General features: G+C 64.5%; 55 protein-coding genes and 2 riboswitches (1 of these 57 only partly in view). Of the genes, 32 read left to right on the top strand and 23 right to left on the bottom strand.

Annotation, left to right across the window (positions count from 1 at the left end; genetic code table 11):
* The 4 genes from NLI84_RS10865 to NLI84_RS10850 form a co-directional block, all read right to left on the bottom strand.
* Positions 1-113: the 5' end (the start) of a YciI family protein gene (locus NLI84_RS10865; protein WP_255990115.1), read on the bottom strand. The gene continues 229 nt to the left of window position 1, outside the view; the window shows 113 of its 342 coding nt (coding positions 1-113); the start codon lies at positions 111-113; its stop codon lies off the left edge, out of view.
* A gap of 57 nt (positions 114-170) precedes the next feature.
* Complete coding sequence (locus tag NLI84_RS10860) at positions 171-809, bottom strand: hypothetical protein (RefSeq protein WP_255990114.1); 639 nt, start codon at positions 807-809, stop codon at positions 171-173.
* An 11-nt stretch (positions 810-820) separates the two neighbouring features.
* On the bottom strand, positions 821-1,687 hold the full coding sequence (locus NLI84_RS10855; protein ID WP_255990113.1) for a hypothetical protein: 867 nt from the start codon (positions 1,685-1,687) through the stop codon (positions 821-823).
* A 120-nt stretch (positions 1,688-1,807) separates the two neighbouring features.
* The gene (locus tag NLI84_RS10850; protein WP_255990112.1) at positions 1,808-2,824 is read right to left on the bottom strand and encodes an SMP-30/gluconolactonase/LRE family protein; all 1,017 of its coding nucleotides are present in this window, start codon (positions 2,822-2,824) and stop codon (positions 1,808-1,810) included.
* 97 nt (positions 2,825-2,921) lie between these two features.
* On the opposite strand from NLI84_RS10850, the gene NLI84_RS10845 reads away from it, so the two are divergent.
* Positions 2,922-3,836, top strand: a complete 915-nt coding sequence (locus tag NLI84_RS10845) for a LysR family transcriptional regulator (protein WP_255990111.1) — start codon at positions 2,922-2,924, stop codon at positions 3,834-3,836.
* A 366-nt stretch (positions 3,837-4,202) separates the two neighbouring features.
* Here the strand turns inward: NLI84_RS10845 and aceA are convergent, their stop codons facing one another.
* Positions 4,203-5,483, bottom strand: a complete 1,281-nt coding sequence (gene aceA / locus NLI84_RS10840) for an isocitrate lyase (RefSeq protein ID WP_255990110.1) — start codon at positions 5,481-5,483, stop codon at positions 4,203-4,205.
* Between the two features lie 152 nt (positions 5,484-5,635).
* The gene (locus NLI84_RS10835) at positions 5,636-6,370 is read right to left on the bottom strand and encodes a hypothetical protein (RefSeq protein WP_255990109.1); all 735 of its coding nucleotides are present in this window, start codon (positions 6,368-6,370) and stop codon (positions 5,636-5,638) included.
* Between the two features lie 115 nt (positions 6,371-6,485).
* On the opposite strand from NLI84_RS10835, the gene NLI84_RS10830 reads away from it, so the two are divergent.
* Together NLI84_RS10830 and NLI84_RS10825 are read left to right on the top strand one after the other, a co-directional pair.
* Entirely contained in the window at positions 6,486-7,235 is a 750-nt protein-coding gene (locus tag NLI84_RS10830) for a helix-turn-helix domain-containing protein (protein WP_255990108.1), read from the top strand.
* Positions 7,236-7,325: 90 nt separating this feature from the next.
* Positions 7,326-8,126, top strand: coding sequence for a MipA/OmpV family protein (locus NLI84_RS10825; protein ID WP_255990107.1), 801 nt, complete (start codon positions 7,326-7,328; stop codon positions 8,124-8,126).
* 19 nt (positions 8,127-8,145) lie between these two features.
* Here NLI84_RS10825 and NLI84_RS10820 read toward each other — a convergent pair whose 3' ends face one another.
* Positions 8,146-11,055: a DUF4132 domain-containing protein gene (locus tag NLI84_RS10820; RefSeq protein ID WP_255990106.1), complete on the bottom strand. Its 2,910-nt coding sequence runs from the start codon at positions 11,053-11,055 to the stop codon at positions 8,146-8,148.
* Between the two features lie 4 nt (positions 11,056-11,059).
* The gene (locus NLI84_RS10815; RefSeq protein WP_255990105.1) at positions 11,060-11,482 is read right to left on the bottom strand and encodes a hypothetical protein; all 423 of its coding nucleotides are present in this window, start codon (positions 11,480-11,482) and stop codon (positions 11,060-11,062) included.
* A 160-nt stretch (positions 11,483-11,642) separates the two neighbouring features.
* Between NLI84_RS10815 and grpE the strand changes: the two genes are divergently transcribed.
* The 4 genes from grpE to dnaJ all read left to right on the top strand — a co-directional run bounded on the left by grpE (position 11,643) and on the right by dnaJ (position 16,604).
* Positions 11,643-12,191 carry a nucleotide exchange factor GrpE gene (grpE, locus tag NLI84_RS10810; protein ID WP_255990104.1) on the top strand — a complete coding sequence of 183 codons (549 nt, stop codon included), beginning with the start codon at positions 11,643-11,645 and terminating at the stop codon, positions 12,189-12,191.
* Positions 12,192-12,362: 171 nt separating this feature from the next.
* A complete protein-coding gene (gene dnaK, locus NLI84_RS10805) occupies positions 12,363-14,294 on the top strand; it encodes a molecular chaperone DnaK (protein ID WP_255990103.1) in 1,932 nt (643 codons plus the stop codon).
* Positions 14,295-14,368: 74 nt separating this feature from the next.
* A complete protein-coding gene (locus NLI84_RS10800) occupies positions 14,369-15,448 on the top strand; it encodes a fatty acid desaturase family protein (RefSeq protein ID WP_255990102.1) in 1,080 nt (359 codons plus the stop codon).
* Positions 15,449-15,470: 22 nt separating this feature from the next.
* Positions 15,471-16,604, top strand: a complete 1,134-nt coding sequence (dnaJ, locus tag NLI84_RS10795) for a molecular chaperone DnaJ (RefSeq protein WP_255990101.1) — start codon at positions 15,471-15,473, stop codon at positions 16,602-16,604.
* Positions 16,605-16,662: 58 nt separating this feature from the next.
* Here the strand turns inward: dnaJ and NLI84_RS10790 are convergent, their stop codons facing one another.
* Together NLI84_RS10790 and NLI84_RS10785 are read right to left on the bottom strand one after the other, a co-directional pair.
* Positions 16,663-16,920 carry a hypothetical protein gene (locus tag NLI84_RS10790; RefSeq protein ID WP_255990100.1) on the bottom strand — a complete coding sequence of 86 codons (258 nt, stop codon included), beginning with the start codon at positions 16,918-16,920 and terminating at the stop codon, positions 16,663-16,665.
* A gap of 379 nt (positions 16,921-17,299) precedes the next feature.
* On the bottom strand, positions 17,300-18,037 hold the full coding sequence (locus NLI84_RS10785; RefSeq protein WP_255990099.1) for a GNAT family N-acetyltransferase: 738 nt from the start codon (positions 18,035-18,037) through the stop codon (positions 17,300-17,302).
* Positions 18,038-18,125: 88 nt separating this feature from the next.
* On the opposite strand from NLI84_RS10785, the gene pdxR reads away from it, so the two are divergent.
* Positions 18,126-19,541 (top strand): MocR-like pyridoxine biosynthesis transcription factor PdxR, encoded by a 1,416-nt coding sequence (gene pdxR / locus NLI84_RS10780; RefSeq protein ID WP_255990098.1) that lies wholly within the window; start codon positions 18,126-18,128, stop codon positions 19,539-19,541.
* 33 nt (positions 19,542-19,574) lie between these two features.
* Here pdxR and NLI84_RS10775 read toward each other — a convergent pair whose 3' ends face one another.
* The gene (locus tag NLI84_RS10775; protein ID WP_255990097.1) at positions 19,575-20,348 is read right to left on the bottom strand and encodes a DODA-type extradiol aromatic ring-opening family dioxygenase; all 774 of its coding nucleotides are present in this window, start codon (positions 20,346-20,348) and stop codon (positions 19,575-19,577) included.
* 175 nt (positions 20,349-20,523) lie between these two features.
* Here NLI84_RS10775 and NLI84_RS10770 point away from each other — a divergent pair, with 175 nt between their 5' ends.
* Positions 20,524-21,111 carry a DUF6151 family protein gene (locus NLI84_RS10770; protein WP_255990096.1) on the top strand — a complete coding sequence of 196 codons (588 nt, stop codon included), beginning with the start codon at positions 20,524-20,526 and terminating at the stop codon, positions 21,109-21,111.
* A gap of 16 nt (positions 21,112-21,127) precedes the next feature.
* Here the strand turns inward: NLI84_RS10770 and NLI84_RS10765 are convergent, their stop codons facing one another.
* Positions 21,128-22,015: a glycoside hydrolase family 16 protein gene (locus NLI84_RS10765; protein WP_255990095.1), complete on the bottom strand. Its 888-nt coding sequence runs from the start codon at positions 22,013-22,015 to the stop codon at positions 21,128-21,130.
* A 146-nt stretch (positions 22,016-22,161) separates the two neighbouring features.
* On the opposite strand from NLI84_RS10765, the gene NLI84_RS10760 reads away from it, so the two are divergent.
* A complete protein-coding gene (locus tag NLI84_RS10760) occupies positions 22,162-22,596 on the top strand; it encodes a PilZ domain-containing protein (protein ID WP_255990094.1) in 435 nt (144 codons plus the stop codon).
* Between the two features lie 3 nt (positions 22,597-22,599).
* On the opposite strand, the gene NLI84_RS10755 is transcribed toward NLI84_RS10760, so the two are convergent.
* Positions 22,600-23,769, bottom strand: a complete 1,170-nt coding sequence (locus NLI84_RS10755) for an MFS transporter (protein WP_255990093.1) — start codon at positions 23,767-23,769, stop codon at positions 22,600-22,602.
* A 210-nt stretch (positions 23,770-23,979) separates the two neighbouring features.
* Here NLI84_RS10755 and NLI84_RS10750 point away from each other — a divergent pair, with 210 nt between their 5' ends.
* The 6 genes from NLI84_RS10750 (at position 23,980) to NLI84_RS10725 (ending at position 30,304) form a co-directional block, all read left to right on the top strand.
* Positions 23,980-25,323, top strand: a complete 1,344-nt coding sequence (locus NLI84_RS10750; protein WP_255990092.1) for an aminotransferase class I/II-fold pyridoxal phosphate-dependent enzyme — start codon at positions 23,980-23,982, stop codon at positions 25,321-25,323.
* Positions 25,323-26,744 carry a sensor histidine kinase gene (locus tag NLI84_RS10745; protein ID WP_255990091.1) on the top strand — a complete coding sequence of 474 codons (1,422 nt, stop codon included), beginning with the start codon at positions 25,323-25,325 and terminating at the stop codon, positions 26,742-26,744. The genes NLI84_RS10750 and NLI84_RS10745 overlap by 1 nt, the downstream gene beginning before the upstream one ends.
* Positions 26,741-27,286, top strand: coding sequence for a hypothetical protein (locus tag NLI84_RS10740; protein ID WP_255990090.1), 546 nt, complete (start codon positions 26,741-26,743; stop codon positions 27,284-27,286). The genes NLI84_RS10745 and NLI84_RS10740 overlap by 4 nt, the downstream gene beginning before the upstream one ends.
* Positions 27,287-27,290: 4 nt before the next feature.
* Entirely contained in the window at positions 27,291-28,667 is a 1,377-nt protein-coding gene (locus NLI84_RS10735) for a sigma 54-interacting transcriptional regulator (protein WP_255990089.1), read from the top strand.
* A gap of 218 nt (positions 28,668-28,885) precedes the next feature.
* Positions 28,886-29,227, top strand: coding sequence for a BON domain-containing protein (locus NLI84_RS10730; RefSeq protein WP_255990088.1), 342 nt, complete (start codon positions 28,886-28,888; stop codon positions 29,225-29,227).
* Positions 29,228-29,311: 84 nt separating this feature from the next.
* The gene (locus tag NLI84_RS10725; RefSeq protein ID WP_255990087.1) at positions 29,312-30,304 is read left to right on the top strand and encodes a hypothetical protein; all 993 of its coding nucleotides are present in this window, start codon (positions 29,312-29,314) and stop codon (positions 30,302-30,304) included.
* Between the two features lie 26 nt (positions 30,305-30,330).
* Here the strand turns inward: NLI84_RS10725 and thiD are convergent, their stop codons facing one another.
* Genes thiD through thiM form a run of 3 tightly spaced genes read right to left on the bottom strand, consistent with a single transcriptional unit; the run spans position 30,331 to position 32,563 of the window.
* Positions 30,331-31,128, bottom strand: coding sequence for a bifunctional hydroxymethylpyrimidine kinase/phosphomethylpyrimidine kinase (gene thiD / locus NLI84_RS10720; protein WP_255990086.1), 798 nt, complete (start codon positions 31,126-31,128; stop codon positions 30,331-30,333).
* Entirely contained in the window at positions 31,125-31,763 is a 639-nt protein-coding gene (gene thiE / locus NLI84_RS10715; RefSeq protein ID WP_255990085.1) for a thiamine phosphate synthase, read from the bottom strand. The genes thiD and thiE overlap by 4 nt, the downstream gene beginning before the upstream one ends.
* Positions 31,760-32,563 carry a hydroxyethylthiazole kinase gene (gene thiM / locus NLI84_RS10710; protein WP_255990084.1) on the bottom strand — a complete coding sequence of 268 codons (804 nt, stop codon included), beginning with the start codon at positions 32,561-32,563 and terminating at the stop codon, positions 31,760-31,762. Before thiM ends, thiE begins: the two co-directional genes overlap by 4 nt.
* Before the next feature lie 19 nt (positions 32,564-32,582).
* A riboswitch (TPP riboswitch) is annotated at positions 32,583-32,681 on the bottom strand.
* A gap of 179 nt (positions 32,682-32,860) precedes the next feature.
* Here thiM and NLI84_RS19005 point away from each other — a divergent pair.
* Positions 32,861-34,333 (top strand): methyl-accepting chemotaxis protein, encoded by a 1,473-nt coding sequence (locus NLI84_RS19005; protein ID WP_284699899.1) that lies wholly within the window; start codon positions 32,861-32,863, stop codon positions 34,331-34,333.
* Positions 34,334-34,383: 50 nt separating this feature from the next.
* Here NLI84_RS19005 and NLI84_RS10700 read toward each other — a convergent pair whose 3' ends face one another.
* Positions 34,384-34,686: a hypothetical protein gene (locus NLI84_RS10700; protein ID WP_255990083.1), complete on the bottom strand. Its 303-nt coding sequence runs from the start codon at positions 34,684-34,686 to the stop codon at positions 34,384-34,386.
* Positions 34,687-34,888: 202 nt separating this feature from the next.
* Positions 34,889-34,987: riboswitch (TPP riboswitch) on the bottom strand.
* A 287-nt stretch (positions 34,988-35,274) separates the two neighbouring features.
* Here NLI84_RS10700 and NLI84_RS10695 point away from each other — a divergent pair.
* The 4 genes from NLI84_RS10695 (at position 35,275) to NLI84_RS10680 (ending at position 39,030) form a co-directional block, all read left to right on the top strand.
* Positions 35,275-35,922, top strand: coding sequence for a tetratricopeptide repeat protein (locus NLI84_RS10695; protein WP_255990082.1), 648 nt, complete (start codon positions 35,275-35,277; stop codon positions 35,920-35,922).
* Positions 35,923-35,937: 15 nt separating this feature from the next.
* Positions 35,938-37,092, top strand: a complete 1,155-nt coding sequence (locus tag NLI84_RS10690) for a hypothetical protein (RefSeq protein WP_255990081.1) — start codon at positions 35,938-35,940, stop codon at positions 37,090-37,092.
* A gap of 78 nt (positions 37,093-37,170) precedes the next feature.
* Positions 37,171-38,385, top strand: coding sequence for an amidohydrolase family protein (locus NLI84_RS10685; protein ID WP_255990080.1), 1,215 nt, complete (start codon positions 37,171-37,173; stop codon positions 38,383-38,385).
* Positions 38,386-38,388: 3 nt separating this feature from the next.
* Entirely contained in the window at positions 38,389-39,030 is a 642-nt protein-coding gene (locus tag NLI84_RS10680; RefSeq protein ID WP_255990079.1) for a dTMP kinase, read from the top strand.
* Between the two features lie 191 nt (positions 39,031-39,221).
* Here NLI84_RS10680 and htpG read toward each other — a convergent pair whose 3' ends face one another.
* Together htpG and NLI84_RS10670 are read right to left on the bottom strand one after the other, a co-directional pair.
* On the bottom strand, positions 39,222-41,111 hold the full coding sequence (gene htpG / locus NLI84_RS10675) for a molecular chaperone HtpG (protein ID WP_255990078.1): 1,890 nt from the start codon (positions 41,109-41,111) through the stop codon (positions 39,222-39,224).
* A 254-nt stretch (positions 41,112-41,365) separates the two neighbouring features.
* The gene (locus NLI84_RS10670) at positions 41,366-42,412 is read right to left on the bottom strand and encodes a porin (RefSeq protein ID WP_255990077.1); all 1,047 of its coding nucleotides are present in this window, start codon (positions 42,410-42,412) and stop codon (positions 41,366-41,368) included.
* Between the two features lie 221 nt (positions 42,413-42,633).
* Between NLI84_RS10670 and NLI84_RS10665 the strand changes: the two genes are divergently transcribed.
* Together NLI84_RS10665 and NLI84_RS10660 are read left to right on the top strand one after the other, a co-directional pair.
* A complete protein-coding gene (locus NLI84_RS10665) occupies positions 42,634-43,410 on the top strand; it encodes a ParA family protein (protein WP_255990076.1) in 777 nt (258 codons plus the stop codon).
* Between the two features lie 83 nt (positions 43,411-43,493).
* Positions 43,494-44,399 carry an ATP-binding response regulator gene (locus NLI84_RS10660; RefSeq protein WP_255990075.1) on the top strand — a complete coding sequence of 302 codons (906 nt, stop codon included), beginning with the start codon at positions 43,494-43,496 and terminating at the stop codon, positions 44,397-44,399.
* Positions 44,400-44,462: 63 nt separating this feature from the next.
* On the opposite strand, the gene hisC is transcribed toward NLI84_RS10660, so the two are convergent.
* Positions 44,463-45,521 carry a histidinol-phosphate transaminase gene (gene hisC, locus NLI84_RS10655; RefSeq protein ID WP_255990074.1) on the bottom strand — a complete coding sequence of 353 codons (1,059 nt, stop codon included), beginning with the start codon at positions 45,519-45,521 and terminating at the stop codon, positions 44,463-44,465.
* 195 nt (positions 45,522-45,716) lie between these two features.
* Between hisC and NLI84_RS10650 the strand changes: the two genes are divergently transcribed.
* On the top strand, positions 45,717-45,962 hold the full coding sequence (locus NLI84_RS10650) for a hypothetical protein (RefSeq protein WP_255990073.1): 246 nt from the start codon (positions 45,717-45,719) through the stop codon (positions 45,960-45,962).
* On the opposite strand, the gene NLI84_RS10645 is transcribed toward NLI84_RS10650, so the two are convergent.
* The gene (locus NLI84_RS10645; RefSeq protein WP_255990072.1) at positions 45,950-46,663 is read right to left on the bottom strand and encodes an SAM-dependent methyltransferase; all 714 of its coding nucleotides are present in this window, start codon (positions 46,661-46,663) and stop codon (positions 45,950-45,952) included. The two genes, NLI84_RS10650 and NLI84_RS10645, sit on opposite strands and share 13 nt — an antisense overlap.
* Positions 46,660-47,256 carry a Maf family protein gene (locus NLI84_RS10640; RefSeq protein WP_255990071.1) on the bottom strand — a complete coding sequence of 199 codons (597 nt, stop codon included), beginning with the start codon at positions 47,254-47,256 and terminating at the stop codon, positions 46,660-46,662. The genes NLI84_RS10645 and NLI84_RS10640 overlap by 4 nt, the downstream gene beginning before the upstream one ends.
* Positions 47,257-47,348: 92 nt before the next feature.
* Between NLI84_RS10640 and NLI84_RS10635 the strand changes: the two genes are divergently transcribed.
* The 8 genes from NLI84_RS10635 (at position 47,349) to fabF (ending at position 53,741) form a co-directional block, all read left to right on the top strand.
* Positions 47,349-47,840 (top strand): YceD family protein, encoded by a 492-nt coding sequence (locus NLI84_RS10635; RefSeq protein ID WP_255990070.1) that lies wholly within the window; start codon positions 47,349-47,351, stop codon positions 47,838-47,840.
* A 33-nt stretch (positions 47,841-47,873) separates the two neighbouring features.
* Entirely contained in the window at positions 47,874-48,053 is a 180-nt protein-coding gene (gene rpmF, locus NLI84_RS10630) for a 50S ribosomal protein L32 (RefSeq protein WP_255990069.1), read from the top strand.
* Between the two features lie 105 nt (positions 48,054-48,158).
* Positions 48,159-49,199 carry a phosphate acyltransferase PlsX gene (gene plsX / locus NLI84_RS10625; protein WP_255990068.1) on the top strand — a complete coding sequence of 347 codons (1,041 nt, stop codon included), beginning with the start codon at positions 48,159-48,161 and terminating at the stop codon, positions 49,197-49,199.
* Positions 49,200-49,217: 18 nt separating this feature from the next.
* On the top strand, positions 49,218-50,174 hold the full coding sequence (locus NLI84_RS10620; protein WP_255990067.1) for a beta-ketoacyl-ACP synthase III: 957 nt from the start codon (positions 49,218-49,220) through the stop codon (positions 50,172-50,174).
* A 58-nt stretch (positions 50,175-50,232) separates the two neighbouring features.
* A complete protein-coding gene (gene fabD, locus NLI84_RS10615; RefSeq protein ID WP_255990066.1) occupies positions 50,233-51,162 on the top strand; it encodes an ACP S-malonyltransferase in 930 nt (309 codons plus the stop codon).
* A 46-nt stretch (positions 51,163-51,208) separates the two neighbouring features.
* Positions 51,209-51,952: a 3-oxoacyl-ACP reductase FabG gene (fabG, locus tag NLI84_RS10610; RefSeq protein WP_255990065.1), complete on the top strand. Its 744-nt coding sequence runs from the start codon at positions 51,209-51,211 to the stop codon at positions 51,950-51,952.
* A gap of 148 nt (positions 51,953-52,100) precedes the next feature.
* Positions 52,101-52,340 carry an acyl carrier protein gene (gene acpP, locus NLI84_RS10605; RefSeq protein ID WP_255990064.1) on the top strand — a complete coding sequence of 80 codons (240 nt, stop codon included), beginning with the start codon at positions 52,101-52,103 and terminating at the stop codon, positions 52,338-52,340.
* 159 nt (positions 52,341-52,499) lie between these two features.
* Entirely contained in the window at positions 52,500-53,741 is a 1,242-nt protein-coding gene (fabF, locus tag NLI84_RS10600) for a beta-ketoacyl-ACP synthase II (protein WP_255990063.1), read from the top strand.
* A gap of 62 nt (positions 53,742-53,803) precedes the next feature.
* Here fabF and NLI84_RS10595 read toward each other — a convergent pair whose 3' ends face one another.
* The gene (locus NLI84_RS10595) at positions 53,804-54,037 is read right to left on the bottom strand and encodes a hypothetical protein (protein WP_255990062.1); all 234 of its coding nucleotides are present in this window, start codon (positions 54,035-54,037) and stop codon (positions 53,804-53,806) included.
* Positions 54,038-54,323 lie beyond the last annotated feature (286 nt).

Genomic DNA, 54,323 nt, shown 5'->3' with positions numbered 1-54,323 from the left:
CCGGCGGCCTTCGCCTCCTCGATCACGGCGTGCGCGGCACGGCCCACCGATTCCAACTCGTTCTCGGGAACGACCATCGCCGCGCTGGGGAAGGAGATCAGGTATTTGGCCATGGCGCCCTTTCCTTGGAGATGGATGACGTTTGCGTAGTGTGTGCGGGGCTTAACGCACTATTGCAGCAGCTTTTGCCACCAACTGGCTGGCGTAAAGCTGCGGGTGAATTCTTCCTTGGGCATGCACTGTATGACCTTGCGCGTTGCCTCGCGGCGGCCCTGATAATAGAACCGCTCCGTTTCGACGATTTCCTTGCATACGCCTTCATCTCGCTGTAGCGCGCCTTTATAAGTCAGCTCCACAGTGCAGGCGCTGTTGATGCTCTTGCCTTTGCAGAACGCATCGGACGGCGTCGGCGTGAGCGGGGTGCAGTTCCACTTTGGCGCCGGCTCCTCGCTTTCATGCGCTGCCTTGCTGCGGCACAGCTGTTCATCGTGTACGAATCCGCCTTCTGGCAACTGGCGCTCGATGGTGACATAGCCCTCGCGTACACAATGCAGATCGATGGTGTAGGTCTTGCGGTTGATGTCGTTATCGCATCTGCCATTGCCGCCGCCGGCAAAGGCGGTGCCCGGGATCACGCAGGCGTCGCCGCTTTTCTTGCCGGCGCAAAAATTGTCGTAGCGATCAAATGCCTTGGGGTTGTTGCGCAGCCGCTCTGCCGCCGAGGCAGCCTGTGGCGGAAGGACGTCGGCAGCGGCCTGCCCGCAGTAGCAGGCCCATAACGCCGGGATCAGGTAAATGAATATGCGCATCGTCGTGCTCCTCAGCATGCTGGCGTGGGAACGGCTTTGATCTTGAACTGGATGGATTTCGCGCCAAAGCCGCTGCCTTGCTTGACTGTCACCGTGGCGCTCTTGGGATTGCGCGTTCCGGCAAAGAAGAGCTTCACTTCGGGTTTGCCGCTGACCTTCTGCACCTGCTCAACGCGGATCAGCTCGAAGCCGGCATCCGCAGCGGATGATGCCGTCCAGCCGTCGGACACGCTGCCGGGCAGCGTCACTTCGATGTTGTCGTAGGCATCCACCGTGGCCGTCTGCATCTCGCCCTGGCCCAGCGTCAGGGCGATTGCCGGGCGCAGCGCCTGCTCGGTCGGCGATGGATAGTTCAGCGTGAGCTTCATGGTTTTCGCCCAGCCTGAGGGCGCGCTCATGCGCACTTCGCTGATGCCAAAACTCGATGCATAAATATGCACCCAGCGGAATTTCTTCGCGTCATAGGGAATGTCGCGCCATCTGGGCACCACGTCGCGCGACGCCCGCATTTGCTCATGGCTGGCCTCGCCGAAAAGGGTCAATGGCGGCAGCGCACCTTGCTCGATGTGCTTGAGCTCGACCGTGGCGTCGATCGGCAGCAAGAACGACGTAATGGAGCCGATCTGCGCCTGGGATTGGGACGGCCAATGCTCGGTGGTGTCGCCGACGATGGGGTAGTAGCGAATGTTCTGGTGAAGTTGGGCCTCGCCAGCGGCAATGCAGGCAACTGCCGGGATCGGCGCGATCAGGAAGGCAGCAAGAATAATGGCCGGGACGGCTTTCATCATATTTATGGGTGCTAGGGATGATAGACAGCATGCGCGATAAAACTGAATGCATGCAAATGGCCGCTTTAAGACGCGCGGCCAGTCTATCAAGTATTGCTTGCCATGCCTCGCGGCAGACGGTTGATCACCCGGCTGGCGAGGCCCAGCGCAGCTCGCTGGCGAGTGCGCGATAGGCGCGGGGTGGCTACGTCCAGGCAGAGCTGGCCGCTGTCAATGGACCGGACGACGCTCGCTGCCTGTTGCGAGCGGGATGGACTGCACGGTGAACGGCACCTGATCCGGAATCGCGTTCGGGTTCTGGGCGTGGCGCAGCAAGAGATCGTATTTGGATTCGATGAACCACACCCGGCCTCGCGCGTACGTGCCAGAGGAGGGCGCGTCGAGCCCTTGCACCAGCGTGCGCAGTTCGGCTATTCCGTCGGTCAGGCGCAGCCGGGTGACGGTGCCTTCATTGCGTCGCTCGCCAAAGGCGTTGCTCTCAAAGACCAGGAGCTCATCTTGGCCTATCACCCGCAGTGCGTCGGCATTGCGCAGCGGGCGCGGCATGTCCAGCCGCGTGCTGGCGCCCGCTGCACCATCCGCACCGATATCGATGCGCCATAGCCAGGGCACGGCGGCGACGGCGCTCAGGTAGAGCCGATCACCATCGAGGGCAATGCCGTTGAAGGTGAAGCGCTTGCCGTTCATTTCCAGCTTGGGGCTGTCGGCCAAGAGCTCAGGCTGATCGAGCCAGACCGAGAGTGCAGTGTCCCTGGGTCGCAGTCGCAACACGCGCGGATGGTAGGAATCGGTGAGATAGACCGTGCCGGCGCCATCCACCACCAGGTCATTGCAATAGCCTTCGTCCGGCAGCGGGTAGCTCGCCTGCGTTTCGCCGGTGGCGAGGTCGTAGCGCTTGAGCGCGCTGGGCGTGGCGGGCACCGTGGTCAGGCCCAGGTTGCCCGAGCACACCCACAGTGCGCGCCGCGCCTCGTCGATGGCGAGGCCCTGCGTGTTGGCGAGTCCACCGCTGCCGGGCGGCACCAGCTGCCGAGTGGCGCCATCCGGGCGGACGCGCACCACGGCGCCCTGGCGCCAGCTGCCGATATAGAGCGTGCCATCCTGCGCGGCGGCCACGCTTTCCGGGTACCAGTCCGGCGGCAGCATATGGGCGTTGGGCGCGGCGAGCGTGACGGTGCTGGCGAGCAGGCCGGCGATAAAGGGGATGCCAGTGAGGGGGAGGCGCATGTCGCAATCCGGCTGAGGAGATGCGTCCTATTCTTTTCTGATTGGGGTTCTTGATAAAGAATGTACCGATTCGATCAGTCACAAGCATGAATTGGGAATGGACCAGCTGACCAGCATGGCGGTATTTGTCTGCGTGGCCGAGCGCGGCAGCTTTGCCGCGGCCGGAGCGGCGCTACGGCTTTCGGGCACCATGGTGGCCAACCATGTGGCGGCGTTGGAGCGGCATCTGGGCGCTAGCCTTATCCACCGCACCACGCGGCGCCATGCGCTCACGGCCATTGGTGCGGCGTATCTGGAGCGCTGCCGCGATGTGCTCGCCAGCGTGTCGGCGGCCGATCGCGTGGCCGACCAGCTCACTGCCGAGCCCAGCGGCCTGTTGCGGGTGACCGCGCCGGTCACCTATGGCGTGCACAGGCTGACGCCGCTGGTCGCTGCCTACCAGCAGCGCTATCCGGCGGTGACGGTGGAGCTCAACCTCAACGACAGGCTGGTGGATCTGGAAGAGGAGGGCTACGACCTTGCGATCCGCTCGGGCGAGCCCGCCAAGGATAGCCCCTTGATCGCGCGGCTGTTGCAAACGAGCCGGATGCGCATTGCCGCGAGCCCCGCTTACCTGGCCCGCGATGGCGTCCCGGACCATCCGCAGGCGCTGGCCGGGCACCGGCTGCTCGGCTTTTCTCCCTGGGGCGATACGCCGCAGCTGCGTTTCAGTCGCGACGAAGAGACGGTGGTCGTGTCCTTCAAGCCCAGCCTCACCATCAACAACGGCCAGGCGCTGCTGGTGGCGGCGCTCGCCGGGCACGGCGTGGTGGTGCAGGCAGATGTGCTGCTGGACGAACCGATCGCGGCGGGGTTGCTGGTGCCATTGTTGCCCAATTGGTTGCTGCCGCAGCGGCCTATCTATGCGATGCGCAAGCCGGATCGCGTGCCGGGCGCGCGGGTACGCAGTTTTGTCGATTTCCTGCTGACTGAATTTGCTGGGGAGCGGGAAGAAGATCGGGCGACATCATGAATAATGCCGCTCGTCCGGATTGGAACGAGCGGCATCGTGGTGCGGCTGCCGGCACCCGGGCTTGAGGTGCCGGCGGCTTGCGCTGTTGGCGCAAGCAGGCGGGTTGCTGGCAATGCGGCGGGTGCGGGATGGTCCGCCGCGCCAGCAATCCAATCGGGTACAGCCGGCGCTCGCTGCATCCGCCCGGTTTGCGGGTGGGCCGGGTGAATGACGCGAGCGCTTTACTGCAAAACAGAACAAAGAGCGGTTAACAGAACCCAGCGCAGCGGTTCTGGCAAGAAGCGTGAAACCCAGACAGTACTAAAACGTACGGCAAGTGAGCGCGACGTGGCCAGAAGGGTTCTGTTGGCCGCGTGAGCGCGGCGCTTAGTGGAACTGTTCCTCCTCGGTCGAACCCTTCAGCGCGGTGGTGCTCGACTGGCCTTGCTGGATCACCTGCGTTACCGAGTCGAAGTAGCCGGTACCCACTTCGCGCTGGTGCTTCACGGCGGTAAAGCCCCGGTCGGCGGCAGCGAATTCGGCCTGCTGCAGCTCCACGAACGCCGTCATGCCCTGGCGTGCGTAGCCGTAGGCGAGATTGAACATGCCGTAGTTGAGCGCGTGGAAACCGGCCAGCGTGATGAACTGGAACTTGTAGCCCATGGCGCCCAGTTCGCGCTGGAATTTCGCGATGGTGGCGTCATCGAGGTTCTTCTTCCAGTTGAAGCTCGGCGAGCAGTTGTAGGCCAGCATCTTGCCAGGGAACTTGGCGTGGATGGCCTCGGCGAACTTGCGCGCGTATTCCAGGTCCGGCTTGCCGGTTTCACACCAGATCAGATCGGCGTATGGCGCGTAGGCAAGACCGCGGCTGATTGCCTGCTCCAGGCCCGGCTTGGTGCGGTAGAAGCCTTCGGGTGTGCGCTCGCCGGTGCAGAACGGCCGGTCGTTGTCGTCCACGTCGCTCGTCAGCAAATCGGCTGCTTCGGCGTCGGTGCGCGCGATCAGGATGGTGGGCACGCCCAACACGTCGGCGGCAAGGCGGGCGGCAGCCAGCTTTTCCACCGCTTCGCGCGTCGGCACCAGCACCTTGCCGCCCATGTGGCCACACTTCTTTACCGAGGCCAGCTGGTCTTCGAAGTGCACGCCGGCGGCGCCGGCTTCGATCATGCCCTTCATCAGCTCGAAGGCGTTCAGCACGCCGCCGAAACCGGCTTCGGCATCGGCCACGATGGGCGCGTAGTAATCGACGCTGTCGTCACCTTCGGCGTGGCTGATCTGGTCTGCGCGCTGGAAGGTGTTGTTGATGCGTCGCACCACCGCCGGCACCGAATTGGCCGGGTACAGCGACTGGTCCGGGTACATTTCGCCGGCGATGTTGGCATCTGCCGCCACCTGCCAGCCCGAAAGATAGATGGCCTTGAGGCCGGCCTTGACCTGCTGCATGGCCATATTGCCAGTCAGCGCGCCCAGTGCGTGCACGTACGGCGTTTCGTGCATCAGCGCCCACAGCTTGTCAGCGCCACGGCGGGCCAGCGTGTGTTCGATCTGTAGTGAACCGCGCAGCCTTTCAACATCTGTTGCACTATAAGTGCGTTGAATGCCTTTCCAGCGCGGATTCTCGCGCCAGTCCTGCTCCAGTTGTGCAATGCGCTCTTCCCGCGTACTCATGGCTTTCTCCCGCAAAAAAGCTGGCCCTTTGGCCTCTGGTTGATGGGTTTTGCAGCGTGCACCGTTGCGGTGCAATAAATTTTGCGCTGCACCATGAGAGTGTAGTTTGTCGAAAATGACTACAAGTTGGGGATTGCACTTATCGCGATGTTTCAAGCGCCGGCGCGGGTCGCCGTCCTGCCGATCAGGCACTGCACGATCATCAGCGCGGCGCTGGCTGCCAGCAGGTGCTTGAGCGTATGGCCGCTCACGATGGCACTTGCGTTGAGGATCGCCTGGTCGGCCAACTCGGCGACCTTGGCCAGCACGTAGAGCGCGATGGCGGCGGCATAAGCCAGCCTGTCACGGCGCGGGGCATACCACTGCCAAAGTGGGATCAGCACCAGTGGGGCGAGCTGCAGCGCAACGTAGGGGCGCAGATCGCCGGTGCAATGCCACCACAGCACGCTGAGGACGGCAAGGACGGACAGTTCGATCAGCTGCCGGCTAGCGCAGGCCTGTGCGTGCACGCCGGCGAGCAGGCCGGCGCAGGCAAGCGCGATGGGCAGCCTGTCCCACAGCAGTCGACTGTCGTCGGGGGCTAGGTGGTAATAGCTCGATCCGACGGCGGTCAGCAGCAGCGCGACCAGGAACAACGCATGGCCATTCCAGCCAGCCTGCAATGCCGCAGCGTGGCGACGCGGCCAGAGCCGTAGCGCACCGTAAAGCGCGACCAGGGCAAAAGGCAGGTTGGACAGCACATCGGCGACATTGGCGATGCCATAGCCGCTGCGACGATCGGCGAAGGCGTGGTAGTCAGGCCATTGCGGGATGGGGCCGTGCCAGGCCAGGGCGGCGATCGCCAGCAGGGTGATGAGCAGGGTGTACGTGTGTTGCCAGCCGCGCATTGCGGTCTCCTTCAGTGATGCGGTGCGCGCAGTGTGATGGGGTGGCGTTCTGGATGAAACCTTGATCGCTTTGGTGGCAGTCTATAAGCTTAAAAGTATCGTATGGAGATACTTTTTGGACGAAACACAGCGTTTGCTGGTCGCGCTCAAGCGCCAGCTCAAGGCGGCGGGCCTGACCTATCGCCAGGTGGCGGCGGCCAGCAGCCTGTCCGAACCCAGCATCAAGCGCCTGCTCAACGGTGGCGGCATCACGCTGGAGCGGCTGTGCCAGCTGGCGACGCTGGCCGGGTTGACGCTGGCGGAATTGGTCGAGGAAGCCGAGCGGGGCGAGGCGGATCTGCATCGCCTCACCATCGAGCAGGAGGCTAGCCTCGTTGCCGACGATCGCTTGATGCTGGTGGCCGTATGCGCGCTCAACCATTGGTCGCTGGCCGAGATCACTGCGCGCTACGCGTTGAGCGAACTGGAAGCGCTGCAGCTGCTGTTGCAGCTCGATCGCATGGGCTTGATTGCGCTGCTGCCGGGCAATCGCATCCGACTTACCGTCGCCCGCGACTTCGACTGGCTGCCCGATGGCCCGATCCGCCGCTATTTCCGCGAGCACGGCCAGCCCGATTTCCTCGCCCATGACTTCGCCGGCGAGGAGGCTAGCCTGCAATTCACCCACGCCATGCTGAGCCCGGCCGCGCTGGCGCAACTGCAGCGCCAGCTCAAGCGCCTGCGCCAGGATCTGGCCGAGCTGCATCGCGACAGCCTCACGGTGCCGCTCGCCGAACGGCGCGGCGTGGGGCTGCTGCTGGCATTGCGGGAATGGGAGCCCGCCGCATTTTCCCGACTGCGTCGCGAGGCGCCGGCTCTGTCATAGCGTCGCGTGGTGGGCAGGGGAATTGCTGGAAACATGGAATACGGCCAGCCCATGCCTACACTACAGAACCGTTCCCGAAAGGATGCCGTGATGCGCGATCGTCTTGCTCTGCTGTGCCTAGTCGCATTGCTTGGCTGCCCGGGCCTTGCTGCCGCGATCGAGGTGGATATTTCCGGGCTGCAGGCTGTCATCGCCGATGGCGATGATTCTCCCGTGCCGTCGGGCCTCGTTGTTGGGGCCGCCGCCATCGGCTATACGCCTCGCTACAAGGATGCGGACCGGCGCGGCATTGTCGTGCCCGGCTTTGTCTACTTTGGCGAGCGCACGCTGTATCTGGGTGATCGGGTGCGCTACTACTTCTATCGCGGTGATGGCGTGGGCCTGTTTGCCTACGGCCGGGTGCGCTTTGGCAACCTCGATCCGGAGGATACCGACGCCTGGCACGGCATGGACCAGCGCGAATGGCAGTTCGAGGCGGGCCTGGGCACGAGTCTCGTCACCGATTACGCGCTGATCACCGCGCGCGTTTCCAGCGACGTGACTGGCACCAGCAACGGTCAGGAGGGCCTGCTGTGGGCCGATTTCCCCTGGGTGCAGGGGCGCTTGCTGCTGATGCCGGGTTTCGGCGTGGTGTGGCGCAGCAGCAATCTCGCCAACTACTACTTCGGTGGGGTCTCGCAACACGAAGCGGCGCCAGGCCGACCGGCGCACGATACTGGCAGCACCATCTCGCCGATGGCAACGCTGGTCACCAGTTATCGCATCAACAAGGAGTGGCTCGCCTCCGGCATCGTCGGCATCGAGCACTACGCCAGCGGCACACGCGACAGCCCCTTGATCGATCGCAGCAACGAAATCACCGGCATCCTCGCGCTCGGCTACGTCTGGTAGGCCGGGCGATCTGCTTGGCTCAGGCCGGGGCGATGGAGCGTTGTAGCTGCTCCAGGATAGCTTCGTCCTGGATCTGGTCGTCATCGAGCAGCAGCACGATCTTGCTGATGATTTCGGCAGTACGGGCATCGCTGTCTTCAAACGGCAGTTGTACGGCCTTTTTCGGCAGCGACTGCCAGTCGGGGATGACGCACAGGTAAGCGCCGGGCTCGATATGGATATGGCCGCTACCCAGGTGGATACGGTAGTTCGCGCGTTTGCCGTCCACGTGCACATGGGGATTTGCCAGCCTGATGCGCTCGCCGCCAAGCGCTGGCGCAATGGCGCTGATCAGTGCCAGCCGAGCGGTTAGGCTCTCGTTCGAGCTGTAGCTGTCAGCGCCATGCAAGAGGGCGCGGGCGATCAGCAGATCAAGATCGCGCATGCCTTCGCTGAAGGCAATCGGAGGTACGTCGGTAAGGGCAATGGGTGTTCCCGCCTCGCTGAACCAGACGCCGGCAGTGACGACTTCGGGCACTTCGGTGAAGTAGTGATGATGGAAGTCGAAATCGATATGCGCGCGTATCGTGCCGTGCAAGCGACGGCTGTGCTCCGCGTCCTCGCTCCAGCCTGAAGGGCGCCAACCCCGTGCCTTGAAGATGCCTTGCGCCTGGCGGGTGCTCACCCAGCGCCCCGCATAGCGCTGCGACACCACGCCGGCCTCGATTTCCGCCGGGGTGGGAACGTACAGCTCGCGAAATACCTGCTTGATCGGTTGCTGCATGCCGCAGCCGATCGCCCAGGCCTGCCACCGGGCAAGCGTGCCGCCCTGCAGCCATTCGATGGGATGGGCCAGCCGCACCCGCCCTGCGGGCTCCGCAAAGCCGTCCGGATGGGCCAGCAAACCCAGGCGGTAGGCGCCGTATTGCCCCGCTTCATCACCCCAGACCAGCTCCTTGATCAGCGCATAGGCAAGCGGATGCTGCTGTGCCTGTTCGAGCTGCTCGGGCGAGAGCCAGGTCTGCCTTACGAGGTGGCTTTCCAATACCTGCACAAAGCGGCGGCGTTGTTGCTGTAGCTGCTCCCATTGCGCCTTGTAGGCCAGCCATACCGGATCCTTCTTGATGGCTGCCGGGGCCTGGGCGAGGAGTTTGCCCTTGGCGTTGCGCACAATCAGCCCTTGCTGCCCGGACTCCAGCGAGATGCATACGTGATAGTCGCCGATGGTCTGGCCGATCAGCCATTCGTTCAGTGCCTCGCCCTCGGCAGTTTCGATCAGCCATTCCAGCTCTCCAGGTGAGTCGAAGCCTGCGTTGCCGGCCAGGTTGGTCAGTCCCACCTGCACCGCCTGGCGCTGGTTGGCCTGGCGCTGCGCGCCATAACGCGCGGCGGCGTCATGCAGCGATTTGAGCTGCAGATATCGGGCGCGGCACGCATCCATGCGCATTCCGTTGTCGGGCAAGGGCAGCAGGCCCAAGGCCATGATCGGCAGGTGGGCGTGTTTGGTCATCGCCGATTTTTCCAGTGCCGCCGCGCCATGCCCGACGATCGCCGCAAGGAGCTGGGCCAGATCTGCCGGCAGGTAATGCTGTTTCAGCCAATCCCAGTCTTGCGGGCTCAGCGCGGCGAGCAGGGGGCCCACCTCGTCGATGGCGATGGTGCCAAAGGGCGGGTCGGACTCCGGGTCGTGTTCTGCCCGGTAGTGGTGGACCCATGCGCGCAGCGGTTCCAGGTGCGCCTGACGCAGCACGTCGAAAAGCGCGGGCTCGGTCAGCCAGGTTGCCGATTGCAGCAGCTGCAGCAGCGTTGACGTTGAATAGTTGCGCAAGCGCCGCACCAGGACAGCATGGGTTTCGTCCTGTTCCAGCGCGATGACATGAGCCAGTTGGCGCCATTCAGGGCTGATCGTTGCGCCGTCGCCCGCCTGCTCCAGCCTATCGGCATACCAGAACAGCGCCGTCGTGCCCGCGATATCGAAGTAGGTAGCGCTTCCCCAGGGATCAACGGCCTCGGCGTAGTCCAGCATCGACAAGCTGACTTCCAGCTGCGATGAATGCTCCGGGCTGGCGGCAACGGTATCCAGCCCCAGACGCAGCCCCTCGTACAGGGTCTCGCGTAACGGCAGATAGGCGGCTGGCCAATCCTGGCGCGTCCTGCTCAACAGCTCCAGCGGCGCCAGGTGGCGATGGTTTTCACAGAACGACGCGATGCTGGCGCAAGGCAGCCAGCCTTGCTCGACCGCGAGTGACAGGCCACGCCTGATCCGGCGAACGAGGTGGGTCGCTGTTCCCGGCTGGAAAGCCAGCGCGTGGAGCGATGCGGTTGGAGACCAGGCTCCGTCCTCATCGAAGCTGAGCTGGCCGCTTGTGATCTGGCCCATCAGCGCTCGGAAATCATCAGTGTCCGCCGCAGTATGGCGCGCCCAGTTCACCGGGCGGGATGCGACACGTAAACCGGCCGCCCAGTAGGCCATTTGCTGCATCGCATGTTCGAGCGTCCAGTCTGCGAGCGCTTCGTGCGCCGCTTCGATTTCGCCCAACTCGCCGATCAGCTGCCTGGCCAGTTCAAGCAGGCATGCCTGCCGATCGAAGCGGGTTTCCACCGCGATGACGCGCTGGCGGGGCCCATCGGGCTGGCGCTCGAAGGCCGGGTGGGTCAGGCAGAAGGACTCGATTCGCAAGGCCAGCAGATGCACCATCCGGTGCAGCTGCGATCTGGGCAGCTGCTCGGCGATCCGGCCCAGCCAGGCTGTCGCCAGCGTGGGGCTCTCGCCGTCCGCGAGGATCTCGCTGCACAGGTCCGCCCAGCGGCGAAAGTCCATGCTGAGCTCAGGGTGGGCCGCCGTGTATTCGGCGTAGCGGGGGTCGAGCTCAGAGGCGAGCGCCAGCTGTTCGGCCAGCAAGGGCCAGTGGGCCTGCAGCAGGTCGAGCTTGAATGCGTGGGCGGGCATGAGGTCAGCCTCCTTGTAGCGGAATGAGCCGGATAAAGACGAGCGGCGCCAGCGGGCTGAGCGTCACCACTTCGTCCAGCTCCCTGATCTGCCGCTGACCGGCCAGTAGCAGGAAACGGCGGCCGGTGAAGGCCGCCAGGGCAAATTGCACCTCCTCTTCGGGATCGGGCACGCTAGTCAATTCTCTTGCCGGTAGCGCGATCCGGCCTTGCTCCGCCAGGGCCGCGATGGCTTCCTGGCTGAGTGTCGCATCGTGTTGCGGTTGCGCAGGCGCGTACTGGCGACAGCGCTCGAGCGTTGCCTGGCGGATCAGCTCGCGCGCGGTCAATTCGATACTGGGCCAGTCGAACGTCCAGGAGTGCCTGGGTGTGCTGGCAATGGTGCTTTGCAGTTCTATCTGCGCAGTGGGCATGGGCTGGCCTGCCATGGGGTTTGCCAAAAATTTCGCGCATTGTAACCGTTGCGAGAGTCGCGGGTTGGCCGTAGTCGCCGGGCCGGAATATGCCCCTGCATGGGGTAGGGCCTCTTGAAAAGTGGGCACTGGCGCCCATTTGGCCTTGCATTGCCAAGTTTTAGGGAGCAAGACCATGAGCAACGAACAGAAACCTGAAGATCTGGAACCCACAATCGATCAGGGCGCAACCGACAATAGCGAAGCCCAGCTGAACGCCGCCGAGGACAACCTGGATGCGCGCATGGCCGTGGTGGCCGCCGAGCTGGAAAAGGCGCGCCAGGACGTGCTGTACGCCAAGGCCGAGGGCGAGAACATCCGCCGCCGCGCCGCTGAGGAAGTCGACAAGGCGCGCAAGTTCGCCGTCGAGAAGTTCGCGCGCGAGCTGCTATCGGTGAAGGATGCGATGGACATGGCGCTGCTGGATCAATCTGGCAATTTCGATGCGCTGAAAATGGGTGTGGATCTCACCGCCAAGGCGCTGACCAGCGCCTTCGAGAAGTTCGAGCTGTTGGAGATCGCGCCGCAAACGGGCGACAAGCTCGACCCCAACCTGCACCAGGCCATCTCGATGGAGCCGGCCGAGCAGGAGGCCAACACCGTGGTGCGCGTGCTGCAAAAGGGCTACGTACTGGCAGGCCGCATGCTGCGCCCGGCCATGGTGATCGTGGCAGCGCCCAAGTAGCCCCTCCAGTTTGACGGCATCAGCGCGATGCATGGATGACCCCGACGGGCGTTTTTCCCGGCTTGTCATGTCGGTGACTTGAAACGACGCAGGGCATCCCCACTTTCGGAACAAGGTTATTGAACTTGATGCTTCGCCCAGGCGGGGCGTGAACAGGAAAGGAAGCAAAAAATGGCAAAAATCATCGGTATCGACCTCGGCACGACCAACAGCTGTGTATCCGTCATCGAGAACGGCCAACCCAAGGTGATCGAGAACGCCGAAGGCGCTCGCACCACGCCGTCCATCATCGCCTATCAGGAAGACGGTGAAATCCTGGTTGGCGCGCCGGCCAAGCGCCAGGCCGTGACCAACCCGCGCAACACGCTGTACGCGGTGAAGCGCCTGATCGGCCGCAAGTTTGCTGAGAAGGAAGTGCAGAAGGACATCGATCTGATGCCCTACAGCATCGTCAAGGCCGACAACGGCGACGCCTGGGTGGAAGTGCGTGGCGACAAGAAGGCCCCGCCGCAGATCAGCGCCGAAGTGCTGCGCAAGATGAAGAAGACCGCCGAGGATTACCTGGGCGAGGAAGTGACCGAAGCCGTGATCACGGTGCCGGCCTACTTCAACGACAGCCAGCGCCAGGCCACCAAGGATGCCGGCCGCATCGCCGGTCTCGACGTGAAGCGCATCATCAACGAGCCGACCGCTGCCGCGCTCGCGTTCGGCATGGACAAGCACGAGAAGGGCGACTCCAAGATCGCCGTGTATGACCTGGGCGGCGGTACCTTCGATATCTCCATCATCGAAATCGCCGATGTCGATGGCGATAAGCAGTTCGAAGTGCTGGCCACCAATGGTGACACCTTCCTTGGTGGTGAGGATTTCGACCAGCGCCTGATCGACTACATCATCGGCGAGTTCCAGAAAGAGCAGGGCATCAACCTGAAGCAGGACGTGATGGCGCTGCAACGCCTGAAGGAAGCCGCGGAAAAGGCCAAGATCGAGCTCTCCAGCGCCAGCCAGACCGAAGTGAACCTGCCCTACATCACCATGGACGCGACCGGCCCGAAGCACTTGGTGCTGAAGATCACCCGTGCCAAGTTCGAATCGCTGGTGGAAGAGCTGATCGCCCGCTCGATCGAGCCGTGCCGCATCGCACTGAAGGATGCTGGCCTTAAGGCTTCCGACATCGACGACGTGATCCTGGTCGGCGGCCAGACCCGCATGCCGCTGGTGCAGGAGAAGGTGAAGGAATTCTTCGGCAAGGAAGCGCGCCGCGACGTGAACCCGGATGAAGCCGTGGCCGTCGGCGCCGCGATCCAGGGCGCCGTGCTCGGTGGCGATCGCAAGGACGTGCTGCTGCTGGACGTGACCCCGCTGAGCCTTGGCATCGAAACGCTGGGCGGCATCATGACCAAGCTGATCCAGAAGAACACCACGATCCCGACCAAGGCATCGCAAGTGTTCTCGACCGCCGATGACAACCAGAACGCCGTGACCATCCACGTGCTGCAGGGTGAGCGCGAGAAGGCTGCCGCCAACAAGAGCCTGGGCCAGTTCAACCTGTCGGATATCCCGCCGGCGCCGCGTGGCACGCCGCAGATCGAAGTGACCTTCGATATCGACGCCAACGGCATCCTGCACGTGAGCGCCAAGGACAAGGCCACCGGCAAGGAAAACAAGATCAAGATCCAGGCCTCGTCGGGTCTGTCCGAAGCCGAGATCGCGCAGATGGTGCGTGACGCCGAACTGAACGCCGAAGAGGACAAAAAATTGTCCGAACTGGTGGGCGCGCGCAACCAGGGCGATGCGATGATCCACTCGGTAAAGAAGTCACTCACCGAGTATGGTGACAAGATTGCCGCCGACGAAAAGGCCGCCATCGAAACCGCGATCAGTGAGCTCGAAGCGGTGGTGAAGGGCGACGACAAGGACGAGATCGAAGCCAAGACCAACGCGCTGATGCAGGCATCGCACAAGCTCGCCGAGCAGATGTATGGCCAGCAGGGTGCCGAAGGCGCGGCTCCGGGTGCTGGTGCCGCCGGGGGTGACGCCGGCAAGGGCGACGACGGCAACGTGGTCGACGCCGAATTCACCGAAGTGAAAGAAAACAAGTAATCCTGTACTGTGACAGCGCCCGGCCCTTGGCCGGGCGTTTGCGTCTGTTATTCGCGCGTTGCGCAGGAGTGATGATGTCCGAAGTTCAGCGGCTGGCGTTTCCGCCCCGCAGCCAGTTCTTTTCCGCGCTCAAGAGCCGTGTCGACGGCTATTTCACCGAGCGTGGCCTGGCCCAGACCGGCAATGCTCGGCTGTACCTGAAGGCCGTGTTCGCGCTGATCCTGACACTGGGCAGCTACGCCATGCTGGTGTGGGGCGTCGAGCACTGGTGGAGCGCCGCTCTCGCCGCACTGGTGCTGGTGCAGAGCATGGCCCTGTTGGCGTTCAGCGTCATGCATGACGGCTGCCACGGCAGCTTCTCGCAAAAACGCTGGCTCAACTGGGTGGCTGGCGCGATGATGGATGTCATGGGCAGCAGCAATGTGTTGTGGCGTCAAAAACACAATCTGCTGCACCACACCTATACCAACGTCGACGGCCGTGATGACGACATCTGCATCGGCGCGCTGCTGCGTTTGTCGCCGAATCAGCCACGTCATCGTGTCCACCGTTTTCAGCACTGGTATGCCCCGGCGCTGTACAGCTTGTTGTCACTCTACCTGTTGCTCTACAGCGACTGGCAGCGCATGTTCAGCGGCAAGATCGGCGAAACGCCGATGCAGGCGCGGCAATGGTGGGAGTGGCCGTACTTCCTGTTCAGCAAGGCGTTCTATATCGCCTACGCGCTGATCGTGCCCATGCTGTATCACCCGGTCTGGCAGGTGCTGCTCGTGTTTATCGGCATACACCTGGTCTTTGGGCTCACGTTGTCGATCGTGTTCCAGCTGGCGCACATCGTGCCGGAGACCGAGTTCCCCGGCCCAGCCGAGGGCGGCAAGATGCCGTACGAGTGGGCCGAGCATCAGCTGCGTACCACGGCCAACTTCGCCGTCGGCAAGCCGCTGGCGACCTTCTACACCGGCGGGCTCAACTATCAGGTCGAGCATCACCTGTTCCACAAGGTCAGCCATGTGCACTACCCGGCCATCAGCCGCATCGTCCGCGATACCTGTGCCGAGTACGACATCCGCTATCTCGATTCCGGTTCGACCTGGCAAGCGCTGGCTGCCCACTTCCGCTTCCTGCGGCAGATGGGCCATCCGAGCGCTGCCTGAGCATTAGACAGGGTTTCCATCCATGGCAAAGAAAGACTACTACGACATCCTTGGCGTCAACCGCGACGCCGATGACGACGAAATCAAGAAGGCCTACCGCAAGCTGGCCATGAAATACCATCCGGACCGCAATCCGGACAGCAAGGACGCCGAGGACAAGTTCAAGGAGGCCAAGGAGGCCTACGAAATCCTCTCCGAGCCGCAAAAGCGCGCCGCCTACGACCAGTACGGCCACGCCGGGGTCGACCCACAGGCCGGCATGGGCGGTGGCGGCTTCGGCGGCGGCGGCTTTGCCGATGCGTTCTCCGACATCTTCGGCGATATCTTCGGTGGCGGCGGGCGCGGTGGCGGCGGTGGCGGACGTTCCAACGTCTACCGCGGCGCCGACCTGCGCTACAACATGGAAATCTCGCTGGAAGAAGCCGCGCGCGGCGTCGAAAAGCAGATCAAGATCCCGTCGCACGACGAGTGCGATATCTGTCATGGCAGCGGCGCCAAGCCCGGCACCGAGGTCAAGACCTGCCACACCTGCGGCGGCCACGGCCAGGTGCGCGTATCGCAAGGCTTCTTCAGCATCCAGCAGACCTGCCCCACGTGCCATGGTTCGGGCCGCTACATTCCCGATCCGTGCCGCAAGTGCAGCGGCACCGGCCGCGTGCAGACCGCCAAGACGCTGGCGGTGAAGATCCCCGCCGGTGTCGACGAGGGCGATCGCATCCGCCTCTCCGGCGAGGGCGAGCCAGGCGTGAACGGTGGTCCTCCGGGCGATCTGTATGTGGTGGTGCACCTCAAGGCGCACAGCGTGTTCGAGCGCGAAGGCAGCGATCTGCATTGTGAAATGCCGATCAGCATCAGCGTGGCGGCGCTGGGCGGCGAGATCGAGATTCCGACGCTGGAAGGCAAGGCGCGCATCAGCATTCCGGCCGGCACCCAGACCGGCCAGGTGTTCCGCCTACGCGGCAAGGGCATCAAGGGTGTGCGTAGTGCGGTAAATGGCGACCTGATGTGTCACGTGGTACTGGAAACGCCGGTCAACCTGACCAGCCGGCAGAAGGAGTTGCTGCGCGAGTTTGAAGAGATCAGCGCGGGCGATTCGGCCAAGCACAATCCGCGCGCCAAGTCGTTCATGGACAAGGTGAAGGATTTCTTCTCCTGAGCGGCGGCTACCCAAACAAAAACCCCGGCTTGCCGGGGTTTTTGTTTGGGTCGCGGGTTTAGCGGCGTGAGACTTCTTCGTTCGGCAGCGCGCCCGTCAAGCGCAACATCTTGGTCGTTTCGGCGAAGATCTGGTCGATGAAATCTTTGTTCGGCGTTGCCGGGTGCACCCCCGCCTGGTCTGCCACCGCAGCGTGTGCCAGCTCCGCGACGAGGCCAGGCTTGAGCACCTCCGCGCGTTGCAAGAGCAGGTTCAGCAGGTAGCCGCAGGCGGCGCTTTTCACGCGCGCTTCGTTCAGTTGCTGTTCTAGCGTCATGGTGTCGATCCTGATGGGGAAAAGTAAATCCAGGCTGGTCTGCCGGGCATCGGTCTGCGTGATCAGCGAGAGCAGACCAGAGCTCCGAGGGGCGGAGCGAGGGCACGTTTGCAGTCGATACCCTATGTTTTGCGGTTTTCAGGCTATGGATTTCGCAGGTCCGGTATGTGCTTGGATACTGCGGGAACTGGATATTACACCTACTGACTTTAATATTACAATTATTGAATTTTTCTGGGGCAAGTGGCTGCACACCGCTGCCATGGCCTTGATGGCTGGTATCCGGCGGCTGAACGCCGTGTCTGTCGCAGTCCCCAGTTGGGCGGCGGCGAGCGCGTCGCGGCAATGGGCCCAACGAGCAACCGTGGAGGGCCGTGGCTCACACAACTGTCGTGGTGGCACTGCATTTGGCTGGTTCAACCGGGACGCCGGCCTTGTTCAAAGCCTGCCGCTGCCGACCCTCATCATCGAAATTACCCGGCGCGAGCCATTGCTCGAACGCGGCCTGCAATGCGGGCCATTCGCCATCGATCACCGAGAACCATGCGGTATCGCGGTTGCGGCCTTTCATCACCCGCGCCTGGCGAAAGATGCCTTCGAAACGGAATCCCAGCCGTTCGGCCGCGCGACGCGATGGCGCGTTCAGCGCGTCACATTTCCACTCGTAGCGGCGGTAGCCCAGCGCGAAGGCGTTCCTCATCAGCAGGTACATCGCAGCGGTGGCGAGCGCCGTGCGCTGCAATCGGGGCGAGTAGCACAACCAGCCGACCTCGATGCTGCCGGCTTCGGGATCGATGCGCAGATAGCTGGCGAAACCCAGTGCTTCGCCAGTGGTGTCGTCGACGATGGCATAGAACTGTGGGTCGCCGCTGGCGCCCAGTTTCGCCAGCGCGGATCGCAGCGCTTCGGCGGTGTCGAACGCTCCGATGGGCAGATAGGTCCACAGGGCATCGCCAGCGGATTGCAGCGCCGGCCATAGCGTGGCGCCGTGGTGCAGCCAGTCCAGCGGTTCGAGCCGGCAGCCGTAGCCGCTGAGTACGCGCGGGGTGGGGAAGGCTGGCGCTTGCCAGCCCGTGACAGGGGCGCCGATCGGCTGGCCATGTGGATTCGTTTTCATGCTGAGCTCGTGGTGTGGGAAGTCGCTGCCAGTCTAGAATGCCAATGGCCTTGGCTTTGTGGCCAAATTTCATGACTGGATAAGACCAATGTTGCTGCCGCAAAATGTTGCGATCACCTTGCAGGAAACGCTGAGCCGACAACTGCGCGATGCCATCCTGGCGGGCACCCACGCGCCGGGTTCTCGGCTGCCAGCGTCGCGCGCGCTGGCGCAGACGCTGGGAGTGTCGCGGGTCACGGTCGAGGCCGCCTACGCGAGGCTCGAGGCCGAGGGCTATGTGCGGCGGCGGGTCGGCGCCGGCACCTTTGTTGCCGTCGCTCCCTTGGCGCCACGCCAGGGCCGGCCGAGCGGTGATGCGGCCATCGCCGGCCTGTCGCGGCGCGGTTCGGCCACGGTGCCAGACGGCATCCTCCCGACCATGCCCTGGGGGCGTGGCCTGCACGCGGCGGTGCCGGATCTTCGGCTGTTTCCGCGGGTACTTTGGCAGCGTCTGCAGTCGGAAGTATTGCTCAAGGGGCCGGACAGCCTGTTCGACTACGGCGACAGTCGCGGTTATCTGCCGCTGCGCCAGGCCATTGCCGGTTATCTGGCACAGTCACGCGGTGTGCGCTGCGATGCGGACCAGGTGCTGGTGATGACGAGTTCGCAGCAGGCGATCCAGCTGCTGGCCAGCCTGCTGCTCGATCCGGGCGACGTGACCTGGCTGGAAGATCCTGGCTATCCGGGCGCGCGCGCCGCGCTGCAAGCGGCGGGAGCGAGTCTTGTCGGTGTACCGGTTGATGACGAGGGACTGACTTGGCGGGAGCAGGCCTTGCCCACGCCGCGCCTGATCTATACCACGCCATCGCACCAGTATCCGTTGGGCATGAGGATGTCGCTCGCGCGGCGGCTGGCGCTGCTGGACTACGCCAGGGCGCAGCGCGCCTGGGTGATCGAGGACGACTACGACGGCGAATACCAGTACGACCACGCGCCGCTGCCGGCCATGCAGGGGCTGGATGACGCCGGTTGCGTGCTCTACGTCGGCACTTTCAGCAAGGTGCTGTTTCCCGGGCTGCGGCTGGCCTATGCGGTGGTACCAAAGCCGTTGGTCCCCGCACTGGCGGCAGCGCGGCGTGCGTTCGATGGCTACAGCAGCCAGATCGCGCAGGCGGTGACCGCGCGCTTCATTGAGGCGGGCTACTTTGCACAGCACCTGCGTCATACCCGGCTGATCTACCGCAGCCGGCGCGACGTGTTGCTCGAAGCCTTGCATCCGCTGCGCGACGAGCTGGTCCCGCAAGGCTTCGACAGCGGCCTGCGCGGCGTGGTCCGGCTGCCGCCGGGCAAGGAGGCGCCGTGGACCGCAGCCGGCAAACTAGCCGGCCTGCAGCTGCGCGGGTTGGCGGGGCTGTATCTGGGCCAACCCGGGCGCGAAGGTTGGATGCTGGCGCATGCCACACTCGATCACGCCGAGATCCACGAGGCGGTGGCGCAGTTGAGCCGCGTGGTGCACGGCCGGTGATCGCGCCAGCGGCGAGCAGACCCGGGCCATGACTCAGCCGAAGCGGTATACGTCCATCGCCAGCACGCGCTCGGTCACCTCATCGTGCAGCCGCGTGACGCGCTCGCCCGCTGCGGCGCCGAGGGCGACGTAGAGCGGCAGCAGATGTTCCTCGCTGGGATGGGCGCGCACGGCGTGCGGCGCCTGGCGGCGATAGTCGAGCAGGGCATCGACGTCATGCAGATCGAGCCGTGCGTGCATCCAGTCCTGAAACGGCGTCACATAGTCGGGGATCACCGCCGGTGGCGCGAACACGTCGCGCAGATTGTGCGTGAGGCTGCCCGAGCCGACGATCAGGATGCCAGCGTCGCGCAGCGCCGCCAGCGCCTGGCCCAGCCGGTAGTGCCAGGCGGGGCCCTGGCGCATGTCGAGCGCCAGCTGCAGCACGGGAACATCGGCATTCGGATACATCACCCGCAGTGGCACCCAGGCGCCATGGTCGAGCCCGCGCTCGGCGTCGATGGCGGGCGCGTAGCCGTGCGTGGTGAGCAGCGCTGGAATCTCGTGCGCGACCTCGGGCGCGCCGGGCGCGTCGTAATGCAGCGTGTAGAGCTCGTCCGGAAAACCGCCGAAATCATGGATGGTTTCCGGTTTTGCCGTGCCGCCGACCGCGCTGCCAGGGTGATGCCAGTGGGCGGATACCATTAGCACCGCGCGCGGGCGCGGCACGTCGTGGCCGATGGCGGCCCACACCCGGCCCGCGTTGCCGGCGTCGAGCGCCAGCATGGGCGAGCCATGCGAGACGAAAAAAGTGGGCAGGCGAGTCATGGCTACACTCCGAGGCGAGATGGCGATAGTCTGACACCAACAAGCACGGGCATAAATTTGCGCGGCCGTACTGATTTATTGCGAAATCCGGGTTAATACAGTGTGAGCTGGCTGGCGGCTACGCGGGGAACTGCTAGGCTGGCGTTCAACATGGTTTTTTGTGTGAGGAGCTGCGATGTCGCATTCCATACAGTGTCGATGTGGTCGTGTGCGTGGCACGGTGCTCGCTCCGGCGCGCGCCATCCGCGGTATCTGTTATTGCAAGGACTGCCAGGCCTACGCGCGCTTGCTCGGCAACGCCGAGACGGTGCTCGACGCGCATGGCGGCACCTGCGTCGTGGCCACGCGCGCTGGCAGCATCACGTTCAGCGCCGGACAGGAGCTGCTGGCCTGCCTAACGCTGACTGCCGGTGGACCCCTGCGCTGGTATGCGCGCTGCTGCAATACGCCGATCGCCAATACGGCGCGCCGACGCACCTTGTCCTATGTCGGGCTGGTCCACACGGCGCTGGGCGATGCCGCGGCGCAGGAGGCGAGTTTCGGGCCGCCGCGGTTGTGGCTCAACACGCGCAGCGCGCAGGGCGAACCCAATGTGGTGGCGCGAAGCCCGCTGCTGGTTGCGCCCGGGTTTGCGCTGGGCCTGATCTGGGATCGGGTGTCCGGCCGGTATCGGCGCACGCCGTTCTTTACCACGGCGGGCGAGCCCATAGCCACGCCGGGCGCGCCGACGCAGGCCGAGCGCGATGCGGCCTACGGTGGTTAGAGCCTGTTCAAAGGGCTTACAAATCGCACGGTGAAGCGAGGTTGCGCGACGGTACCGTGTCGCGGAACGCCACCTTGTCGCGGCGCAGCTGCGTCAGGCGGGCATGCACTTCGGCCGGGCTCAGCACCTGGCCCGGTACGTGCAGCACCCAGTCCACCTGCTCAAGGTAGGCACGCGGCTGGCTGCTGTTCGCGCCAAGGGCGCTGAACCACAGGTTGAAGTTGATCGACATCGGCACTTCCGGGTAATAGCCGCCGCCATGGCGCGCGAGCGGCGTGCCGTCGACGAAGTATTCCACGCGCCCGCCAGCCACCTGCACCACCAGCGTGCGCCAGCCAGCCTGACTGCCGCGCAGCCGGTCGTGCTGGTTGTCCTTCCAGAACTTGGGCGCGGGGATGAAGGTTTCCCAGGTGGTCACGTAGAAGGTGGCGCCGCTGGCGCCCCAGCCGCCATTGGGCAGGTATTCGAAGTCGATCTCGCTGTAGTCGGGATGGGCCGGCGCCTTGAGCGGGCTGATCAGGTAGAAGGTCTGCACGATTTCGTCGCCATCGGGCCCGTGCACCGGCGTATCCGAGAAGCGCACCCGCGCGGCGTACGTGCCTTCCAGGTATTTGCGCTCGTGGCACAGCTGGGCGTGGCGCGTGCCCTTGGCGCTACCATCGCTCGCGGCGGACAGCTGCAGCAACCGGTTGCCCGGCGTGGCCGGATCGGCGATGACGCCAACGCCGCCTGCGACCCAGCGCGCGCCTTCCACGCCGGGCCAGCCGGTACCGTTGCGCAATTTCCAGCCATTGGCGGTCATGGCCTTGGCGTCGGGGTACTGGAAATCGTCGAAGAACACGGCATCGGCCCAACTGCTGCTGGCGGCGAGCAGGGTCAACAGGGTGAACAGGGCAGAACGCATGGCGGTACTCCTTGCGTGCGGTTGCATCTCGTGGCTTGATGGGCTCGGGCTGCTGTGCGGCGGGTGCCACGCCCATGCAGGCGGAGCGATGCTGGCGCGCGTCATGCACTTATAATGCCCAAGGAACAACCACTCTGGACCATTCGATGGATGATCGCCTGACGGGCAATCCGCTTTACCCCGCTGCCGATATGGCGGACGAATGGACCGACAAGCGCGTCGAGCCACGCTACCTGGTCAACTGGCGGGTGGCCATCGTCTATGAGGAGCGCGACCAGCGCATGTCGTTTCGTGGACGCGCGTTCGATGTATCACGCGGCGGTTTCAGCCTGCATTCCGATTTCAGCCTGCCCGTTTCCGACAAGGTGACGGTGTTGCTATCGATTCCACCCACTTCCGCCGGGCAGCGCCCCAAGATCATCGAGGTCAAGAGCCGGGTGGTCTATACCGTGCTCTCCAACGAGTTCGGGGCCTTCCGCACCGGCATCTATTTTGTCGAGTTCAAGGGCGACGGCCGCCAGGCGCTCGATTTTCACCTGTCCTACCGCAATCCCGCGCCGGGTGCCGCCCGCCTCGAATAGCGATCAGATCGCGTATGCGGCCTGTCGACGCGAGAGCACGATGGTCGCGACGGCGAGCGCGGCCAGCAAACCCAGCGACCATTGCGCCACCGCGTACCAGCCCTGCGCCTGGTAGACCCAGCCCGCCGCGCCTGCGGCGCTCGCGACGCAACCGAAGGTGGTAAATTCGTTGACCGCTTGCAGTCGCGTACGCTCGGGGGCCGGCACCTGTGCGATCAGTGTGCTGCCGCCCATATACATCAGGTTCCACCCCAGCCCGACCAGCGTCAGCGCCACGTGGAAGTGTGCCAGCGTCAGACCCGATAGCGCCAGCACACAGGCGATCAGCATCACGCCCGCGCCCGCCATCGCGATGTGCCGGGGGCCATAACGGGTGATCAGGCGACCGGTGACGAGCGATGGCGCAAACATGCCCAGCATATGCCACTGGATCACGCTGGCGGCACCGCCAGGGCCGAAGCCGCAGCCGGCGACGGCGAGCGGCGTAGCCACCATCAGGAACATCATCAACGCGTAGCCGCCGACGCAGGCGAGCACGCCCTCTATCGCCCCGGGCATGGCCAAAGCCTGACGCACGCTCACGCTCACCGTGTGGGCATTGCTCGCAGATTGTGGCAACCGCGCCAGCGCGATCGGGATCAGTGCCAGCAGCGTCAGCGCGGCCACTGCGGCGAAGCTGCCGGCAAAGGGTACGCCCGGTACGGCGCTCACTGCGCGCCCGGCCAGCATGGGGCCGGCAAAGGCGGCGAAGATGCCGCCCGAGAGTACCCAGGCCATGGCAGAGCCCTTGTCCGCTTCGGCCGCCGTTTCGGCTGCGGCATACCTGTAGTAGAGCGTGGTGGCCTGGTAATAGCCCTGCAGCGGAGCGGCGAGGCAGAACAGCCAGAACGATCCTGCGTAGAGCGCCGCCACGCTGACCATGCCCGACGCCACGCCGGACAACGCCCCCAGCGCGAACAACCGGCGATAGCCCCAGGCCACGATCTGCCGGGGCAGGCCCAGCGTGGCAATCGCGGTACTGGCGGTGATCAAGAGATAGGGCAGTGTTGCCCATGCCGGGTCGGGAGCCAGCTGCCTGCCGACGAGACCCGCAAACGAGATGCCGACTGCCGTGGCGGCCATGTAGCAGAACTGGCATAGTCCGAGCAAAATGGCGTTTTGTCTGGATTTCATCATCAATATCCGCTGTGTTTGTCTGGGTTTTCAGGATGGAAGCAAGGCGCTGCCGAGTCGCCTTGCCGTCAAGCGGCGCCACGGCGAAGGGGGGAGGCGTGCTGGCCAGCACTCGTTCTCCGGCAGGCTGGTTGAACCATGGCGTGCAGGCATGGTCTGCTGTTGAGTAGGTTAAATAAAATTTGTCCTATGACAAATTAAAACAATTGCATGGTACAAACACTTTTCTCTACTGGCAAGGCCTGTGGCGCCGAGGACATCTACCTGCGCCTGCGCAGCGCGATCGAAGCGGGTGAACTTGCGCAGGGTGAGGCTTTGCCCACCATCCGCGCGCTGGCCGAGCAGCTTGACGTAAACCGGAACACGGTGGCCGCCGCCTACCGGCGGCTGATCGTGGCCGGACTGGCCGAATCGGCTGGGCGTGGCGGCACACGCGTGGCCCCCCGTTCGCGCATCGGCCTGCCGGCGGGCGCGCCCCTTCATGCGCCGCAGGCGGGCTTTGCCGAGCTTGCGTCGGGCAACCCCGATCCCGATTTGCTGCCCGACTACGCGCCTCACCTGGCGCGCTTGACGCTACCGCATGCGCTCTATGGCCAGCCCTGCTATGAGCCGCGACTTGTCGCCCATGGCCGGGACTGGTGGCGCCGAACCGGCCAGATCGGCGCCGAGTTCGCCGATCCCTTGCTGGTGCACGGCGCGCTCGATGGCATCGAGCGCGTGCTGGCGGCGTGGCTGTCGCCGGGCGACACGATCCTGGTCGAGGATCCGTGCTTTCCCGGCTCGCTCACGCAGCTGAAGCAGGCCGGCTACAACCTGATCGGCCTGCCGCTGGACGAGGCGGGCATCGTTCCCGAGGCGCTGGAAGCCGCGCTCGCGCGCAGGCCCAAGGCACTGCTCTGGACGCCGTATTCGCATAACCCCACCGGCATCAACACCACGCCGCAGCGCGCGGCGCAATTGCGCGCGTTGCTCGCGCAGGACCTGCAATTGCTGGTGATCGAGGACGATCATTTCGCGGCCTTCGCGCCGGGCCCGACGCCTTCGCTGGTCGAAGCGGGCCGCGAGCGCTGGGCGGCGTTGCGCTCGCTGTCCAAGAGCCTGGGACCGGACCTGCGGCTGGCCTTTCTTGCCGGTGACGCCTTGACGCTGGCCCGCGTGCAGCGTCGGCAATACCTGGGGCCACGCTGGCCCAGCTTCATCATGCAACGGCTGGCGCTGTCGCTGCTGGATGATGTGGCGGTCACCGCGTATTGCGCCCGAGCCGGCGCACTCTATACCGAGCGCCATGCCGCGTTGTGCGCTGCGCTGACCCGGATAGGCCTCAAGCCGGTGGCCGGGGAGGGCCTGAATGTGTGGCTGCCGCTGCAGGACGATGCCGCCGTCGCGCAGGCGCTTGCCGCGCGCGGCTATCTGGTGCGTACCGGCGAGGCCTTTCGCGTCACGCGCACGCTGTCCGCGCTGCGCATCACCTCGGCGGCGCTGACGCCTGAAGCGGCGCAAACATTCGCCGCGACGCTGGCGCAATGCCTGGGCGGGCTGGGAGTGGCTGCCTGATGCGCGCGTCATGGCATTACCGACTGTCGTTCCGCCAGTTGCTGCTGGTGGCCTTCCTGCTGGTCGGCGCGGTGCTGTCGGCGAGCTCGGTGCAGGTGTGGCTGTCGCTGGAGCGCATGGCCGGGCATAGCCGCGAATCGGCGCGCGACGCGGTACGCCTGACCGAGGCGGCCGAGCGGCTGGCCGAACGCACGCTGACGATGGAGCGCAGCGCGCGCCAGTTTCTGGTGCTCGACGATGAGGCCTTCCGGCAACGCTTTATCGAGGCGGGGCAGGAGGCCGACAAGGCGCTCGCCACGCTGGCGCAGGCGCTGACCGAAGTCAGCACCGTTGAATTCGCCGCCTGGCGCGAACATCAGGCGGGCACTGCCGAGCAGTTGGTCCCGGGCAAGCCCAGGGGTGATGAGGCGATGCTGTTCGAGCACTTCGCCCAATTGCGCGGCATCAACGAGCGCCTGGGCATGGCGGTGAAGCGCCGGGTCGAACGCAACAACAACACCTTGTCGGCCGAGCTGGAACGCCAGCGCACGGTGCTCGGCGCGCAGGCGGCAGCGGCGGCGGTGATGGCGGTGCTGCTGGCGTTGGCATTCGGTCTGTGGCTGACGCGGCCACTGGCGCGCATCGAATCGGCCATCGCACGGCTGGGCCAGAATCGCTACGACGAGGAAATCCGCATCCGCGGTCCTTCCGATCTGCGGCGCCTGGCCGAGCAACTCGATTGGCTGCGCCAGCGGCTGGCGGCGCTCGAGGCCGACAAGGCCCGCTTCCTGCGTCATGTATCGCACGAGCTCAAGACGCCGCTGGCGGCATTGCGCGAGGGCGTGGCGCTGCTGGACGACGGCGTGCTGGGTCCGCTGACCCCCGGCCAGAGCGAAGTGGTCGGCATACTGCGGCAAAATGTGGCGGCGCAGCAACGCCAGATCGAGGATCTGCTGCGTTACAACGCCGCCGTGTTCGATGCCACCCATGCGGTGGTTCGGCCATTGGATGCGCGCGCGCAGATCGCAGCGGTGATCGAGGCGCAGCGCTTGCAATGGCAGGCGCGTGGCCTCACTGTGACGCTGGATGGCGAAGCCGCGACGCTGCGTGCCGATCCGGACAAGCTCGAGGCGGTATTCGGCAATTTATTGTCCAATGCGATCCGCTTCAGCCCCGATGGCGCTACTATTCATTTTGCATTGCAGCAAAATGCCGGCGCGCTGTGCATCGATTGTTGGGACGAAGGGCCCGGCATCGATACCGCCGACGCTGAACGCATTTTCGAGCCGTTCTACCAGGGCCGGCGCCAGCCTCCCGGCGCGCGCCACGGTAGCGGCATAGGTCTTTCCATCGTGCGCGAATACATCGCGGCCCATGGCGGCGCCATTGCCTTGCTGCCCAGCGAACGCGGTGCTCATTTCAGGATCGAACTGCCCGCATGAAACGCTGCTTACTCCTGCTGGCCGCCGGCCTATTGTCGGCCTGCCAGTTGTTCCACCCTCCGCCGCCGCCCGTGCCGGTGCCGCCGCCCACGCCGACGCCCACGCCGCCGCCGGTGATCGTCATTGAAGAAGCGCCCAGCGCGCTCGACGAGGTGCTGGCGTATGCGGCGCGCCTGCGCGGCCTTGCCAACGGCGAGCTCACCCGCGAGCTGAACGCGCTGGCCACCGAGCCCGCCAGCCCCGCGACCACGCTGAAGCGGGCCATGGTGCTGTCACGTACCCACGGCGAGCTGGCACGCGCCATCGGCCAGCTCGATCTGGTGATCAAGGCCGCCGATCTGGACGCCGAGCCGTACAAGTCGCTGGCGCTGGTGTTGCAAGCGCAGTGGACCGAGCGGCGCAAGCTGGAGGACCAGGCCGATAAGCTGACTCAGCAGCTCAAGGACGAGCAGCGCCGTGCCGACGAGGCCAGCGCCAAGCTCGAGGCGTTGAAGAAGATCGAAAACACGCTGCCGGCCCGGCCGTCGGCATCGGGGAAGTGATGCCATGAACGAGACCTGCCCGCTGATCCTGGTGATCGACGACGATCCCGATATCCTGCGGCTTCTGACCATGCGGCTGGCTGCCGCCAACTACCGTGTGATCACCGCCGCGAGCGCGCAGGCCGCGCTGAACCGGCTCGATGTCGAGCATCCGGCGCTGGTGCTGTCCGATATCCGCCTGCCCGATAGTGACGGACTCGTGCTGTTCGACCAGATCCGCGCCCGGCATCCCACGCTGCCGGTGATCCTCCTGACCGCGCACGGCACCATACCCGATGCGGTCGAAGCCACTTCGCGCGGCGCATTCGCCTACCTGACCAAGCCTTTCGACGGCAAGCTTTTGACCGACAAGATCGCGCAGGCGCTGCACCTGGCCGCGCCGAGCCCGGCACGCGCCGCCGACGGTGACGCCTGGCGCAGCGAGCTGATCAGCCGCAGCCACCGCATGGAAGAGCTGCTGGCCGAGACGCGGCTCGTCGCCACGACCGATGCCAGCATCCTGATCCGGGGTGAGAGCGGCAGCGGCAAGGAGGTGCTGGCGCGCGCCATCCACAAGGCCAGCCCGCGCGCCCGGGCGCCTTTCGTTGCGGTGAACTGCGGCGCGATCCCGGAGCAGCTGCTCGAATCCGAGCTGTTCGGCCATATCAAGGGCGCGTTCACCGGCGCCGTGGCCAATCACCGTGGGCTATTCCAGGCGGCGCACGGCGGCACACTGTTTCTCGACGAGATCGGCGACATGCCGCTGCCACTGCAGGTGAAGCTGCTGCGCGTGCTGCAGGAAAGGGCAGTGCGGCCGGTGGGCGCGTCCGAAGCCGTCGCGGTGGACGTACGCATCCTTTCGGCCACGCATCGCGATCTGGATGCGGCGATGGCCGAGGGCCAGTTCCGCGAGGATCTCTACTACCGGCTCAATGTGGTCAGCCTGCAATTGCCGGCGCTGTCCGAGCGGCGCGAGGATATCCCGCTGCTGGCCAGCCATTTCTTGGCAACGGTCAGCGAGAAATACGGGCGCCGCGTCAACGGCTTCGCCCCGGATGCGCTGGAGGCGCTGTCGACGGCGCCGTGGCCGGGCAATGTGCGCCAGCTCTACAACGTGGTCGAGCAGGTCTGTGCGCTCTCCACCGCACCGCTGGTGCCGCTGGCGCTAGTGCAACGCGCGCTGCGCGTACCGACCATCGAGGTGCTCAGCCTCGCCGAGGCCAAGGCCCGCTTCGAGCGCGATTATCTGGTGAAGCTGCTCAAGCTGACCAATGGCAATGTCGCCGATGCGGCGCGGCTGGCCGAACGCAACCGCACCGAATTCTATCGCTTGCTGCAAAAGTACGGTCTTACGCCAGAATTGTTTCGCGGAGACGACGTTGCCGAAGGGCGACAGGATTAAATTCTTAGGATTCATGGCCTTGCGTTGTCTGACGCGAGCGCTGTCGTCGCAAAGCGACAGATACGGGTTTGAAACCGGGTAGATCGCAAAGTCCTGCGACGCTGCATCGCTGCAGGACTTTGATTTTCATGCGCTTTCTCTTGCTGGCACGGCGCTTGCATTGTCTGTCTGGCGTGGACCACCAGGTCTGCGATCCAGACCATACCAAGGAGAAACACATGAAGATCAATCTGATGCTTGCTCGCGCCCTGGCCGCAATCGCTCTTTCCTCGGCCGCCATCGCCCCGGTGGTCGCCGCCGATACCGCCAATGGCAAGTCGAACCCCGAAGCGGTGAGCACCTACATTGACGACGCAACCATCACCACCAAGGTCAAGGCTGCACTTGCTGCGGACAAGCAGGCATCTGCGCTGGACGTGAAGGTGACCACCGAGAACGGTGTGGTGCTGCTCTCCGGTAGCGTCGATACGCCAGATGCCGGCGTGCGCGCCATCGAAATCGCCGCTGGCGTGGAAGGCGTGAAGGATGTGAAAAGCAACCTGACGGTGAAGGCCAGCTAAGCGCTGTCGTCTTCGGAAGCGGCCACCTGGGGTGGCCGTTTCTGCGTTTCGCCCGTTGAAACGTGTCACAGGAGCGCCCGCGCCATGCGCCATTTACCGCCCGAAGCCCTTGATACGCCGATCTCTGCCCCTCGCCACGGGGGCTGGGGTCGTTTTACCGTCAGTAACCAGGCAGCCCCCCCCAGCCATGCCCGACTGTTCCAGGGGCGTGGTTGGCAAACTGCGGTTTGCCTGCAGTTCGCCCCCGCGGCCGCCGCGCGCTTTCAGGGGCGGGTGCCAACGGCATTTGCCCTGAGTTTTCACACCGAGGATGGCGTCTGGAATCTGCTGGGACTCGATGTCGTGCCGGGCGTTGGCTGGATGCCGGACGCCTGGTCGGGTCACCTGGCGCCCGTGAGCTGGGCGGCCTGCGCCAACTGGCCCGCCTTGCTGCCGACGGCCATGGCCTTGCTGGCCGCACGCGGCACAGTCGCCTGCTACAGTCAGCTCACGGGCTATGCCACCCAGCCGGTCGGTTTCGTCGACGCCGACGGCTATTGCCAGCCGGTGTGGCTGCGCGTGCGGGCGTGCGCCGATGCCATCTGGAGTGAGCAATACGGTGGACAGGCCCTGCATTTTGGCAACCATCTGGCGGCCGGGCAGATCGCGCGCTGGCGCTTGCAAGCCTATACACCGGCCATCGAGGCCGACCGTGGCTTTCCAGGGCTGGCACCGCAGTCGTGGCTGGATCTGGGCGTGATCGAGCTCGATGGGGTTCCGGCTGGCCAGCGCCGCGTGTTGCAGCCGCCCACGGAACCGGCGCATGTGCCTGGCATCGTGCCGCTGGCGCCGGACTGCCCGGCGCCGCTGGCGCTGGCAGGCAGGCTCTGGCGCGCGCTCGATCCGGTTGCACGTCAGCGCCTGCTGCGTCATATGGTGACCGGACTACGCCGCGTCACCGATCGGCTGGATGTGCTGGCGCTGCTCGAACATTGCCTCGTTGCCGATGCCAGTTTCGGCGCCGCGCTGGCGGGAGAGCTCGAGATGACAAGCGCCCGGCTGCGCAGGGTGTCGACCGTATCGCGCGCGCCAGGCTGAAGGTCAAGGCCCGGCGCCTGCCGGCGTTACCACCAGGCGTGGAAATGGTGGACCGGGCCGATGCCGCGACCGACATCGAGCCGATCCGCTGCGGCGAGCGCGGCTTGCAGGTAATCGCGCGCTGCGGCCACCGTCGCCGGCCAGTCGGCGTGGCGAGGCCGCAAGGCGGCGAGCGCGGCCGATAGCGTGCAGCCAGTACCGTGGGTATTGCGGGTAGGCACGCGCACCTTGGCGTAGCGCGTTTCACCGGCTGGCGTCACCAGCCAGTCCGGGCTTTCCTCGCCGCCCAGATGCCCGCCTTTCATCAGCACCGCCTGCGCGCCCGCCGCGAGCAAGGCGTGGCCCTGTTCGCGCATCTCGTCCTCGGTACGCGCCACGTCGCAGCCCAGCAGCGCGGCGGCTTCGGGCAGGTTGGGCGTGATCAGCGAGGCCAGCGGCAACAGATGATCGCGGATGGCCGATACGGCTTCGGTTGCCAGGAGCGGATGGCCGCCCTTGGCGATCATCACGGTATCGAGCACCACATGGGTCGGGCGATGGCGCGCGAGGCCCTCGGTGACTGCGAGCACGATTTCGGCATTGGCCAGCATGCCAAGCTTGACCGTGTCGACGCGGATGTCGGCGAACACCGCATCGAGCTGGGCCGCGACGAAATCGGGCGGCACCGGGTGCACGGCGCTCACACCCTGCGTGTTCTGCGCGGTGAGCGCGGTCAGCACGCTCATACCGTAGGCGCCGAGCGCCGAGAAGGTCTTGAGGTCGGCCTGAATGCCGGCGCCGCCGCCCGAGTCCGAGCCGGCGATGGTAAGGGCGTGGGCGATCACGAACGGGCTCCTTCGATTTCCTGCAACAGCAGGGTGGTGGCCGCGGCGATGTCGGTCTGGCCGCAAATGGCCGATACCACGGCGACGCCGTCGGCACCGGCGGCAATGATGGGCGCGGCGCCCCCTTGCTTGATGCCACCGATGGCAACGACGGGCAGCGGTTTGGCGGCCATCAGTTCGGCGAAATGCGGCAGGCCGATCACCGGCGAGGCATCGGGCTTGGTACCGGTGGGGTAGACCGGGCCCACGCCGAGGTAGTCGACGAGTGTGAACGGCGCATCGGCCATCTGCGCGGCATTGGACGCCGACAGGCCGACGATCTTGTTCGGGCCGACCAGGCGTCGCACCACCTCGATCGGCAGGTCGGACTGGCCGACGTGCACGCCGGCGGCGTCGATGGCGAGCGCGACGTCGACTTGATCGTTGATGATTAGCGGCACGCCCATGGGATCGAGCACGGCCTTGAGCACGGTGGCGGTTTCCAGCCACAGTCGTTTCTTCCAGGTGGGCGCGCGCAGCTGCACCATGGTGGCGCCGTGTTCGGCGGCGACACGGGCGGTGTGGATCATGCCTTCCGGCCCGCCGCATAGATCAGGATCGAGCACCAGGTAGAGCGAGAGGTCGAAATGCTTCATGCCTGCCATTCCCGCAGCTGCCTGGGGCTGATCTGGTACAGCGCGTCGAGGAAGGCCATCTTGAACGAGCCGGGCCCGTCGCAGGCCGATTCGGCGCGCTCGCCGCAGATCCCGGCCACCGCGCAGGCGGCGGCCACCGCGTTCAGCCGATCGGGCGCATGCGCGGTGAACGCGGCGACAAGGGCGGAGAGCGCGCAGCCGGTGCCGACCACACGCGTCATGATGGGATGGCCCCAGGGCGTGGCCCAGCTCTGCTCGCCATCGGTGATGTAGTCGATTTCGCCCGTGACGGCGACGATGGCGCCGGTGTCGCGCGCCAGCTGCTCGGCGGCGGCCAGCGCCGTCTGCGAGCCCGCGGTGCTGTCGACCCCCCGGCCCGAGGCGCCGAAACCGGCGAGCGCCAGGATTTCGGACGCATTGCCGCGGATGGCGGCGGGGCGCTGGGTGATCAGTTCGCGGCAGGCGTTGGTGCGGTAGTCGAGCACGCCGACCGCGACCGGGTCGAGTGTCCATGGCACACCGGCGGCGTTGGCGGCTGTGATCGCGTCCCGCATCGCGGCGAGCCGTTCGGGATAGAGCGTGCCGACATTGACCAGCACGGCGCCGGCGAGCGCGGCGAAGGCGGCCGCCTCCTCGCGCGCGACGATCATCGCCGGTGCGGCGCCGACGGCGAGCAGCACGTTGGCGGTGATTTCCTGCACCACCTCGTTGGTCAATACATGGGTAAGCGGGTGTTCGGTGCGTAGCCGCTCGAGCTCGTCGGCGACGACGGTGAGTGGCAGCGTTTGCGGCGTGGTCACGGCTACTCCTTTGCGGGCAGGAGAAGCCGGAGGACTTTCCTACGCCGGCATGATCCGGATCAGGTGTTGCGGGTGTATCTCAGCCCGCGCCAGATGGCGGGCACCCCGAGTCAGGCTGCGATTGTCCGCCAGCGGGCCTGAGCGAACAAGCAGCTGGAGCAAACTTGGCATCGATCTTCGGGAGCCACCGTGGCCGGATCCCGCGTTGCCATCAGGGCCATCCTGATTATTTAGCTTGTCGTCATGATTGGGCTAGACTGGCTCAGATGCTGCGTGCTGGCGGCGGGAGCGGAACATATGGGCGAGATCTGGCGCAATCTGGTTGGATGGTTTATCCCGGAAACGCTGCACAGAGAGGCACTGGTCTACAGCCGTGCGCGCAACGTGGTCGGCTCGGCCTTGCTCGCCGTGCTCATGGTGCCCGCGTTCGCGATCAGCTATTTCAAACTGGGCCACACGACCATGGCCGCAGGCCTGCTTGTCGCCGGGCTGGCAATGCTGATCTCGGCCTTGCTACTCAAGCTGACCGGCCAGCTGTTGCTGGCACGCGAATGCCTGATCGCCACCTTTTTTGGCATGGTGAGCTGGATGTGCCTGGTGAACGGCGGCATCACATCGTCGTCGATACCGTGGTTCCTGGCGATACCGGTCGCGGCGAACTTCATCGGCGGCAAGCGCGACGGCGTGGCCTGGAGCGTGCTGACGATGTTGGCCATCTTGCTGTTCGCAGCCGCGCATGGCCAGCATTGGCCCTTGCCCAAGAGCCCGCTCGGGCCGGAGCACCATGTGTCGCTGGTGACTCGTTCGCTGCTTGGGCTGACGCTGGTGATGCTCGGGCTGGGCTGGATGTTCGAAAGTGGCAAGGAGGCGAGCCTCGCCCATACCGAACGCGCGCGTGGTGAGGCGGAGCGCAACCGGGGCGCGATGCAGCAACTGCTGGCCGAGGTGACAAGTTCGGTTGGGACCGCTTCGCGTGAGTCGGCGCAGATTTCCAGCGGCACGCATGGAATCAACGCTACCTTGCGCCATCAGGCGCAGCAGTCCGAGCACATGGTCGACGTGGTGCTGGGCGTGGCCGGCATGAGCCGCGACAATGCCGAGCTGACCCATACCGCCGCGACCGAGGCGGCCAGCGCGGGCCAGCTCGCCGGCGACGGCGGTGCGGCGATGCACAATATGCGCACCAATCTGGACGAGGCCGCGCGCGTAGTGGCCTATTCGGCTGAACGGATCGAGGAGCTGGGCCGGCGTAGCGACGAGATAGGCCATATCGTGCAGGTGATCCGCGACATAGCCGACCAGACCAATCTCTTGGCACTCAACGCTGCGATCGAAGCGGCGCGCGCCGGTGAAGCCGGACGGGGCTTTGCCGTCGTCGCCGACGAGGTGCGCAAGCTGGCCGAGCGCACTGGCGGCGCCACGCGCGAAATCGAGGAGAAAATCGGCAGCATCGTGTCCGGTACGCGCGAGGCAGTCGTGGCGATGCGCGGTGGCAGCGGGCGCATGCAGCAGAGCAATGCCAGCGCAATCGAGGCCGACAACAAGCTGGTGGCGATCATCGCCGCGGCCGACGAGGTGGCTGGCCGTATCGAAGAGGTGGCCCGCAACGAGGCCCTTCAGGCGACGCGTTGCGCGGAACTGGAGCGCGACATCGAACGCCTGCGCGCCGATCTCGCCGGTGCGCGCGATGCCAGCGACGTCATCTCGCAGGCGGTGGCGGCGCTCGACGGCTCGTTGCAACAGCTCGATCGCGCAGTCCAGCAGAACTGAATCAAGCCGCTAGAAGGGGGGCTTGATTTCAGCCCCGCTTGGCGCGGGCGCTATTTCAGGGTCAGTCCCCCCGACGATCCCGGTCCCGGACCGGGGCCCTTCGACCCTTGCGGCGCAAAGAATCGGTCCAGCGAAGGCTGCCCCGACTGGACATTCTTCTTCACCTGGCGCGCCACCTTGCTGCGACCGTCGGGTGTCCCGTCCTGTTTCTTCGGCGCCTTGCGCAGCACCAAGCCGTACTCGCTAGCCCTGACCTTCGAGATTTTCACCGGCGGTGCCAGCTGCGCGCTGAGGCGGGTGCTCGGCTGGGCATGGGTGTTGGTGGGCAGCAGCGCCTGAGGCTGCGTGTGCACGGTGGGTGGCGGCTGCGATCGCGTCCCGCACCGCGGTGAGCCGTTCGGAGTTGCGCGTGCCGACATTGCCGGTGGTTTCCTGCCCCACCTCGTTGGTCAGTACATGGGTGAGCGGGTGTTCGATGCGCAGCTGCTCGCGCGCGTCGGCGACGACGGTGAGTGGCAGCGTTTGCGGCGGATCACGGCTACTCCTTTGCGGGCAGGAGAAGCCGGAGGACTTTCCTACTCCGGCATGATCCGGATCAGGTGTTGCGGGTGTATCTCAGCCTGCGCCAGATGGCGGGCACCCCGAGTCAGCCGGCGATTCTGCGCTGCGCGGCCGGGGCCGGGGCCGGCAAGCGGGTTGGATCAATGGTGCGCGTTTTGACAGAGTCATCAAGCACTCCGCCGTTAATACCATCTGTCATTGTTTGTCAATTACCTTTCGGCAACTGGTGTGCAAGCTTGCCGTTTGAAGAGTTGTTCCTTGCGGTTTGAACGCACCCAGCTATATCCCGAAACACATGGCGCGCCGCAAATGCCGTCCGCGTCCTGCGCCGGCCATTCGCAGCCCGGCCGTCCCGGGCGATTCGAACCGAGGAGATAGCGATGAAGGATGTCCCCGATATCAGCAGCGATCTGCAGCTGGCGGCCGCCAAGGGCAGGGAAATCATCCAGGCGCTCGAGCGCCTGGTCGGTGAGGTCGAACAGGCGCAAAGCGATGCCGCGCGCCTCGTGGCTGCCGGCAAGATCCGCGAGGTGGCGCAGACGTTCCAGCTGGCGCAGAAGCATTACCATGCGGCATTGCAGCGCGACCCGGGCTCGCTGGAGGCCAAGGCGCGGCTGGCCATTCTCTATACCAAGCAGCGCCGCCGACCGACTGCGCTGAAGACCGCACTGGAAGTGGCGCAACAGAACGCCAAGTTCAAGTTCTCCGACATCACTGGCAGGCCACGTTCGGTGCAGACCGTGCTGGGCGATACCCATCGGGAGAACGGCAACGCCGAGGATGCAAAGACGGCCTATGCCGCCGCGCTCAAGCTGCAGTCGAGCGACGACTATGCAGCGTTCCGGCTGGCGCAGCTGTATCTGGGTAGCGGCGATGTCGCAGCGGCTCAGAGTCTGGCCAAGAAGATGGGCGATCACTCCGAGTTCGCCGAACTGAACGCGGCACTGCGGCTGGTGAATGTCGGCAGTGGCCCTGGGATGGGCCGCATAATCGCCGACCTGACGAGCAAGTTCGGTGGCGCGGTGTGAGTGGGGCCGCCGCTGATGGATATCCACGCCTACCTGGAACGGCATGATACCGAACTCGAGGCGCTGTCCCGCATGCTGCTCGAGGAGACTGGCGCGTGTGGCGACGAGGTGCTCTATGTGACGGGCTCGTTGGTGGAGGGCCTGGGTAACCTGCGCTCGGACATCGACGTCTATCTGGTCACCGCGCGCGCGTTCGATGCACGCACCGACTTCGCCTCGGTGCTGATTGTTCCGTTCGAGGCCTGCCCGGTGGACGTGGAGATCGTGGCGCCAGAGCGGATTGAGGTGCTGATCGGGCGGTTGGCGCGGTTTGCCCCCGACCACAACGTCGATCCGCGCCGTACCGCGACTGCGTTCTCGGCGGCCGAGCTCAAGCTGCTGCACAACCTGCGCCAGGGCGCCCCGCTGTTCGGCGCCGCCCGGCTGGTCGGCTGGCAGGCGCGGATCGTGCAACGCACGCTGTCGCGCATCCTGTTCGACCTGTCCCAGGTGTATCTGGGCATGCTGCATCTGGACATCCTGGGGCAGCTCGAGGATGGGGATGCTGCCAGCGCTGCCCAGCTGATCGAGCAGTACCGCGGCCACCTGATCGGCGCACTGCTGGCGGTGCTCGGCAATACCAACCCGGCGGACAAATGGCGGCTGCGCCTGCTCGAACGCCTGGCCGCAGGCCGGCACGCTACCGATCTGCCGCCCGGCTACGATCTGCCCGGCATCGTGCGGCAACTGCGGGGCTTCCGGGCGCCGCGCTCGTCGGTGCTGGTGGCGTTCGAGGCCTTCACGGCATTGCAGCGGTTGGCGCATGTGATCGTGCCCTGGGGGCAGCGGCGCTTTGCCGATCCGGCCGCGCAGCACTCGACGGGCGTACCGGCCCGCCCGACGCAGGCGCCGCCGTCGCTGCCGGATGGCGATGGCGTGCTGCCGGCGTTGTCTACCGAACTGTCGCTGCACTTCTGCGGGCCCGACGCCTACCGGCTCACCGCGCTGGACGAGCACTGCGTGATCGAGGTCAACCAGCAGGCCTACGCCATCCTGCTGTGCTTTGACGGCAAGACCACGTTGAACCAGGCCGCAGGGCGTCTTGCGGTGCACAGCGGCCTTGCGCCCGGCAGGCTCGCGGGCGCCATCGACGATCTGCAGCAGGTGCTGCGCGGGCACGCGCTGCTCTGACCCGACCTGTCCTGACGCCGCCCCGGCGGCACCGATGCGCCGCCAAGGCGCGCTTTTATCAAGCTAGAGGGAGATGTCATGAACGCACCCGGTGCCTTGAATCCCATCCCGACCATCACCCGGTTGATTTCCTCCGATTCGCACATCATCGAGCCCCCCGGCCTGTGGGTGGAACGGATCGACCGGGCTTTCCGCGACCGGGCACCACGTGTGGCGCGCATCGACGGCAGCGACTGGTGGATCTACAACGGAGAGCGCATCGGTTCGGTCAGCGGTCGCAAGAAGCGCTCCGGCGGCATGGCCGACCCCGCGCAGGGCATCGCGTCCAAGGGGGCGGTCCTGACCCATTCCACCTTCGATGATGTGCACCCGGCCGCCTATACCCCCAGCGAATACGTCAAGGAGAACCTTGCCGACGGCGTGGTCGGCGCGGTGATCCGACCGACCCAGGGCATCACCAACTATTGCATCGACGATGCCGAGCTCTTCGGCGCCATCTGCCGCGCCTACAACGACTGGATGGTCGAGTTCTGCAGCGTGGCGCCGCACATGCTCAAGGGCGTGGCCATGCTCAACAACTACGATCCGGCCGACGCGGTACGCGAATTGGAGCGCGCGCAGGGCATGGGCATGGCTGGCGGCATCATCAGCGTCTACCCCGGGCGCGAACATGCCTACCACCAGCCATGCTACGAGCCCCTATGGGCGGCCGCGGCGGCGCTGCAGATGCCGTTGTCGCTGCATGTGCTGACCAACCACAACGGCCCCTACGGCGTGCCGTTCCCGCAGGTGGATTACAGCCTGCGCGTCAACGCCGACTACTGGGTACGCATGTCGCTGGCCGACATGATCTTCGGCGGGGTGTTCGAGCGCCATCCGGGGCTGGTGGTCGAGACCTCCGAGCATGAGGGCGGCTGGGTGCCGTACTTCCTGTGGCAGATGGACTGGACCTACGAACACCGCATCCTGCGCCGGCGGCAGCAGGTGGCTACCCCGCGCCGCCCAAGCGAATACTTCCATGACAATGTTTACGTCTCGCTGATCTACGACCAGGGGGCGATCGAACAGCGTGACCGGATTGGCGTGGCGCGCCTCATGTGGGGGTCGGACTACCCGCACGAGCAGTCGACCCATCCGCGTTCGCTCGAAACCGTGCGCACACTGCTGGCGGGGGTACCGCAGGACGAAGCCGAGGCGATCGCCTTCGGCAATGCGGCGCAGCTGTTCCAGTTCGATCGGGCGCGCCTGGCGCCGGGCCCGACGATGGCCGAAGCGGCCGTGTCACTGGGCTGAGCCATGCTGATTAACATCCTGGGTTCGGACGGCGGCGGCAAGACCACGCAAATCGCGCAACTGATCCAATGGACACAGCAGACCTTCGGTCTGCCGGCGCGCAGCCTCGTCAAGCGCGATCTGTTCGATGCCGGGCGGTTTCCGGAAAGCGCCTTCTTCGGCTGCGACTACGAGACGCTGGCACACCGGCTGCTGCCGCAGATGCCGGCCGAAGGGCGAGCGTTGTGGCTGTTCTACATGAACGCGGTGCTGATCCGGGGCGCGCCGCCACAGGGACGCGAAGTGGTGTTCCTCGACGGTTACTGGCACAAGCATTTCGCTACCGAGGCGGCGCTCGGGCTGGATACACAATGGCTGCTCGATGTGTGCCGCTGCTTCCCCGAGCCGGACCTGACCTTGCTACTCGATATCGACCCGCGTGTCACGGTGGCACGCGGGCACGTGCACAAGCCGTACGAATCGGGTTGCGACTTCGAGTGCAGCGATGCCTCGTTCATCCGCCAGCAGGATGCGGTGCGTCGGCACCTGTTGCAGCTGGCGCAGTCGCGCGGCTACCCGGTGCTCGACGCCGAACGCGGGGTGGACGAGGTGTTCGACACTTTGTGCGAGCACATCGCGCCGTTGTTGGAGCTGCTGGCCGCGTAAGCGGCCCTGCCCATGGATCAGGTGGTCGCCGATCAGCCCTCCACTGCAGCGGTGCAGGCCGCGCTGAACACGAGGTAGACGGTGGTAGCCCGATCAACAGGTCTAGCGTATCGAGACCGAACATGGGTCGTTCATCTAGGGTAGGCGGACATGAAAAAGCCGCCCGAAGGCGGCTTTCACCCTAGGCGGGCTTACGCCGCCATGTCCAGCATCAGGCCGTTGAGTCGCTTGACGAAGCCGGCCGGGTCTTCCAGCTGGGCACCCTCGGCGAGCAGCGCCTGGTCGAGCAGGATTTGCGTCCAGTCGCCAAAGCGCGCGCCGCCGGTTTCCGCCTTGAGCTTTTTCACCAGGAGGTGGTCCGGGTTGATTTCCAGGATGGGCTTGACGGTCTGCACGTCCTGACCGACCGATTTGAGCAGCCGTTCCAGGTTGCCGCTCATGTCGAAGTTCTCGACCACGAGGCAGGCAGGGCTGTCGGTGAGGCGGCTGGTGACGCGCACCTCCTTCACCTTGTCGCCGAGCGCGGCCTTGATCGCCTCGACCACGTCCTTCAGTTCCTCGGCCGCCGCTTCCTGTTGCTGCTTCTCGGCCTCTTCGGCAAAGTTGCTGAGATCAAGCTCGCCCTTGGCGACCGACTGCAGTTTCTTCTCCTTGAATTCGGTGAGGCTGGAAATCGTCCACTCATCCACGCGGTCGGACAGCAGCAACACCTCGATGCCCTTCTTCTTGAACACTTCCAGATGCGGACTGTTGCGCGCGGCGGCGTGGGTCTCGGCGGTGATGTAGTAGACCTTGTCCTGGCCTTCCTTCATCCGGGCGATGTAGTCGGCGAGGCTCACATCCTGCGCATCGCCCTCGTTGTGGGTGGAGGCAAAGCGCAGCAGGCCGGCAATGCGTTCCTTGTTGGCGATGTCCTCGCCGACGCCTTCCTTCAGCACTTTGCCGAATTCCTTCCAGAACACGGCGTAGTCGTCCTGGCGGTTTTCGCTGAGGTCTTCCAACAGGCCCAGCACCTTCTTCACGCAGCCGGACTTGATGGTGTCCACGTCCTTCGACTGCTGCAGGATTTCGCGCGAGACGTTGAGCGGCAGGTCGTTGGAATCGATCACGCCGCGCACGAAGCGCAGGTATTGCGGCATCAGCTTGTCGTGGTCTTCCAGGATGAACACGCGCTTCACGTAGAGCTTCACGCCGTGGCGGCGGTCGCGGTCGTACAGATCGAACGGCGCGCGCTTGGGGATGTAAAGCAGCTCGGTGTATTCCTGGCGGCCTTCGATGCGGGCGTGGCTCCACGCCAGCGGCTCGTCGAAATCGTGGGCGACGTGCTTGTAGAACTCCTGGTACTGCTCCTCAGAGATGTCGCCCTTGTTGCGGGTCCACAGCGCATTGGCCTGGTTCACCGCTTCGAGCTCGTCGCTGGGCACTTCCTTGCCTTCATCGTCGTACTCGGCGCGCTTCTTCATCAGGATGGGCAGGCTGATGTGGTCGGAGTACTTGGTGATGATGGAGCGCAGACGCCAGTCGTTGAGGAATTCGTCCTCGCCATCTTTGAGGTGCAGCACGATCTCGGTGCCGCGACTGGCCTTTTCGACGTTCTCGATGGTGAATTCGCCGTCGCCGGTGGATTCCCAGCGCACGGCTTCGGTTTCGCCAGCGCGTCGCGTGGTCAGCGTGACCTTGTCGGCGACGATGAAGGCTGAATAGAAGCCGACGCCGAACTGGCCGATCAGGTGCGAATCCTTGGCCGAATCGCCGGTGAGCTGGCTGAAGAATTCCTTGGTGCCGGAGCGGGCGATGGTGCCGATGTTGGCGATTACCTCATCGCGGCGCATGCCGATGCCGTTGTCGGCGAGGGTGATGGTGCGTGCGTCCTTGTCGAACGACAGCAGGATCTTGAGCTCGCCGTCACCGTCGTACAGCGTGCCGTTGTTGATCGCCTCGAAACGCAGCTTGTCGCAGGCGTCCGACGCGTTCGAAATCAGTTCGCGCAGGAAGATTTCCTTGTTGGAATACAGCGCGTGGATCATCAGCTGAAGCAGCTGCTTCACCTCGGTCTGGAAGCCCAGGGTTTCCTTGCTCATGACTACAACCTCCAAAGCGATTCGTGGGGCAGGGTAAGTGCGGCCAACAAAATTCAGCGCAGCGGTTCTGGCAAGAAGCGCGAAACGCAGATAGTACAAGGCGTACGTCAAGTGAGTGCGACGTAGCCAGAAGGGTTTTGTTGGCCGTACTAAATTGGGTGAGCTCGAATGGTGGGGTTGCCAGCAGGGTTTTCAAGCGGGCAAGCAAACAAAAACGGCGCCCGAGGGCGCCGTTCTGTTCTTTCTGACGGGGATCAGAAGCGGGTCTTGACGCCGGCCATCAGGCGGCCGGTGTTTTCGCCCGCGGCACCGACGTAGTCGAACATATTGTCGGTCGGGCCGTAGCTGGCATTTTCCTCGTTCCAGACATAGCGGCCTTCCACATAGGCGGTCGACTGCTTGGACAGGCTGTAGTTGTAGCGGGCGGCGAGCGCTTGCGCACCCGAATCGGCCTCGTCGGCCTTGTCACCCAGCTGGGCGTAGGTCAGGTAAGCGCTGTGCTTGCCCGAGGTATAGTTGCCCTGGGCGAACCACAGATCCTGGTCGACATTGCTGCCGTCGGTCGGCGTGTATTCCATGGCCTTGTAGCCACCGTTTACACCAAAGCCGTTCTGGAACTGGTAACCGGTTGCCACGTACCAGTTCTGGCTGTCGAACTCGTTGGCATAGCCGACCGTGATGTCGTCGCTGCCATCGGCGTTCTTGCGGTTCTGATAGGCGCCATCGACGAAGAAACCACCCTGCGCGTAGCGCGCGGCCAGGTCGTAGGTGTATTGGTCGCCGTCGCCGCTGCCTACGTCGTACAGGCCGGAGAAGCTGAAACCGCCGAAGCTGGGGCTGTCATAGCGGATGGCCGCGTCCGGACGGTAGTTCTGACCCAGGCCATACTCGGACAGCAGGAACTTGGCACCGGTGTCGCCGTAACGGTTGTCCAGGGCCTCGAACAGCGGCGACTTCATCTTGCCCAGGCGGACCATGCCGGCACCGCTTTCGTAGCCGATCCAGGCTTCGCGACCCCCGAAGGACGCGGCGCCTTCGGCATTGTCGCCGCCATCGCTCAGCAGGTTCTGGTTACTGATGCCCTGCTCCAGGCGCCACTTCACTTTACCGCCGGAATCGAGCTGATCGCTGCCACCGATACCGATGGTGGCGTTGTAGTCGACGTTGGATTCGGTCTGATTGCCCATGTCGTTGACGTTGACGCCGCCATCGAATGTACCATCGATATAGACATCCGCCTGGGCGAGGCCGGAGCCCAGCAGCAAGGCGAGGGCGATCGGGGTGAGCTTGAGCTTCTTCATCAGTCTTGTTCTCCTTAGTAGAGCGGGTTTGGCAGCATTTGCCGAGCCAACGCTGCGCAGTGTACGTAAGGGAACGTCCGGTTCGAGCGGGCAATTTACCAGGCTAACGTGTGACTTTTTCTGGGAACTTCGTCGATTTGCCGTCTTCATGCAAATGGGATGCCAAGGCGGGAAGCTGCTATAGTGCTCACGGATATTGCGATGCAGCAATCGGAGGGCTTATGCGCAAGCGGGTGGTGTTCAACCAGAAGGGCGGGGTCGGCAAATCGACCATCGTGGTCAATCTCGCTGCCGCTGCCGCGGCGTCGGGCAAGCGCGTGCTGGTGGTCGATCTGGACCCGCAGGGCAATGCCAGCCATTACCTGCTGGGCGAGGCGGCAAAGGAAACCGCGCCCGCGCTCGATGCATTTTTCGATCAGGTGCTCAATTTCACGCTGTACGCCAAGCCCACGCAGGCCTTCGTCCATGCCACGCCGTTTAAGGGCCTCAGCCTTATTCCGTCGCACCCGGCCATCGCCGAGCAGCAGGGCAAGCTCGAAGCGCGCTACAAAATCTACAAACTCAAGGAATCGCTGGCCGAGCTTGCCGACGATTTCGACGAGGTATGGCTCGATACCCCGCCGGCGCTCAATTTCTTCACGCTCTCGGCGTTGATCGCCGCCGACGGCTGCCTGATTCCGTTTGACTGTGACGCGTTCTCGCGCGAGGCGCTGCTCGGATTGATGTCCCGGGTGGACGAAATCCGTGCCGATCACAACGCCGCGCTCGAGATCGAGGGCATTGTCGTTAATCAGTTCCAGCCACGCGCCAGCCTGCCGCGGCAGCTGGTCGACGAGCTCAAGGCACGGGCACTGCCGGTGTTGCCGGCCTATCTGTCGAGTTCGGTCAAGGTGCGCGAATCGCACGAGCGCGCCACGCCGCTGGCCTGGCTCGACGCCAGGCACAAGCTCACCCAGGAGTTCGCGGCGCTCTATGCCGCATTGCCAGCCAGCGCATAGTTGCACCGCCGCTGCATCACCAAACGCTTTTGCTCAAATCGGGCTGGCGCTATAGTGCGCTTAGCTTGTAGTGAGGAGAGGCCATGGCTGAGGAGCAAAGCAAGGGGCGCGTGCTGGTCGTCGACGACGAGCCGTTCAACCTTGAAATCCTGAGCGAGCACTTGCTTGACGCCGGCTACGCGGTGCAAACCGCAGTGGATGGCGAGGTGGCTTGGGACATCCTGGCGCAGGATAGGGACTTCGATGCCATCCTGCTCGATCGCATGATGCCGCGCATGGATGGCATGGCGCTCTTGGCGCGACTCAAGCAGCAGCCTGAGCTCGCCGAGGTACCGGTCATCATGCAGACGGCCGTAGGTGCTGCCGAGAACGTGCGCGAAGGATTGGCCGCCGGCGCCTATTACTACCTGATCAAACCGTTCCAGCGTGACATGCTGCTGGCCATCATCGCCGCAGCCGTGGGGTCGCGGCGCGAACGCCAGCAGCTGGAATCGCAACTGGCGGAGCAGGCCAGCTGCTACCAGTTGCTGCAACGGGGCGAGTTCCTGTTCCGTACCCTGCAGGAGGCGCGTCAGCTCACGCTGTTGTTGTCGCAGGCCTGCCCGGAACCGCAACGCGTGGCGCTGGGCTTGTCCGAATTGCTGGTCAATGCAGTCGAGCATGGCAACCTGGGAATCAGCTATGGCGAGAAGACCCGGCTGCTGCAGCAGGGGCGCTGGCAGGATGAGGTGGAGTCGCGGCTGGCGCATGCCGATTTTGCCGAGCGCAAGGTCGCCGTGCTGTTTACGCGTGACGAGATGCTGGCCACTTTCTTGATCCGCGATCAGGGCGAGGGCTTTGACTGGAAGCCGTTCCTGGAGTTTTCTCCCGAGCGGGCGTTCGATCCACACGGCCGCGGCATCTCGATGGCGCGCATGCTGTCGTTCGACTCGGTGGAGTACCAGGGCTGCGGCAACCAGGTGGTGGCCAAGGTCCGGCTTCGTAGTTGAGCGGGTGTTGCTGCATGAAAAAAGCCACCTTCACGGCGGCTTTTTTCATCGGCAGCGCCAGGATCAAGGGCCGATGATATCGGCCAGTGCCTTGACCAGCGCTTCGCACTCGGGATCGGTGCCGATCGAGATGCGCAGGAACTGATCGATGCGCGGCGCCTTGAAGTGCCGAACCAGGATGGCGCGCTCGCGCAGGCGCGCCGCGAGCAGGTCGGCGGCATGCTGCGGGTGGCGGGCGAACACGAAATTGGCCGTGCTCGGCAGAATCTCGAAGCCCAGCTCCTGCATGTCCTCGATCAGCCATTCGCGGCTGGCAATCACCTTGGCCCGGGTTTCCTGGAAGTACGCTTCGTCCTCGAACGAGGCGATGGCCCCGGCCTGGGCCAGCCGGTCGAGCGGATAGGAATTGAAGCTGTTCTTCACCCGCTCCAGCCCCTCGATCAGCGCGGCATCGCCGATGGCGTAGCCGACGCGCAGGCCGGCGAGCGAACGGGATTTCGACAGCGTGCAGACCACCAGCAGGTTGCGGTGGCGCTCGACCAGCGCCACGGCGCTGTCGCCACCGAAGTCGATATAGGCCTCGTCGACCACCACGGGTACGTCGGGCACGCGCTTCAGCAGCGCGTCGATGGCTTCCAGCGCCAGCAACCGCCCCGTGGGCGCGTTCGGGTTGGGGAAGATGATCGCGCCGGCATCGTCATAATCGGCGAGGTCGATCTCGAAGCTTTCGGTCAGGGCCGGTGTGACGGCGGTGATGCCGTAGAGATCACAGTACACCGGATAGAAGCTGTAGCTGATGTCGGGAAAATAGAGCGGTTTTTGCTGCTTGAGCAGCGCGCAGAAAGCGTGGGCCAGTACTTCGTCCGAGCCGTTGCCGACGAAAACCTGTTCGTGCTTCACGCCGTGATAGCGGGCGATAGTGGCCTTGAGCGCGTCCGAATTCGGGTCCGGATAGAGACGCAGCGCATCCTTGTTGGCGTCCTGGATGGCGGCCAGCACCTTGGGCGAGGGGCCGTAGGGGTTTTCGTTGGTGTTGAGCTTGATCAGGTTGTTGATCTTGGGCTGCTCACCCGGCACATAGGGCGTGAGCGTGTGGACGATGGGGCTCCAGTAGCGGCTCATGTTGACTCTGGTGGTGGTCGGTTGATGCTTATTCTAAGGCGAATCACCAAGGTGGTGGCGACGCGGGTGGGCGGGCGGAGCAATTAGCCGTTCATCGGCGCGTGGCCCTTTCGTTTGTTTTTTCCAATCACGGCGGTTTAAAACTTAAAACCGTGTCTGTTTGTTACAAAAACATTTCAGGGAAGGACTTGGTCGATGAAGCCGCCGCTCTTTGGTGCAACTCCCTATGACTGGCTGCGCGAGCTGAGCGTGGTCGAACTCGAACAGCTCGACCGAGGCCTCGCCGAGCTGCTACGCCAGCGCCCGGGCGCCTTCTCGCTCTACCGCGCGCAAAACATGCGCAACGCCGTCCATTGCACGCTGTACGACAAACTGGGTAGCGCGAGCCGCGATCGCTTGGGGAGCTCCACCGCGAAGACCGAGCGCGGTTATCCGGCGTAAAGCACGAACACGGTGGGGCGCTTGTTGATCTGCGGTCTGGCCCGGTTTTTCCACGCTGCAATCGGATGGGTCGCGATTTGCTCGTCGGCCGTGGTCAGGCCGCAAGCGATGGTCAGTTGCGTGCCCGGCCGGCAGGTGGCGAGCAGCGCGGTGAACAGGGCGTCGTTGCGGTAAGGGGTCTCGATGAAGAGTTCCGCCTGGCCTTGCCTGACCGAATCCTGTTCCAGCCGGCGTATGGCTTCGCTGCGCGCCGGCTCCTGTGCCGGCAGATAGCCGTTGAAACGGAATTTCTGGCCATTGGCGCCAGCTGCCATCAACGCCAGCAGGATGCTCGATGGCCCCACCAATGGCGCGACGCGGATGCCGTGGCGGTGTGCCAGCCGCACCAGGTTGGCGCCAGGGTCGGCCACGCCGGGGCAACCGGCTTCGCTCATCAGGCCGACATCGTGGCCGGCCAGGAGCGGCGCCAACAGGTCCGCAAGTTCGCCCTCCTTGCTGTGCTCGTTTAATTCGCCCATCCACAGACTGCGCAACTCGTGCGGCGTGCCGAACTGCTTGAGCACCGCGCGCGCGGTCTTGGCGTTCTCGACGACGAAATGAGTCAGCCGCTGCGCGGTGGCGATCACGTCGGTGGGCAGGATGTCGGCCAGCGTATCGCCGCCCATGGGCACTGGGATCAGATAAAGGGTTCCGGGCTTCATAGCAGCGCCACGCCTTCCGCACGCAGCATGTCGCACAGCGCCAGCAAGGGCAGGCCGATGATGGCAGAGGGGTCGCGGTTGACGATGGCGGCGATCATCACGCTGCCCAGGCCCTCCACCTTGGCGCTGCCGGCGCAGTCATAAGGTTGCTCGCGGTGCAGATACGCGGTGATCTCGGCGTCGCTGTAATCGCGCATGGTCACGGTCGTGATATCGATATGATGCCGGGTGCGCCCGCTGGCCGCGTTATGCAGTGCAACCGCGGTATGAAATACAATGTCGCGCCCGCGCATGGCCGATAGTTGCGCCACGGCGCGCTCGAAGGTGCCCGGTTTTCCTAGTTGCTCGCCGTCGAGCAGCGCCACTTGGTCCGAGCCGATCAGCAACGCATCCGGAAAGCGAGGGGCGAGCGCTTCGGCCTTGGCGATGGCCAAGCGCAGGCTGGTATCGCGCGCCGTTTCGCGGACCAGCGGGGTTTCGTCGACGCCGGGGGCGGCGCAATCGAAGGCCAGGCCCAGTCTGGCCAGTAGTTCACGGCGGTAGGCCGAGGTCGAGGCGAGGATCAGCCGGGGGCAAGACGATTGTTTTTCCATGGTTTTTCGCCGCAAGGCAGGGCGTTCAAAAGCTTTGACAGCACGAAGGCGGCGATTGTATCATGCGCGGTTTATTGCTTCGTCCCCAGAGTATGACGGTGATCCATAGCGCCGAATTCGCCAAGGAGAAACAGTCACTCGAGGGTTCGGTCGAAGTGGCTGCACTTGCACGTCTTGCCGATCAGCGGGCTGATCAGGCCGGTGTCGTGAGCTGGAGACTGGTGGGTGGCGTGGATCGCTACCAGCGCCCGTACCTGGCGTTGACACTCAAGGGTGAGCTCAATCTCGTTTGCCAGCGTTGCCTCAAGCCTCTGGCTTGGTCGTTGAAGGGCGAGTCGGTGCTGACGCAGTTTGTCGACGAGGAAAGTCTGGACGATGCCGAAAACATCGACGAAGACCTCGAGGGCATGCTGATCGAACCCGAGCTTGATGTGCAAGGGCTGGTCGAAGACGAAGTATTGCTGTCCTTGCCGCTGGCGCCGCGACATGTCGCGTGCGGTGACGAGGACGAGGCCGTGCGTGCTGCGGCCAAACCGAATCCGTTTGCTGTCCTGGCAGGTTTGAAAACCAGGAAAGCGGAATAACTGAACTGAAACTGGTTTTCAAGGAGCTTTACCATGGCCGTTCAACAGAACAAAAAGTCCCCGTCCAAGCGTGGCATGCACCGCGCCCACGACTTCCTGACCAACCCGGCGCTGGCTGTCGAGCCGACCACCGGCGAAGTCCACCTGCGTCACCACATCAGCCCGAATGGTTTCTACCGTGGCCGTCGTGTGATTAAGGCCAAGGGCGAGTAATAATTCGCTGCATAACCAAACGGTTATGAAAACGGCGCACTCAGGAGACCCCTGTTTGCGCCGTTCGCCATTCTGGACAACCCCGCCAGACTAGCTAGGAAATTCATGGACATCACCGTAGCGGTCGACGCAATGGGCGGCGATCACGGCACGCACGTGACCGTGCCTGCCGTATTGCGATTTCTCGACGATCATCCCGACGTCAACATCGTGCTGGTTGGCCTGTCCGACGCGATCGAGGCCGAGCTCAAGGCGCGACGCAAGGGCTGTGGCCCGCGCCTGCGCATCCATGCCGCGACCGAGGTCGTCGCGATGGACGAGTCGCCTCAATCGGCGCTGAAGAACAAGAAAGATTCGTCGATGCGCGTGGCGATCAACCTCGTCAAGTCCGGCGAAGCCAACGCCTGCGTGTCGGCCGGCAATACCGGCGCGTTGATGGCGACCGCGCGTTTCGTGCTCAAGACCATACGCGGCATCGAGCGCCCGGCCATCGCGCGCATGATGCCCTCGCTCAGCGGCAGCGAGACCTGTGTGCTCGATCTGGGCGCCAATGTCGACTGCACGCCCGAACACCTGCTGCAGTTCGCCGTGATGGGTTCCGCGCTGGTGTCGGCGGTCAGGCACAAGCCGCACCCCACCGTCGGCCTGTTGAACGTCGGCGAGGAGGACATCAAGGGCAACGATCTGGCCAAGCAGGCGGCCGAGCTGCTGCGCGCGTCCAAGCTCAATTTCTACGGCAATGTCGAGGGCAACGACCTGTTCAGCGGTGTGGTCGACGTGATCGCGACCGATGGCTTCACCGGCAACGTGGCGCTGAAGTCGTCCGAGGGCCTGGCCAAGATGCTGGCCGATTTCCTCAAGCAGGAATTCGTACGCTCGTGGTGGACCAAAGCCTTGGCGGGGCTGGCCTGGCCGGTGCTCGGTCGCTTCAAGAAGCGGGTCGACCCGCGCCGTTTCAATGGCGCCTCATTGCTCGGCCTGAACGGGATTGTGGTAAAAAGCCACGGCGGCGCCGACCGCTTGGCGTTCTACTGGGCGCTCAAGCAGGCGGTGGAAGAAGCGCAAGCCGGCGTGGCGCAGCGCACTGCCGAATTGGTACAGCATCAACTTGCCGTCCACGACGCTTTACCGCCGTCCGCGCATTAATCCATTCGAGGTCACTCCATGTACGCCCGCATCGTCGGAACCGGTTCCTACCTGCCCGAGCAGATCGTCACCAACGACGATCTCGCCAAACGCATCGAGACCAGCGATGAGTGGATCGCCAGCCGCACCGGCATCCGTCAGCGCCATATCGCGCAGCCGGAGCAGCTGACTTCCGATCTCGCCCTCATCGCCATCGAGCGCGCGCTCGAATCGGCCGGCGTGGCGCGCGAGGAGATCGACCTCTTGATCGTCGCGACAACGACCCCGGACAATATCTTCCCGTCGACCGCCTGCCTGCTGCAGGAGCGGCTTGGCGTACATGGCTTCCCCGCTTTCGACATGCAGGCGGTGTGCGCCGGTTTCATCTACGCGCTGGCCACCGCCAACGCCATGATCAAGAGCGGCGCCGCCCAGTGCGCGGTGATCGTCGGCGCGGAGAAGCTCTCCAACCTGATCAACTGGGAAGACCGTGCCACCTGTGTGCTGTTTGGCGATGGCGCCGGCGCCGTGGTGCTCAAGGCCTCGGACGAGCCTGGCATCCTGCATACCCAGCTGCATGCCGACGGTCGCTACAGCGGCATCCTCAAGGCCGAAGGCCGGGTGACGCAGGGGGCGATCGACGGCAGTCCGTGGATCTACATGGAAGGCAACGCCGTGTTCAAGTTTGCGGTGCGTGCGCTGGCCGACGTGGCCGAGCAGACGCTGGCCGCGGCGGGGCTCGCGAAATCCGATATCGACTGGCTGGTGCCGCATCAGGCCAATCTGCGCATCATCGAAGCGACCGCCAAGCACCTGCATCTGCCGATGGAGCAGGTCATCGTCACCGTGGACAAGCATGGCAATACGTCGGCCGCGTCGATCCCGCTGGCGCTCGACGAGGGCGTGAAGAGCGGCCGCATCCGGCCGGGCCAGACCTTGTTGCTTGAGGGGATAGGTGGTGGCTTCGCCTGGGGTTCGGTGCTGCTGAAATACTGATGGAAACGGCGCGAAGAGCGCCGTTTTTGATTTCAAACGACTGTTTCAAGGAGCGACCATGTCTCTCGCATTCGTATTCCCGGGCCAGGGCTCGCAATCGCTGGGCATGATGAAGGGCTTTGCTGGCGATGCGTCCGTGCGCCAGACCTTCGAGGAAGCCAGCACTGCGCTCGGCCAGGATCTGTGGGCCATGTGCGACGAGGGTGCCGACGCGGCCGTGATCAACGCCACCGTCAACACCCAGCCCTTGATGCTGACCGCCGGCATTGCCGTGTTCCGCGCCTGGCGCGCGGCCGGCGGCGCACAGCCTGCGTTGGCGGCCGGGCATTCGCTGGGCGAATACACGGCGCTGGCTGCGGCAGGCAGCATTGCCTTTGCCGATGCGGTCAAGCTGGTGCGCCTGCGCGCCGAGGCCATGCAGAACGCCGTGCCCGAAGGCGTCGGCGCGATGGCGGCCATCCTGGGCCTGCCTGATGACGTGATCGTTGCCGCTTGCGCCGAGGCGGCGCAGGGGGAAATCGTCGAGGCCGTGAATTTCAATTCCGCCGGCCAGGTGGTGATCGCCGGCAACAAGGCCGCGGTCGAGCGCGCCATGGCACTTTGCAAGGAGCAGGGTGCCAAGCGCGCGCTGCCGCTGCCGGTGTCGGTGCCGTCGCATTGTGCGCTGATGAAGCCGGCAGCTGAAAAGCTTGCTGCCGCGCTCGCGGGCATCCATGTGGCTGCGCCCGAGTTCCCGGTCATCCACAATGCCGATGTCGCTGCCTATACCGACGCGGCGCAGATCCGCGATGCGCTGACCCGCCAGCTCTACCAGCCGGTGCGCTGGGTCGAGACCGTGCAACAGATGGCGGCGGACGGCGCGACGGTGATCGCCGAATGCGGTCCGGGCAAGGTACTGGTCGGCCTCAACAAGCGCATCGCCGATGGCGCGCAGCACGTGCCGCTGACCGACCTCACCGCGTTCGATGCGCTGAAGTCGTTGCTGTAATCCACTGCTGGTAATCTGTGATCGTTTGCTTGAACAAGGAGCCAAGATGAGTCTTGCAGGAAAAGTGGCGCTGGTGACCGGCGCCTCGCGTGGCATCGGCCAGGCGATCGCGCTGGAGCTGGCGGCGCAGGGCGCCACCGTGATCGGCACCGCCACCAGTGACGCCGGCGCCGAAGCGATCGGCACTTATCTAAAGGAAGCCGGTGCCCAGGGCGCCGGTCTCAAGCTCAATGTGACCGATGAAGGCGCTTGCGAGGCCATCATCGCCCAGATCGAGCAGCAGCATGGCGCGATCGCCGTGCTGGTGAACAACGCCGGAATCACCCGCGACAACCTGTTGATGCGGATGAAAGACGAGGAATGGGACGCCATCATGGATACCAATCTCAAGCCGGTCTACAAGCTTTCCAAGGCCGTGTTGCGCGGCATGATGAAGGCCCGTTGGGGTCGCATCATCAACATCGCCTCGGTCGTCGGTGCCACGGGCAACCCGGGGCAGACCAACTACTCGGCGGCCAAGGCGGCCTTGTTTGGCTTTACCAAGTCGCTGGCGCGTGAGATCGGTTCGCGCGGTGTGACGGTGAACGCTGTCGCTCCCGGTTTCATCGATACCGACATGACCCGTGGCCTGCCGGATGAGCAGAAAGCCGCGCTGGTGGGTAATATTGCACTCGGTCGCCTGGGCGAGGCGCGTGAAATTGCCGATGCCGTGGGTTTTCTCGCTTGCGACAAGGCCAGTTATATCACCGGCCAGACCTTGCACGTGAACGGCGGCATGTACATGAATTGACGGGTTTTCCGCGCCATGTTGGTGCGGAGCCCCCAATACGCGTTGCGCATGATCAGATGGACGGCGTGCCTTGCTTGGCGCTTCCCGTTTTTTTGGTACAATGCCGACGCTTTTTATCTGAATTCCTCAAAAGGCTTGGGTTAAATCCATGGAAAACATCGAACAGCGCGTGAAGAAAATCGTTGCAGAGCAACTTGGCGTGCCGGAAACCGACGTCAAGACCGAATCGTCGTTCGTGAACGACCTCGGCGCAGACTCGCTCGACACCGTTGAACTCGTGATGGCGCTGGAAGAAGAGTTCGAGTGCGAAATCCCGGACGAAGAAGCCGAAAAGATCACCACGGTTCAGCAAGCGATTGATTACGTCAGCGCGCATCTGGCCAAGTAATCCTTCTGCGATTTCCGCGTCCGCCTGTTAGGGGCGGCGCCTGGAGCGGCCTGTAGCGCCCCGTTCTTGCCTGTGGCGGCCCGATTTTGGGTACGTGAGGGTGCGTACGGTGCCTGCAAGCCGCTCTTGTTCCATCTGGCTTACCCTTCGGAGATTCCCATGTCCAAACGCAGAGTCGTCGTCACCGGCCTGGGCCATGTATCCCCGGTCGGCAATGACGTCGCGACCGGCTGGGCCAACCTGCTGAACGGCCAATCCGGCATTGCCACCATCACGCGTTTCGACGCGAGCGACCTGGCCTGCCAGATCGCCGGCGAAGTCAAGGGCTTCGACATCACCCAATACATCAGCGCCAAGGAAGCGCGCCGCATGGATGCGTTCATCCACTACGGCGTCGCTGCGGCGCTGCAGGCCATTGCCGATTCGGGCCTGGACGACGTGACCAGCCTCGACAAGACCCGCGTCGGCGTCAATATCGGTTCCGGCATCGGCGGCCTGCCGCTGATCGAGGAAACCGGCGTGGACCTGATCAATGGCGGTCCACGCAAGATTGGCCCGTTCTTCATTCCTGGCTCGCTGATCAACCTGATCGCCGGTCACGTGACCATCCTCAAGGGCTATCAGGGCCCCAGCTACGGCATCGTGTCCGCCTGCACCACCGGCGCGCACTCGATCGGCGATGCGACTCGCATCATCCAGTACGGCGACGCCGACGTGATGGTGGCTGGTGGTGCCGAAGGTGCGATTTCGCGCCTCGGGGTCGGTGGCTTTGCGGCGATGAAGGCACTGTCGACCCGCAATGACGACCCGGCCACCGCCAGCCGGCCGTGGGACAAGGGCCGTGATGGCTTCGTCATGGGGGAGGGCGCCGGCGTGCTGGTGCTCGAGGAATATGAGCACGCGGTCAAACGCGGCGCCAGGATCTACTGTGAGCTGGTCGGTTTCGGCATGAGCTCGGATGCGCACCACATCACCGCGCCGAGTGCCGAAGGCCCCGCGCGTGGCGTGGCCAACGCGCTGCGTGACGCCGGCATCAACGCCGACGAGGTGCAGTATGTGAACGCACACGGTACGTCGACGCCGCTGGGCGACGCCAATGAAACCAACGCACTGAAGCTCGCGTTCGGTGAGCACGCCAAGAAGCTCGCGGTGAATTCGACCAAGTCGATGACCGGCCACCTGCTGGGTGGCGCGGGCGGCGTCGAGGCCGTCTACTCGATCCTGGCCGTGCACAACCAGGTTTCGCCGCCGACGATCAACCTGTTCGAGCAGGACATCGAGGGCGGTTGTGATCTGGACTACGTGGCGAACACCGCGCGCGAGATGAAGATCGAGATTGCGATCTCCAACTCGTTCGGTTTTGGTGGTACCAACGGCACGCTGGTGTTCAAGCGCGTTTGATCGCGATGACAGCAACAAAAAACCCGCAGCGCGCTGCGGGTTTTTTGTTGCTTGAAACGGGGTCAGGCCCGGGCCGGACGCACATTGGATTCACCCTGATTGCCTTCGGCGAAGGTGTTGCGCGTGAACGACTTGCCCTGTTTGCCTTGTGTTAGCTTGTACTGCACGGTGGTGCTGCCTTGAGCACCTTCCGCCACCTTGTGGCTCGTGGCGGTTTGTCCGCCTTCAGATGCATAGGCGCCGAAGGCGAGCGTGCAACCGGCGATCACGGTGGCGATTCGGGTAAGCGTGTTCATGTGTGCAAGTCCTCGTGGAGCTGGGGTGGTCCGCGTGACCCATGGGCTTGTGGCCCATGGCACGACGGCGCATGGCGAAATTAAACACCCAACTGATTTAGTTGTAAAGTCAATTGAACTGTATAGAACTAAATACTGGGTCGAAAGAGGGCGTGCTACCGCCTGCAACCGCGGCGAGGAGCCGGGGTGGTACAGCCAGGCCAACCTTGTCACGAATCGCGGCCGGTGAAGGGCTGAAGCGTCGAGGGGACGCGCGCTTCGCTGGCCAAGACGGCACGTTTGCAGC

Source organism: Chitinolyticbacter albus (genome assembly GCF_024437655.1).
Lineage (GTDB): Bacteria > Pseudomonadota > Gammaproteobacteria > Burkholderiales > Chitinibacteraceae > Chitinolyticbacter > Chitinolyticbacter albus.
The sequence above is the reverse complement of the archived record's forward strand: the minus strand, read 5'-3'. Positions and strand labels throughout refer to the sequence as shown.

What these genes read in the sequence shown, in the direction of transcription:
- NLI84_RS10860 (WP_255990114.1), bottom strand. Translation starts at nt 809, where the DNA reads ATGCGCATATTCATTTACCTGATCCCGGCGTTATGGGCCTGCTACTGC.
- NLI84_RS10850 (WP_255990112.1), bottom strand. Translation starts at nt 2,824, where the DNA reads ATGCGCCTCCCCCTCACTGGCATCCCCTTTATCGCCGGCCTGCTCGCC.
- NLI84_RS10845 (WP_255990111.1), top strand. Translation starts at nt 2,922, where the DNA reads ATGGACCAGCTGACCAGCATGGCGGTATTTGTCTGCGTGGCCGAGCGC.
- aceA (WP_255990110.1), bottom strand. Translation starts at nt 5,483, where the DNA reads ATGAGTACGCGGGAAGAGCGCATTGCACAACTGGAGCAGGACTGGCGC.
- NLI84_RS10835 (WP_255990109.1), bottom strand. Translation starts at nt 6,370, where the DNA reads ATGCGCGGCTGGCAACACACGTACACCCTGCTCATCACCCTGCTGGCG.
- NLI84_RS10825 (WP_255990107.1), top strand. Translation starts at nt 7,326, where the DNA reads ATGCGCGATCGTCTTGCTCTGCTGTGCCTAGTCGCATTGCTTGGCTGC.
- NLI84_RS10820 (WP_255990106.1), bottom strand. Translation starts at nt 11,055, where the DNA reads ATGCCCGCCCACGCATTCAAGCTCGACCTGCTGCAGGCCCACTGGCCC.
- NLI84_RS10815 (WP_255990105.1), bottom strand. Translation starts at nt 11,482, where the DNA reads ATGGCAGGCCAGCCCATGCCCACTGCGCAGATAGAACTGCAAAGCACC.
- grpE (WP_255990104.1), top strand. Translation starts at nt 11,643, where the DNA reads ATGAGCAACGAACAGAAACCTGAAGATCTGGAACCCACAATCGATCAG.
- dnaK (WP_255990103.1), top strand. Translation starts at nt 12,363, where the DNA reads ATGGCAAAAATCATCGGTATCGACCTCGGCACGACCAACAGCTGTGTA.
- NLI84_RS10800 (WP_255990102.1), top strand. Translation starts at nt 14,369, where the DNA reads ATGTCCGAAGTTCAGCGGCTGGCGTTTCCGCCCCGCAGCCAGTTCTTT.
- dnaJ (WP_255990101.1), top strand. Translation starts at nt 15,471, where the DNA reads ATGGCAAAGAAAGACTACTACGACATCCTTGGCGTCAACCGCGACGCC.
- NLI84_RS10790 (WP_255990100.1), bottom strand. Translation starts at nt 16,920, where the DNA reads ATGACGCTAGAACAGCAACTGAACGAAGCGCGCGTGAAAAGCGCCGCC.
- NLI84_RS10785 (WP_255990099.1), bottom strand. Translation starts at nt 18,037, where the DNA reads ATGAAAACGAATCCACATGGCCAGCCGATCGGCGCCCCTGTCACGGGC.
- pdxR (WP_255990098.1), top strand. Translation starts at nt 18,126, where the DNA reads ATGTTGCTGCCGCAAAATGTTGCGATCACCTTGCAGGAAACGCTGAGC.
- NLI84_RS10775 (WP_255990097.1), bottom strand. Translation starts at nt 20,348, where the DNA reads ATGACTCGCCTGCCCACTTTTTTCGTCTCGCATGGCTCGCCCATGCTG.
- NLI84_RS10770 (WP_255990096.1), top strand. Translation starts at nt 20,524, where the DNA reads ATGTCGCATTCCATACAGTGTCGATGTGGTCGTGTGCGTGGCACGGTG.
- NLI84_RS10765 (WP_255990095.1), bottom strand. Translation starts at nt 22,015, where the DNA reads ATGCGTTCTGCCCTGTTCACCCTGTTGACCCTGCTCGCCGCCAGCAGC.
- NLI84_RS10760 (WP_255990094.1), top strand. Translation starts at nt 22,162, where the DNA reads ATGGATGATCGCCTGACGGGCAATCCGCTTTACCCCGCTGCCGATATG.
- NLI84_RS10755 (WP_255990093.1), bottom strand. Translation starts at nt 23,769, where the DNA reads ATGAAATCCAGACAAAACGCCATTTTGCTCGGACTATGCCAGTTCTGC.
- NLI84_RS10750 (WP_255990092.1), top strand. Translation starts at nt 23,980, where the DNA reads ATGGTACAAACACTTTTCTCTACTGGCAAGGCCTGTGGCGCCGAGGAC.
- NLI84_RS10745 (WP_255990091.1), top strand. Translation starts at nt 25,323, where the DNA reads ATGCGCGCGTCATGGCATTACCGACTGTCGTTCCGCCAGTTGCTGCTG.
- NLI84_RS10740 (WP_255990090.1), top strand. Translation starts at nt 26,741, where the DNA reads ATGAAACGCTGCTTACTCCTGCTGGCCGCCGGCCTATTGTCGGCCTGC.
- NLI84_RS10735 (WP_255990089.1), top strand. Translation starts at nt 27,291, where the DNA reads ATGAACGAGACCTGCCCGCTGATCCTGGTGATCGACGACGATCCCGAT.
- NLI84_RS10730 (WP_255990088.1), top strand. Translation starts at nt 28,886, where the DNA reads ATGAAGATCAATCTGATGCTTGCTCGCGCCCTGGCCGCAATCGCTCTT.
- NLI84_RS10725 (WP_255990087.1), top strand. Translation starts at nt 29,312, where the DNA reads ATGCGCCATTTACCGCCCGAAGCCCTTGATACGCCGATCTCTGCCCCT.
- thiE (WP_255990085.1), bottom strand. Translation starts at nt 31,763, where the DNA reads ATGAAGCATTTCGACCTCTCGCTCTACCTGGTGCTCGATCCTGATCTA.
- NLI84_RS19005 (WP_284699899.1), top strand. Translation starts at nt 32,861, where the DNA reads ATGGGCGAGATCTGGCGCAATCTGGTTGGATGGTTTATCCCGGAAACG.
- NLI84_RS10695 (WP_255990082.1), top strand. Translation starts at nt 35,275, where the DNA reads ATGAAGGATGTCCCCGATATCAGCAGCGATCTGCAGCTGGCGGCCGCC.
- NLI84_RS10690 (WP_255990081.1), top strand. Translation starts at nt 35,938, where the DNA reads ATGGATATCCACGCCTACCTGGAACGGCATGATACCGAACTCGAGGCG.
- NLI84_RS10685 (WP_255990080.1), top strand. Translation starts at nt 37,171, where the DNA reads ATGAACGCACCCGGTGCCTTGAATCCCATCCCGACCATCACCCGGTTG.
- NLI84_RS10680 (WP_255990079.1), top strand. Translation starts at nt 38,389, where the DNA reads ATGCTGATTAACATCCTGGGTTCGGACGGCGGCGGCAAGACCACGCAA.
- htpG (WP_255990078.1), bottom strand. Translation starts at nt 41,111, where the DNA reads ATGAGCAAGGAAACCCTGGGCTTCCAGACCGAGGTGAAGCAGCTGCTT.
- NLI84_RS10670 (WP_255990077.1), bottom strand. Translation starts at nt 42,412, where the DNA reads ATGAAGAAGCTCAAGCTCACCCCGATCGCCCTCGCCTTGCTGCTGGGC.
- NLI84_RS10665 (WP_255990076.1), top strand. Translation starts at nt 42,634, where the DNA reads ATGCGCAAGCGGGTGGTGTTCAACCAGAAGGGCGGGGTCGGCAAATCG.
- NLI84_RS10660 (WP_255990075.1), top strand. Translation starts at nt 43,494, where the DNA reads ATGGCTGAGGAGCAAAGCAAGGGGCGCGTGCTGGTCGTCGACGACGAG.
- hisC (WP_255990074.1), bottom strand. Translation starts at nt 45,521, where the DNA reads ATGAGCCGCTACTGGAGCCCCATCGTCCACACGCTCACGCCCTATGTG.
- NLI84_RS10650 (WP_255990073.1), top strand. Translation starts at nt 45,717, where the DNA reads ATGAAGCCGCCGCTCTTTGGTGCAACTCCCTATGACTGGCTGCGCGAG.
- NLI84_RS10645 (WP_255990072.1), bottom strand. Translation starts at nt 46,663, where the DNA reads ATGAAGCCCGGAACCCTTTATCTGATCCCAGTGCCCATGGGCGGCGAT.
- NLI84_RS10640 (WP_255990071.1), bottom strand. Translation starts at nt 47,256, where the DNA reads ATGGAAAAACAATCGTCTTGCCCCCGGCTGATCCTCGCCTCGACCTCG.
- NLI84_RS10635 (WP_255990070.1), top strand. Translation starts at nt 47,349, where the DNA reads ATGACGGTGATCCATAGCGCCGAATTCGCCAAGGAGAAACAGTCACTC.
- rpmF (WP_255990069.1), top strand. Translation starts at nt 47,874, where the DNA reads ATGGCCGTTCAACAGAACAAAAAGTCCCCGTCCAAGCGTGGCATGCAC.
- plsX (WP_255990068.1), top strand. Translation starts at nt 48,159, where the DNA reads ATGGACATCACCGTAGCGGTCGACGCAATGGGCGGCGATCACGGCACG.
- NLI84_RS10620 (WP_255990067.1), top strand. Translation starts at nt 49,218, where the DNA reads ATGTACGCCCGCATCGTCGGAACCGGTTCCTACCTGCCCGAGCAGATC.
- fabD (WP_255990066.1), top strand. Translation starts at nt 50,233, where the DNA reads ATGTCTCTCGCATTCGTATTCCCGGGCCAGGGCTCGCAATCGCTGGGC.
- fabG (WP_255990065.1), top strand. Translation starts at nt 51,209, where the DNA reads ATGAGTCTTGCAGGAAAAGTGGCGCTGGTGACCGGCGCCTCGCGTGGC.
- acpP (WP_255990064.1), top strand. Translation starts at nt 52,101, where the DNA reads ATGGAAAACATCGAACAGCGCGTGAAGAAAATCGTTGCAGAGCAACTT.
- fabF (WP_255990063.1), top strand. Translation starts at nt 52,500, where the DNA reads ATGTCCAAACGCAGAGTCGTCGTCACCGGCCTGGGCCATGTATCCCCG.
- NLI84_RS10595 (WP_255990062.1), bottom strand. Translation starts at nt 54,037, where the DNA reads ATGAACACGCTTACCCGAATCGCCACCGTGATCGCCGGTTGCACGCTC.